Consider the following 48951-nt stretch of genomic DNA (forward strand, 5'->3'; position numbering starts at 1 on the left):
GCCCGCAAAACCAATTGTGTATTCTGCAAGAACGTCAGGTTTTCGCAGGCCAAGGCTGAGGGTCTAGACGAAACGCAGGTCGAACAGATTCGCGATGGCTATGAGGACAGCGATCTTTCCTCGCGGCAAAAGCTGATTCTGAGTTACACCGACACGTTTCTGATCGCGCCCAACGAGATCGATGACGCGTTACAGAATGCGATGAAGGGCGAGTTTAGCGATGAGGAAATCGTCGAATTGACTGCAGCCCTGGCGCTGTTTATGGGCTTTTCCAAAATCGCGGTTTCACTCGGTGGCATGCCCGACTCGCTGCCCACCTTTGAAATGCCCACGCCGGACTAGTTTGGAGCTAAGTTTGGACTAAGTTCCGCCCCGCTTGTATGGCGCGGCTCTCACGCCATAAATGCTGCACGCAAGGACGGTTGTTCCCTGAAGACGCCACCCATGGCCGTCGTTTGCGTCGTAGAGGTAGCATCCTGAACGCCTCGGGCCTTTACGCAATAGTGTGCAGCATTGATGCTGACGGCAACGTCCGGTGTTTCAAGCAGAGTCTGCAGGGCGACAAGTAGTTGTCGAGTCAAGCGTTCCTGTACTTGCGGGCGCTGCGCAAAGAATTGTACCAGTCGATTGATTTTGGATAGACCAATAACCGATTGCCGCGGAATGTACGCCACATTGGCAAAGCCATCGATCGTAATAAAATGATGCTCACAGGTACTAGTCAGGCTGATGTCGCTAACCTTGACCATTTCGTCTACCCCCATTTTGTTTTCAATCGCCGCAATCTTCGGAAAGTTGTGGTAGTCCAACCCTGAAAAAATCTCGTACACATACATCTTGGCAATGCGGTGGGGTGTTTCACTGAGACTGTCATCACTCAGATCTAGACCAAGGGTCTGCGCGACAGTGGTCATAGCGGCGCGAATACGCTGGTACTTCTGGTCGGGCGTGAGATGAGTATCGGCGACGGGTGTTTCCAAACCGGCCTCAATTAATGCCCTTCTGACGGCTTTGGCTTCGTTGGAAAGATTGGGCTGGTCAAACCATTGGGGTTGGCTATTGGTGGCTTCCATGGGATATTTTACTCGAGTCAGTCTATGGTCTGTTACGTGGTGGCAGGGGTAGTGGATCAGCCCGAAGGATGAGCGTTGGAACGCGAACACACAGGACAGTAAACCGTGCATTTTTTGTTGAAACACACTCTATTGCGGCGTTTCTTCTCCATATCATTGGTGGGGCTAGTTTCGTTGCTGCTACTGGTGAGCCTTCCGGTCTGGTTGCCGCTGAGTCTGCTTGTTGGGCTGCTGGTTTCCGGCTGGCAGTCCGCCACCCGCTGCCTTTGTTTCATTACAGTGTTCGCGGTGTGTGAATGTCTGGGGGTGCTGGCCGCAGGAGCAATCTGGCTTCAGCGCCCTTTTCTTTCCCACGACGAATATCTTGCGGCCAATCGACGCTTGCAGACCTGGTGGGCAAGTACTCTGAAGGGCGCTGCAGAAAGGTTGTTTCGATTGCACTTCGAGGCAGATGAGATGGCAGCGCTCGATGGACCGGCCGCCATCGTATTGCCGCGTCACACCAGTATTGGTGACACCGTGCTGCCATTGGTATTTTATGCAGCCCAACGCAACTTTGCGGTGCGGTATGTACTCAAACGCGAGCTGTTGCTTGATCCGTGCCTGGATATTGTTGGCAATCGCCTGCCCAATGTTTTTCTTGATCGAGCCTCCGACGAAATGACATTGGAGCTCGATGCGCTGCAATCTCTGGCCAACAGCGCTGGCGAGCGCGACGCGCTGATCATTTATATGGAAGGTACACGTTTTTCCTCGCGTAAACTTGATCGCATTGTGAGCAGGTTGGAATCATCGGATAGTGAGCTCGCCGCTGGCTGGGAGACTGTATTGCCCCCTCGAATGGGAGGCGCGCTGGCGTTGATTGAGGGAGCGCCTGAGAAAGACCTGCTTTTTTTTGCACACACCGGTTTTGAAGGGGCGGGCTCGTTCGCGGCGCTGTTTAATGGCAGTTGGCTAGATGGCCGCGTACGCTTGTGTTTTTGGCGTATAAAAGCGGCGGATATTCCGCGTGATATTCAGGCGCGTCGCGCGATGTTGTTGGCGCAGTGGCGTCATATGGATAAGGTCGTGCAAGGCTTGGCAGCGGGTTTATCAGTGGGTGATGGGCTCTGGCCGGCCGAAGTGAAAACCCTGCAGTAAATCGACGCCGATCTCCTTGCATAATGTGGCGACGTCTTCAGTCTCAACTCCTTCAGCGAGGGTTTGAATTCCCATTTGTTTTACCATGGTGTTGAGTGAGTTCAGCAGCTGGTATTTTGGTGAGTCGGCGCTGGTTAAGCCAGCGACCAGGCTGATATCAAATTTGAGAATATCCGGTGGTACCTCGGCAAGCTCAAGTAGGCGGGCCTGTCCGGAGCCAAAATCGTCGTAGGCAAGGCGGATATTCATGGCGCTCAGCGCGCTTTTCATTTCTGCCATGAGGGTGAGGTCGGTAACGGCAGTCTCGTGTACCTCAAATACCAGATCCAGCGTGGGGTGTAGTTTGCGCAGCCGCTCCATCTCTCGCAGTAGCCGTTCAGGTTGCTGACATTCCTTGGGATGTGAATTAAAGAACAGCGGGGTGGATGCGCCGGCTGCTTCTGCTTCTGCGAAGCCTTTCTGGCGCAAGAGCTCGCTTAGTTCAATCTCCAAATCCAATGCTTGGGCGAGCTGGAACATTTCATAGGGGCTGCTGCCTATTGCGGGGTGAGTGCCTCGGCCAAGCAGTTCATGGCCATAGGTTTCGCCTGTCGTGCGAATAATTACCTGCTGAAACCCACAGACCAACCCCGCCTGAAGCATTTCTGTGAATTCGCGTATCTGGGTGGGAAAATGATTGGGCAGGGTGGTGTCGCCGACCATGGTCTGGCTGCCGAAGTCCTCTTCGGCTTCTTCTGCGGTGAGCGCGAGAAATTCCTGGCTGGCGAAATGCAGCACGTCGCCGTTTTGAATCAGCGTCGGGTGTTGTATACGCTCACGATTTACAAACGTACCGTTGGTGCTGCCAAGATCCAGCAGCACAATGTCGTCTCCGTGCTGCTCAAACTGTGCATGTTTTCGAGAGGCCTGGGAACTGTTCAATACCACAGCACAGCCCGGCAGGCGTCCGACAACCGCAGGGAATTCCAACAGCTCTATGCGACGGGGCTTGCCGCCGCGCTCCGGATAACTTTCAAGAAGAAACAATAAACTCAAAGGCTTACCTTGTGGTTAGGCTGTTGAGAATAAGCGCTGATGAGTCATTGTAGACCAAAAGATAGGGGCAGCCTAACTGCCGGGGCGCGCCTTAAAACTGTCGCCTCACATCAATCCCCAGCATGCGCGGCTCCCCCCAGCTTTCGTTAAAGGTGCCCGATGAGTCGGCCACTGCGACAACACCAATACGGTAGCGTTTATCGGCGAGGTTTTTTGCCCACAACGACACCGTAAGATCACCGTCGGGGTTCATCCAGGTGAAGCGCGCATCGAGCAGGGTAAAGGCGGGCTGTCCGGCCAGTTCTGTGGATTGCTCAAAGGCACGGTAGGAGCCGGGGTCAAAACCGTAGAAAATATCGCTCTTGTAGCTAGCGTCCAGTCGCGCGGTGAGTAAGCCGAAGCTGGTGCTCCACTGGTATTGGGCGCCGATGGCCGCTGATTTTTCCGGTGATACCGGGAAGGTTTCATGTGTTCGATCTACATAGACTTCACGGCCAGACAGTGCAGCCGCCAGATCGAGCTCGGTGTATTCGGTATAACGATACTCATTGGCACTGAAGCTGGCGTTGATCTGCAGCTCCGGGCTGGGCAGCCACAGCAGCTCCATTTCCACACCGCTAATTTCAGATTCACCGGCATTGCCAAACACTACCACTACATTCTGGGCTGAATCCGCGCCCACGGCGATGAGCTGCTGGTCGGTGTAGTCCATAAAGTAGACGGCGCCATTGAGACGCACGCTGCGGTCAAAGGCATCGAGTTTAAAACCGATTTCGTGATTGGTCACGACCTCCGGTTCTACCCGCTGCAGCCCATCGACACCGCGCGGCTCAAAGAATCCCGATTTAAAGCCGCGGCTCCAGGTAGCGTACAGCATGGTGCTGTCTACAAAGCTGTCATTCAGCCAGGCCTCCGGTAAGTGATAGGACAGGGAGACCATGGGTGTGCTCTGGCTGAAGCTTTCATCGCGTTCATCAAAGCGGCGGCTGTCGTGGTTGATGGGGTAATCCAGTAGGGCGTCGCCGTCGGCATCCGGGAACAGGGCAGCAGCTATGCTGACGGGGTCATCCAGCCAGCGCAGCGGCCCCAAATAGGGGAAGAAATCTGCCGCGCCAGGACCAAATACGCCGACATTATTGGGTGCGCCAAACAAGCCTGTGCCGGTCATTCGATTAGCGATGGCTTCCATGTCGGCTTCGGTGGTGGCCAGCTTTGAGTGGCGCTGTTCATTGGTGTAGCGGTATCCGAGCGTCAGCTCAATCTGGGATGTCAGATCGTAGGACACCTGGGCAAACAGGGCGGTGGTGGTGTTTTCCAGTTCAAAATCCGAAATCACCAGCGGTGAGCCGATAAAGCCGATCAGCGGAACTGTACCGCCGGGTGCTGGCCGAGTGGGGGGTGTTCCGGCGGCTAATTCGCCCAGGGTCTGGCTGTCGAGGCCGCGGAACACATTGGATACGGTAAAGTTCTCGCTGTTGGTTTCGCGCATGGCAAAGGCGCCAAGGGTATAGCGCAGCGATTGATCGGCATTGCTGCCGTTGAGCTGAAATTCCAGGCTATAGGAGCTTCGGTCGCTGTCGTCGGTGTTGATATAGCTGCTCCACAGCGCCGGGCCGCCGTCGGGGTCGCTGGCCTGTATCGGCCCTTCGGTTTCACTGCGCAGACCAAGTACGGTTTTTAGCTGCAGGGTTTCCGACAGCTCCCAGCTGGCGGTCGCGGCGAGCAAGGCGGTATCCAGATCCTTGTCGAGGCGCGGATTGGGCCCCTGATCTGCCTTCAGGTCGCCCAGTCGTTCGCGGGAATTGGCTTTGCAGTTCTCTTCAAAGGCAGTGAGATTGGCCGGGTCGGTATCGCCGGGGTGAACTACCCAAAGCCCCTGATAGTAGAGCGAATCCTTGGTGGGTATCTGGCAGTTTATGCCCGCTAGATTCTCGCGAATCTTGCCGAGAAAGGTCTGGGTATCGAGGCTGAAACTTGCGGAGGGTTCCCAGCGCGTCTGAAACAGTAGCGCCTGTCGGTCATTGCTCGGGTTGCCGCGATTGCCCTGGGAAATATTTTCGAAGTAGCCCTCGTCCTTGGTGATGTGTACAGCGGTGCGGGTAAAAAAGGTGTCACTGACGGGAATGTTGATGCCTGCCTTGAAGCGTCGATGTCGGTAGCTTCCCAGCCCCATTTCCACATAGGCCTCGTCGCTGTCATCGGGCTTGCGCAGGCTGACAACCATGGCGCCGCCGGTGGTATTTTTGCCAAACAGGGTGCCCTGTGGGCCACGTAAAACCTGAATGCTGGCGATGTCTACGGTGTCGAGCAACTGGCCATCGGAGCGTGGCAGGAAGAGATCGTCCAGATAGACGCCAACCGTCGGATCAACGCGAGCAAAGCCAGTGCGTTCGCCGATGCCGCGAATATAGATTTGGTTGGCCTGCCCCTTTCGGATTTCGAGGCTGGGCACGCTTTTGGTCAGTTCCTGAGTGTTGGCAATGCCGCGTTCGCGCAGGTCTTCACCGCTGATGGCACTCACGGCGATGGGGATATCCTGCATGCTTTCGCTGCGTTTGCGGGCGGTCACTAGTACTTCTTCGAGCACGCCGCTGGCGGCGATGGCGTCTGTTGTCGCAAAGGCGGCAAGCAGGCTGAGTGTCAGAAGGTTCTTGTCCGTGCGACGATAACGAAAAGGCATCGTGGTACTCCTGCGCTGCTCGGGCTGCATTGCCCGAATCGTTTTTATGCAAACCTATAGTAGATGTGCTGGCGCAGGGATGGGTGAAAATTGCGTAACCTTGTTTTGCCTTGGTACCGGCTTTTTATAAGGCTTTGGGCTCTCGGGTAGACCACCAGATGCAATAAAGAAGAAAGACCTGGACCAGCAGCCGGATACTGAGGAAGGCCTCAGACGTATCGGGAAACAGCTGCGGGTTGAGCCACATATGAACGTTTACCGGCGTTACCACCAGTGTGAGCACAAACAGGCCGTTGCCCGCCCAGCGGCGATAGCGTGGGATGAGCAGGCCGAAGGCACCGAGCAGCTCAAAAACACCGCTGATATACACGGCCGGATAATGCCAGGGCAGATAGTCCGGCATGATGTTGGCGAAAAAATCGGCGGCAAAGAAATGGCCGAGACCGCCGGCGAAGAACCATAAAAAAACAAAAATCAACGCGGCTGCTTGCAGTCGGTTTGGCGGCAGGTTCAGAGTCATTAGGTGTGCTCTTTATCAGAAGTATTAGCATTAAATGGTCGAGGCGGTAGCCACCGCCAGCTGGCCAGGGTGACGCCGCCAACCAGAGTGTACAGCGCGATAAATACCCATGGCGGCGCGCGATAATACAACAGGGATTCCAGCCAGTGACCAACGAAACTGCCGGCGTAGACTGCCTCGCCCGCTTGATCCCGCAGTGCGATTTCCCAGTGCGTCAGTGGACACAGCATGCCGAGCCAGGCCTGAGCCGCCACTACGCCGATGGCGAGCAGATGCAGATAGCGGAACCAAGGGTTGCGCAGCCACGGCCAGCGCCAGATAGCGCCAAGCACGAGTGCAATAACGCCACCGCTGATAAACAGCACCACGAGGGTGTGAATCAGCAGAAGTGCGTCAGCCGCCAGTGCATAGCCCTGTTCCACAGTCATAGTGGTTTAACGCTCCCACGTTCGAAGGCTGTGGTCAATCTGTTAACGGCTTAGCGCGCTGGCCGCGGTTGAGTTTCGGGCCACCGCTGGGGCTGGCGGACAAAGTCGTCCAGCGAATAGCCCATTGCGGCAATGCGCTGCAGCATGGCCTGCCATTGGTTGTCGTCAATGGTTGGTTGGCGAGCCATCAGCCACACATAGTCGCGTGCCTGGCGGGCAATGATGGTCAGCGAATAATCGGCATCCACGTAGGCTATGCGGTAGTCGGCTTTGAAGGGCCAGAGAAACTGCATTTTCCACTCACTGTTTCCAGTACCCGGTACCACGCTGGCGCTGGGGCGAAAGGTCTTCAGCGGCCCGTCGGGGCTGCCTTTGCGGAAACGGTAGACGGTGACGATGCGGCCGTCCTCGTCGAGGCTGTAATGTTCTATGCCGTTTACCGCGTCGCGTTCCGGTGGCAGGGGAATAAAACCCAGAACATACCAGGCGCCCATGAAACGCGGCAGATCCACGTTCGGTGGAGTTGGAAGGGGCGGTTTGGGCGTGCCAGCCGAGCAGCCCAGCAGGGCTAAACAGGCGGCAAGTAAGAAAAAATGTCGCACAGACACCTCAAGTTTGCATTGGCTTAAGGGACTGTACGACATAGCGGCGATTTTGGAGCTACAGCGACGGGTTGATCAGGTATTTTTTGCCCGTTGCTTGCTGACTGTAACCGGCGACGATGTCTGCTTTGAGAGCGTCGGTCAGCGAAATCTCGTCGCTGTAGTGGCTGGCAAAGGTGGTGGTCAGTTCGTCGGCTACCCGCTTTTGTAATTCGAGCGTGCGCTCTGGCCCTACTTTTTGTAGGAAAGGTGTCAGCAGCCATGCATTGATGCCCCAGCTGAAACCGAAGTTCCGGCTGATTACCGTAGGCGACAGGTCAAGGCTGCCGTAGATATAGAGCTGTTTAAAGGTGTTCGAACCATAGGGGCCGGGCAGCTCCGTGTCTTTCAGGGCCGCTTTTTCCATGCAGGTGAGAATGCGGCTGCCGAGCTCGCCACCGCCGGTCGCGTCAAACGCCACGTAGGCGCCAGTGGCTTCAATGGCGGCAGTGAGCTGCTGCGAAAAATCTGCGTCGCTGGAGTTGCACACATATTTGGCGCCCTGGCTTTTGAGTAGCTCAGCCTGCTCGGGTTTGCGCACAATATTGATCAGCTCGACGCCGTCTTTCAGGCAGAGACGGTTTAGCATCTGTCCCAGGTTGGAAGCGGCCGCCGTGTGGATGATCGCCTTGAAACCTTCCCGGCGCATGGTTTCCACCATGCCGAGTGCTGTTAGGGGGTTCACGAAACTGGACGCGCCTTCGCGTGCGCTGGTGCCTTCGTTCAGCGGCAGACACTGCATGACGTTGACCTTGCGATACTGGCAGTAGAGCGCGCCATCCATGACGGCTACGGTTTTACCCAGCAGGGCTTGGGCGGCCTTGCCAGAGCCGGCTTTGACTACGGTGCCGGCGCCTTCGTTACCGGCGGCCAGCGGTTTGCCAATACGCGGTTTTACTCGGCTTTCAAGGCCGGGACGCAGTTTGGCACGATACTCAGTGGCTGCGCCGCTGCCGGTGGTTTCCCCGGTGCTCACATCAGCTGGCGAAATCAGGGTGGCCTGATCGGACGGATTAATCGGAGTGGCTTCGATGCGCACGACCACCTCGTCCTCGCCCGGCTCGGGTACGGGTGCTTCTTTGAGCAGCAGTTTCAGGTATCCGTCGTCGGTTACCAGTGAGCGCAGTTGCAGGCCGGTTTTTGGTGTGTCGTTGGTCATTCCCTAAATCCTCAAAGCAAACAATCCTCTAGCCTAGCACCTGTGGCAGCTGTGTGCGTCAAAGACTGCGCAGAAGTGCGGTCGCTAGTTGTGCAAAATTGCAGGGGGGCGCCTTACTCAAATAGCAAGAAATCCGGCAGAGCCTGCGGTTACGCTGATTAGGGAAAATAGCAGCGCGCAATGCGCTGAAGTATTCATCCGGTGAAGTGGCAATATGACGACAAAAAATATACTCACGCTGGCCGGATCAGGCCGCTGGCGGCAGATTGCCCGTCATGAGATTCGAACCGTTTCTTTACCAGTGCTATATTCAATAGCTTAGACCTCACCATAAATACAATCAGACGAGGCTTTAGTGTTGATCAATAAACAATCACCTGCTCTCCTGTGCGCCGTTTTAGCGGCTGTCTTGCCATTTTCTGCCGCCAGCGAGGCGGAACCCCGCGTTATTGAAGAGGTGCTGGTTACCGCCAACAAGCGGGTGGAAAGTGCCCAGGATGTACCGCTATCGATCTCGGTGATTGGTGGCGACTTTGTACGCGAATCGGGAATTAGTGATGTAGGCGAAATTACCCGCTATATCCCTAATGTGAATTTCGATGCATCGCTGGCGCTTTATACCACGGTAACCATTCGCGGTTTTGGTACGCCACCGCTGGGGATCGGCTTTGAGCCTTCCATTGGTCTGGTAATTGATGACGTGCCGTTCGGTCGTTCTACGTTTACTCAGGATGCGGTGTTTGATCTCGAACGACTGGAGGTACTGCGCGGGTCTCAGGGCACGCTGTTTGGGAAGAACACATTGGGTGGGGTATTCAACTTTCACACGGCGGCGCCTACGGTTGAGCCCGAAGCCTACGTCAGTTACTCGCGTAAGGAAGATATTACTAACGATGCCGTTGAGCTGGCTATTTCCGGGCCATTGCTGGGCGACACCGTGCTGGGCCGTCTCGCCTACCGCTACAGTAATGGCGATACGCTGGAATACAACAGCACCCGCAATGAGCAACAAACCCAGCGCGATGAGGGGCTGAGAGCCAAGCTGCACTGGGATATCTCCGACACCTTGGCCACCAAGCTCAACCTGTTGCGAGCTCGATCACGCACCAAGGGTTATACCCAATCCCTGTATATTGCCAGTGAACGCAGTCTGCGGGTGTTTCGTGAATATGATCCCGAGACTGAAGCTGACCCCTACGATCAGAATACATCCACCGACGGCCTGACCTTGTCGGACCGTGAAACAGATGCCGCTTCGATCCAGACCATCTGGCAAACACCGGCCTTCTTTGGGCTCGATGCCACCCAGCTCACCACGATACTGGCCTGGTCGCAGGTGAAAACACCCTATGCGCTGGATGTGGATTACTCGCCGGTCAATCTGGTGGTGTTCAATGGCCCGCCGCGCGGCAACCCCTACTCCCAGCGGTCGATCGAATTTCGCTTTGATGCCAGTGCCCCTTCCATGTTCGGGCTGGGTGATGGCGTGGATTTTGTGGTCGGACTGTTTGGTCAGCGCTCCAAGGTGAATGTGTTTCAGGATATCGATGTGGACCTGAACGGCCTGGTGGCCTTTGGCCGGGCGGGCGCCATTGTGCAGAATCAGCAGGCGCCCTTTGATCCGGTTCTGTTTGGTCTGCCGGTTGATACCACGGGGCTGATAATCGCCGGCGAGCGCGAGCGGTTTATCGCCGGTACCTCGGCACAAACCACCTCCTATGCACTGTTTTCCCAGCTTAACTGGGGGCTGACCGAACGGCTGAATCTAACGCTGGGGTTGCGCTATGGTGAAGATGAATCCACTGGCGCTTCATTTTCTGCGGTGGCAGAAGGCAATAGCCTGTCGGCCGGGTCGCTGCAGCAGGAATCTTTCAGCAACGCCGATCTGGAGCGCAAGGAAACCAACGTGTCGCCGAAAGTGGCTATCAACTATGAAGTGGTTCCAGACATCAATCTATATGCCAATGCAGTGAAAGGCTTTAAGGCTGGTGGCTTTGACTTTGCGCCGCTCAACCCGAACAACTTGGAATATGCGGCGGAATCGGCAGTCACCTACGAGGTGGGCTTCAAGTCGCGCCTGTTGCAGGGTTCGCTGGTACTGAATGCGGCGATTTTTGATTCCGAGGTGGAAGACCTGCAGATTCGTACTTTTAATGGAGTGACACTGGTAACAGACAACGCTCCGGAATCCGTGAGTCGTGGCGCCGAGCTGGATTTCTTCTGGTTGCCACCGTTGCAGGGGCTGAGCCTGTCGGGCAGTGTCGGCTATCTGGACGCGACGTATGAGCACTTTCCCGATGGGCCGCCCGTGTTCACGTCGGGTCAGGATGATGGGCAGGATCTGGCGGGTAAGCCCCTGCCTTATGCCTCCCAATGGAATGCGACATTGTCGCCGCGTTATGAGTTCGGGTTGTTCGGTATTGACGAATTGCGTGCCAGCGTCCGCCTGAATATCAGTTATGACAACGGCCGTTATCTCGATTCGGATATTGACCCCAATACCTGGCAGCCCGGGGTCACCCGGGTTGATGCCGGTTTAGGCCTTAGATCGGAAACCCAGGGTTGGTCAGTGTCGCTGCACGCCAAAAACCTGACGCAGGAAAAAGACGCGCTGCTGATTCTAGATCAGCCGTTATTGCCCGGGAACTACACTATGACGCCGTATCCGAATCACACCACTTACCTGTTAAGTGTGCGCTGGGATATCGGCGGCTAAGGGGGTCGCCGTACCCCCGCGTTCAAACGTTAAAGGCGCGGTTTTTTACGAATGCCATTTCCGCGCGGCGGTGCCGCGCAAATATTCGCAGCAGGTTTTTATCGCCGGTATCCGGCTGGCGATGGTTGGCCAGATCCACAATATGGCGGTAATACCACTGGGTTGCGGCGCCGAAGTTCAGCGCCCGGATTTGTCGGTTTGAACTGGTGGGACCGAGCCAGCCCGGCCCCAAGCGCAAGCGTTTTTCCCAAGGTGTGAAAGTAAAGTCTTCGCCGTTGAGCAGTTCGTGCACATTGGGTTGTGTGCACAGCGGGCGCCCCAGTCCAATTACATCAAGCGCGTTGTCTGCCAGTGCCGCGTGCATCGTATTGCTGCTGCGAAAGCCACCGGTTACCGCCAATGGCAGCGAGGTGGCGCTGCGAATCTCCTTGGCATAACTGAGAAAGTAGGCTTCTCTAGCTTGGGACGCCGATGCGGCGGGTGTATCGCCCATCAATGCCAGTTGCTCATAGGTGCCGCCAGAAATTTCCAACAAGTCGATGCCGGTCTGTTCGAGCCAGCGGGCGACCTGTGTGCTTTCATCCAGCGAAAAGCCGCCTTGGGAAAAATCCGCGCTATTCAGTTTTACCGAGATCGGGAAATCCGTGCCCACGACGTCGCGGGTGCGCCGTACCGCCTCCAGTAAAAAACGGGCGCGATTTTCCAGGTTACCGCCCCAGGCATCACTGCGCCGGTTGGCAATGGGCGAGAGGAATTGACTGATGAGGTAGCCGTGGGCAGCGTGAATTTGAACCCCGGTAAATCCGGTCTGCTTTGCGACGCCCGCGACGTGGGCATAGCGGCTGAGCGTGTTGTCGATATCGTCCGCTGTCATGGCGCGCGGCTGGCCAAACAACCCGGCGAGTTTAAGTTTTACCTCGGATGGGGCCAGTGGCCGAGCGGCCACCAGTTTCTGGCATTGTCGGCCGGGGTGGTTTATCTGCATCCACAAATGATTGCCGGCCTCGGTGCCAGCTTTTGCCCAGTTGCGCAGTGCGTCCAGCCCGCCGTTGTTATCAATCACCACGTTGCCCGGACGCTCCAGAAAGCGTCGGTCTACCATAACGTTGCCCGTGACCAAGGTGCCTGTGCCGCCTCTACTCCAGCAGCGATAGAGGGTGTTGTGTTGTTCGGTGGCCCGGTCGTGTGCATCGGCGAGCCCTTCGGTCATCGCGGATTTAAGTAAGCGGTTGGGCAGTATGGCACCGCAGGGCAGGGTGAGCGGTGTATTCAGTATTGTCATCCAGTTTGCCTTGCCTGTTATCGTTATTAAGTAAACCTGCTGCACGGAAGCTATTGCAGGACGCTAACGTAGTGGAGCTAAGGTAGGGAAGGTAGCGGCCCACGGTGTCTGAATCAACGGTAATCCGCCGTCCGTGTTCGCACCGCTATAGTCAGTTAATCTAACACGGAAGGTGAGAATGACATGGCGCGACTTTTCGGTGGGTTGGTTGTTTTGTTGCTGCTGGCAGCAAGCTATTTTTATGGTCTCACTCACGGTAGCGTGACAGTGGAAGCGCCGCCAGCGGCATGGGCGGAGAGCGAGCCCGCTGCACAGGCATGGCAGCAGCATATGGTCAGTCTGGAGGCCGCTGCGGCTCGGGTTATGGCGATAGCGCCGGATACCCGCGAACGCGAGGCGGGGTTGGCGTATCTCGCGCAATTATCGTCGGCGGCGTTGGAAATGAAAGTGGCCAAGGGCGATCCGGCCTATCCGGGCTTTACCGACTGGATGGCGGACTACCGCAAGTTTCTGGGCGACAGCCCTGATGCGGTTTACCACACCGCTGAAATTGATGCCCGTTATCAGTATGAAGTGACGGGCAATCGAGGTGATGCTGCCTACCTGGGGTTTATGCTCTACGGCACCGCCGCCAATGGCTGGAATCGGCCGGCGGGCAATCTGTCCACCCAATCCCTGACAGTTGATGCCAAGGGCAATTTTCGAGTGCTGTTGAGCACCGAGCGCCCCACAGATTACCGCGGCGATTGGCTGCAGCTGGACGATGATATTCATATGCTGATGGTGCGGCAGTACTACCATCGACGAGATAGGGCTCGGCTTGCCCGTTTGGCCATTCGCAACCTGAGTGCAGTGGGCAGAGAGCCCTTGCCGCTGGCCAAGCGTCTGCATGCAGCCACGACTTTTTTTAATGAAACCCTCAATGGCAATATCGCACTGATGGCCATGCTGCAGGCTTCGCCCAACAGCTTTGAGCCGCCAACCTCTTATAACCAGTCCTTTGGCGGCGTATTTTATCCCACCCACGACAATACCTATTTTGGCACGTGGTTTAGCCTTAACGACGATGAAGCGATGGTGGTTGAGGGCGTGGCGCCGGAGGTGGACTACTGGTCAATCTCTATACAGAACCGCTGGATGCAGTCGCTGGATTACCAGGCGGCTCCGCACACCAGCCTTAATAATCGAGATATTGAAATCGACGAAGATGGTCGCTATCGGGTGATTGTCTCTCGCGAAGCCTTGGCGAACGCAAGCTGGCTCGATACCAACGGTTACAACCATGGATTGCTATCGATTCGCTATCAGCTGGCCGAAGGGGCTCAGCCGCCGCGTCTTAAAATCGTAAAACGCGACCAACTCTAGCTTGTGTTTGAGTGCATCGCGGGGCTGTTTGGGCTCGTTTTCGGTCACATGATTTATGATCGAAAAAAGCTATCATATCGTTCAATAAATACTATTTTCCCTATGGGTTAATTGGGTCTATAACTAATAAGACGTATACGGCCTGCCGTCGCACCCCCGTGCGTGTCACGGCCCACCCCATCCATTGCTTCGGAATGCCCGTAGAAGTGGATCTTGTCACCATAAGGAGAACAACCATGATCAAGCCCGCGATACCCTCATTGACAGCGCTGGCCATCGCTTTGTCGCTGTCCATGCCGGCGGCCGCTGGCAAGGGTGGCCCCACCAACGAGTTCTGGTGGCCGGATAAGCTCGATTTGCAGCCCCTGCGACAGCACGATGCGCAATCCAATCCGCTGGGTGAGGATTTCAATTACGCTGAAGAATTCAAGAAACTGGATCTGGCCGCCCTTAAGAAAGACCTTGAGGCGCTAATGACCGATTCTCAGGATTGGTGGCCCGCGGACTACGGCCACTATGGTCCCTTCTTTATCCGCATGGCCTGGCACAGTGCCGGCACCTACCGTGTATTTGACGGGCGCGGCGGTGCCGGTGGTGGCCAGCAACGCTTTGAGCCGCTGAACAGTTGGCCCGACAACGTCAATCTCGATCGCGCCCGCCGTCTACTGTGGCCGATCAAGCAGAAATATGGCAACCAGATTTCTTGGGCCGATCTAATGGTGCTGACCGGCAACGTTGCCTTGGAATCCATGGGCTTTAAAACCTACGGCTTTGCGGGCGGTCGCGAAGACGACTGGGAGCCGGATCACGTGTACTGGGGTGCCGAGAAGAAGTGGCTGGCGGGTGACAAGCGCTACCACGGCGACCGCAAACTGGAAAAGCCACTGGCGGCTGTGCAGATGGGTTTGATCTATGTGAACCCCGAGGGCCCCAATGGCAAACCAGATCCTCTAGCCGCAGCCAAAGATATTCGAGAAACCTTTGGTCGTATGGCGATGAATGACGAAGAAACCGTCGCCTTGATCGCCGGCGGGCACACCTTTGGTAAAGCGCATGGTGCCCACAAACCCGAGGAGTGTGTCGGCGCGGACCCGGCCGCCGCACCTATTGAACAACAGGGGATTGGCTGGAAGAACACGTGTGGCAAAGGCAATGCGGAAGATACCATTACCAGTGGCCTGGAGGGCGCCTGGACGGTGAGCCCCACACAGTGGACCACGCAGTACCTGGATAACCTGTTCAACTTTGAATGGGAGCAGACTCGCAGCCCGGCGGGCGCCATCCAATGGGTGCCGAAGAATGGTCAGGCGGCCAATCTGGTGCCGGATGCCCATGTGGAAGGCAAACGCCATGCGCCCATTATGTTCACCACGGATTTGTCGCTGAAAATGGATCCCGCCTACCGCGAAGTGTCGAAACGCTTCCGGGAGAATCCGGAGGAGTTTGAAAAAGCCTTTGCTCGCGCTTGGTTCAAATTGACCCATCGCGATATGGGCCCCAAGGCCCGCTATATTGCGGGTGATCTGCCGGCCGAAGATTTGCTCTGGCAGGATCCGATACCGAGCGCGGACCACAAGCTGATTGGCTCCGGCGATATCAAAAAGCTCAAGTCCAAGATTCTGGATTCCGGGTTGACCGTGCCCGAACTGGTGCGCACCGCTTGGGCGTCGGCGGCAACTTATCGAGGAACCGATATGCGTGGTGGTGCCAACGGTGCGCGGTTGGCGCTGGAGCCGCAGAAAAACTGGGCTGTTAACAACCCGGCTGAAGTGGCGAAGGTACTGTCTACGCTGCAGTCCATCCGCAAGGACTTCAATGAATCCCAGTGGTTTAATACAAAAGTGTCGCTGGCTGACATGATAGTTCTGGGTGGCGCCGCTGCGATAGAAAAGGCGGCGAAAGACGCCGGTCACGACATTGTGGTGCCATTCACACCGGGTCGTGCGGATGCGACGCAGGCGCAGACGGATGTGGCCTCCTTTGCGGTGCTGGAGCCCAAGGCTGACGGCTTTCGTAACTACTACACCCGAGAAAGCCGCTACACGCCTACCGAGGCTTTGGTGGATCGCGCCAGCCTGCTGGAGCTGACTGTGCCGGAAATGACTGTCCTGGTGGGGGGGCTGCGCGCGCTGAATGCCAACAGTGGCGGCGCCCAACACGGTGTCTTCACCAAACGTCCGGGCGCCCTGAGCAACGACTTCTTTGTCAATTTGCTATCGCTGGATACCCAGTGGAGCAAGGCGAAGCAGCAAAAGGGTATCTATGAAGGACGCAACCGCAAAACCGGTGAGCTGCAATGGACAGCGACGCCAGTGGATTTGATCTTTGGTTCCAACTCGGAGCTTCGGGCGGTGGCTGAGGTCTACGCGATGAATGGTTCAGGCAAGCGCTTTGTGCAGGACTTTGTCGATGCCTGGGTCAAAGTAATGACCCTGGATCGGTTTGACCTGAGGTAAACCGAACTTTTCCTTCCCAGTGAAAGGGGGCTTCTCAGGAAGCCCCCTTTTTTTATGGTTCTTCTTTTATGGCTCTTCGTAAATCCATGTGTAGGCAGGCTTTAATTTAGGGGCTCTACACCCTTTCCCAGCGGGTAGAGGGTGCTCGCGGGCGAGCGCTACCTAGCGAATGTTAGCGCCCTCGGTGTTCCCTCGAAGTAGCGATCAGCCTTTTTGTGCCAGCTTTTTATGGATCGATTCGCAAAATGCGAATTGATTTTGGAGTGGTATTTGCAAAATGCGAATTCTGGCCTTGTCGTGCCAGTCTGCCAGGGGCCCTCAGTCAGCTGTAGGCACGCTGTGATCATCCGTAACCAAATGATTTATAACAACTTATAAAAATAATTCTAAAAGTTGGCAAGGTTGGTACGCGCTCTGCAATAACCCTGTCATAGAGCAACACAAGGCCAACAGGCACAGCTCTTTAACCGGGTGACCGCGCCACTGAAGAGGGGGCAACGAATCCCAAACCTTAAACTGAAAAATTTTGAAAACCCAAACTCAACACACGAGGAAATACCCATGAAAGCGAACGTATCTAACTTGAAAGGCAAAAAGCAGCGCGGTTTCATCATGACCACTGAGCTGGTTCTGTTGGTTACCACCATGGTGGTTGGCATGATCGTTGGTCTGGTGACCATGCGCGATGCGGTCAACGCCGAAATGGAAGATGTGGCTGAAGCGATCGGTTCACTGGATCAAAGCTACGCCTTCGACGGTATCCGCAACGTACAGGGCACTGCTGAATTTGCCGGTTCTGGCTTTGTTGACGCGACTGACACCAACGCAGGTGATGGCGTGACCTTCACTTACGTAGCCACTGACTTCCTGGAATCTGAAGCTGCTGTAGGCCCGACTCCGTCAGCCGGCGCAGCGAGCTCTTCAGGCACAGGCACCCGTTAATCCAACCCCGTTGAGTTTGGGTACCCAGGGAGGGGTATTCAAACTCGAAATCAACAGTAAAACCTAAAACAAAAGAAACTGAGTAAGACCCGGAGGTAAGACATGAAACGCAAATTGAAAGGCAGTGCCACAGGATCGATAGTCCTGTTTCTTGCGTCCAGCATGCTTGCTTCAGTATTAGGCATACGCCAGATAGACCGCATGGGTTCCGAGACCGCCTGGGTCGCCTCATCGGATCTGAAGATTGGCGAAATTATCACCCCCAAATTTCTTGAGCAGCGCAAAGTCAAAACTGACGGCGTTGTTCTGGCAGAGCCGCGCGCTCTGATTGGCAAGCGCCTGACCGTAGAAAAGAAGGCAGGCGAGCCCTTTAACGACCGTGACGTGGTGGCCTTGAAACGCCCGTCGCTGGCCGAGGTGGTTCCGGCGGGCCGGGTACTGTACACCCTGGCACCCGACCCACAGAGTATTCCCGTTTCCCAACTGCGCGGTGGCGACCGTCTGGATGTGCTGGTGACCAGCGCAGCTGGCGTTCGCACGGTAGCCCGCGATGTTCGCCTGGTCGGCGTGATGCGCCCCTCGGGTGCCGCAGGCGCGGCCGGTGGTAAAGGCGTGATGAGCTTGCTGCCACAGAAAACCCCAGCCTCTAGCGGTGGCGGCAACATTACCTCTCTGGTTGTAGCCGTCTATCCTGAAAGCGTTTACCCTTTGGCAAGTATTCACACGTCGGAGCGTGTTTCGCTGGTGTTGCATGGTGCCCGCGATTTAGCCCGCGGCGAACCACTGGCAGTGCAGCCCGTCGCCACCCACCGCGAAATCGAAATGGTGCAGGGGCTGTCGCGCTCTACCGTACGGGTCAGGATTTAACCTGTAACTTCAGTCCGCCACGAGCACTGGTGGTCAATGCAATGACTGTTCGTGGAGCCGCGTGGTCGGAGCAAGGGTTTGGTAGAAAACAAGCCGCCTGCTGCCGACAGTCTGCAAAAGACTGCGATTTTTACCCGAACTTGCGACGTGCTTTGGTTGTGCCGGTGGGGGCCAACCTTTACTTGCTCCAGCCCCCTGACTCTGTCTATGCTTATCAGCCACACCGCGCTGTTTTGCAGGGTCTGCCTGCTGCGTTAGTGTGGATTTAAGGGAGCGACCATGCAAGCGGCCACACCAACGCAGAACGAACAGCAGCGACTCGACGCGCTTTACCGGCTGGGCATTCTTGATACCCCCAGCGAAGAGCGCTTTGACCGCATCACGCGTCTTGCGCAGCATCTGTTTGCGGTACCGATTGCGCTTATCAGCCTGGTCGACGACCAGCGCCAGTGGTTCAAATCGCGGCAGGGACTCAGCGCCTGCGAGACGGGGCGCGATGTGTCGTTCTGTGGTCACGCTATCAAGAGTGAAGAGTTATTCATCGTGGAAGACGCGTTGGCCGATGAGCGTTTCCACGATAACCCGCTGGTGGTGGGCGAGCCGCATGTCCGCTTTTACGCAGGCTGTCCATTGAAGACACCGGGTGGTGAACTGATTGGCACCCTGTGCCTTATCGATACCCGCCCGCGCAGTATGTCACCTCGTGACTGTGATAGCCTGCGCGATCTGGCGTCGCAGGTTGAAACCGAGCTGAACGTTGCCTCGGTAAAGTCCGGCTATTTTCTGGTTGACCGTTTCCCTGCGCTTATCTCCAGCCCACTGGCATCCGCCCTGATCGCCACCATGCTTTTTGCTTTTATGGTGTGGGGTGTTGCCCAGTACGACCGGCAGCAGTTAGAGACGCTTCGAGCAGAAGACGAAAAGGCCATTATCAGCCAATTGTCATTGGTGCGGGGTAATCTGGAATCGGCACTTAATGCCAAGCTGGCTCTGGTTAACGGGCCAAGCGGAATGGTTCATGCTAACAGCAGCATCGACCAGAAAACCTTTGAGCGCTTTGCGCATCAGGTCGGCAGTAACGTTACCGGGGTTAAAAGCTTGCAGTTGGCCCCCGGCGGGGTGGTGACTTACGTCTGGCCGTACGAGGAAAACAAGGCAGCGGTCGGTCACAATCTGCTGGCTGATGCCCGCCGGGCTGAAGCGGCACGGCTGGCTATAGAGAATCGAACAGCCTGGATTGCAGGCCCCTTGCAATTGATACAGGGCGGCACGGCACTAATCGCTCGGCAGCCGATCTTCCTCGCAGATCAGACGACTGGCGAAGAAGCGTTTTGGGGATTCTCTACTCTATTGCTCGATCTGGATGTGCTTTATGCGGAGGCCGGTTTAAACAGCGTTGGCGAGAACGTGGTCTTTGCGATTAGGGGCAAGGATTCGAAAGGCTCGCTCGGTGAAATGTTTTATGGCAGCTCCGGCTTTAATTGGGAGCAGGCGCTTACAGCAAACGTGGCCTTGCTTAAAGGTTCCTGGGAAATTGGCGCGCTGCCGCGCGGCGGCTGGGCCTCGTACTATGAAAAGCGCCAACAACAGTTTGTTGGACTGGGGTTTGCTGCGCTTCTGTTGGCTTGCCTGTTGTATTTTCTACTGCGTATCCCCCATAACCTGCGCAAGATGATTCGTTCTGCAACCACTGCGCTGGAGCACAGTGAAACTCGCTTTCGCGATGCGATTGAAGCGGCGCCCTCAGGTTTTGTGGTATTCGACCAGTACGGTTTGTTGGCGCTCAGTAATCAGAACTTCAGCAAACTGTATCGCGGTGCATCGTCGGCCATCAGCGCCGGAACGCATTATCGCACCTTTGTGGAAGAAACCATGAGGGCGGGTATATATCAGGTGGAGCCCGAGAAAACTCAAGAACTTGAACAGGCACTGTTGAGCCTTCTCGAAGAGGAAGATTGCAGCCTCAATATTGAATTGGCTAACGGTCAGTGGCTGAACATCCTTTACCAGCGGATGCGCGATGGTGGATGGGTGGGTTTTCATCGCGACATTACCGAGCTGCGTGAAAACCAGTCGCAGCTGATGTTTGAAAAGACCCGGGCAGAGGAAGCCAACAAGGCAAAATCTGATTTTCTGGCAACCGTCAGTCACGAAGTCAGAACGCCGCTCAATGGTGTTCTTGGTATGCTCGGGCTGTTACAGGAAAGCCCAGGTTTGTCTGAGGAACAGGGTCACTACGTGCGTACGGCCTACCAATCCGCCGAGCACTTACTCAGCATTCTCAACGAAATTCTCGATATCAGTAAAATTGAAGCGGGCAAACTGGAGCTTGAACCCGAAATCTTCAATGTGGCGGAAATGCTGTCGGCGACGGCGGAGTTACTGTCTGGCAATGTAAAAGAAAAAGGGCTGGGCTTTACCTTGAATTGCGATGCCCGACTGCAGTCGCTGTCGGTATCTGCGGATCAGGGGCGACTGCGGCAGGTGCTGCTGAACCTGCTGTCAAACGCGATTAAATTCACCAGCGAAGGCATGGTGACCATGAATGCTGAGCCGCTGGGTCTGGACGACAAAAGTGTCGACCTGCAGATACAGGTAAAAGATACCGGCATTGGTTTTTCTGAGGTCGATATAGGAAAGTTGTTTGAACCTTTCACCCAGCTTCACGCCAGTGCTGATCGGCAGTACAGTGGCTCTGGTATCGGTTTGGCTATCTGCCGTCGTATTATCGAAGCGATGGGAGGAACACTTACCGCGCAAAGTGAGCCAGGTAAAGGTGCCTGCTTTACGCTCAGGCTTACGTTGAAGCTGGCCCATGCGCCGCAAGCCAGTCGTGAATCCATTGCGAGCGAAGCACCTCCCCTGCCAAAAGACACTGGATCCACTGTGCGCTTGCTGATGGCTGAAGACGGTGAAACCAATCGCATTGTGATACAGGCCATGCTGAAAGACAGTGGCTACCAGATTGATGTTGCGCACGATGGGCAGGAAGCAGTCGATGCGGTTGCCAGCTTTCCCTACGATGTGATTCTCATGGATGTGTATATGCCGAATATGGATGGTCTCGAAGCGACCCGGCATATTCGCGCGAGCGAACGCGGCAAAGATATTCCCATCATTGCACTCACTGCTAATGCGATGGATGGTGACCGTGAAAAGTTTATGGAAGCAGGGATGAACGATTATCTGCCCAAGCCGGTAAAGAAGACCGACCTTCTGGCAGCACTTGCGCTCTATACGCTTGCTGAAAGCTGAGCTGGCAGGCGATAAAACGGTAATCGTCTGCTAGGCTAGCTCAGCTTCAAGCGTTGCAATTTAATGCGTGTTGCGGGTGATTTTGTCCAGATAGCCCATCGCAAATGCAGATGCTACAAAAGTGAGGTGGATAATCACATACCATTTCAGGTAGCTGGTATCGATGTTTTCGGTATTCACGAATACCTTGAGCAGGTGGATTGATGATATCGCCACAATCGATGCTGCCACTTTGTTTTTCAGGGTGCCTGAATCGACTTTGCCCAGCCAGCTCAACTTTTCCTTGCCTTCGCTGATATCCAGCTGCGAAACAAAGTTCTCGTAGCCACTGAACATCACCATGACCAGCAATCCGCCCACCAGAGCCATATCCACCAGTGACAGCACCAGTAGCACCAGATCGGCTTCTTTCATTTCGAAAATCAGCGGCAGGTAATGAAAAATTTCCTGAAAAAACTTCAGGCCGAGCATAAACAGGGCGAGGCTCAGGCCGATATAGATGGGCGCCAGAATCCAGCGGGTACCATACATCAGGTTTTCAACAAAACGTTCCAAATCACCCTCCGAGGTGTCACAGAAAAAAGCAGGCCGAATTATACATTGGTCGTGGCAGAATTGTGTGATCCCGCCTGTGTGGGTGTGCTTGTGAATTCCGAGGCCGGCGCCCAGTCGTTCAGTGAGCGGCTGGGCTGAAATGCAACACGCCAGCGTACACCGCAAAAAAATGGCAGATACTGCCGCCCAGTACAAAAAGATGCCAGATCGCGTGATTAAAGGGGATGGCCTTGGCCAGATAGAACACCACACCAAGGGTATAAACAATGCCACCGCCGATGATCAGGTTCAGCGCTGTTGCTGGCAGCGAGGCACCCAACGGTGAGGCGATCAACAGCGCCAGCCAGCCCATGATCAGGTAGATGATAACCCGCAGTGCTTTTAGCCGGTGACCCAGCGTCAGTTTGAGAATGATGCCAGCCAACGCCAGACCCCAGATAACCGCAAATACGGTCCAGCCGGTGCCGTTGCGCAGATTGACTAGCAGGAACGGTGTGTAAGTGCCTGCAATCAGAAGGTAGATAGCGCAGTGATCTAGCATTTTGAAGGTGCGTTTCAAAGTCGGACTGCGAAACCCGTGGTACAGGGTGGAGCTCAGGTACAGTAGCGTGAGGCTGGCGCCAAAAATACTGAAGCTGACCAGCTTCCAGATATCGCCTTCCGGCAGTGCAAGCACCAGCAGAATAATCGTGCCGGCGACACTTAATACCGCACCCAGGCCGTGACTGAGGCTGTTTGCCAGGTCTTCGACGGGGCTGTATTCAGCAGCACTAGGTTTATTGGCGGTGAAAGAAGTTTGCGTCATGGCGCTATTGTGGCCACAGATGCATGAAACTTCCAGCGCTTAAATATCGTTTGCTAGCTGTTTGACTGGCCTAGGCGGCCGTTGTGTCCTTTACAGGCGCATCGTTTGCGTGCTCGACCACCTCGTAGTGCTCTGGTGTGTGTCGAATCACCGTGGATTTTAATGACTGGTTAGCGCGAAAGCTGACGGTCGCGGCGTGACGCGCTTCTTCCACCATTTTTGTTGTCTGATGGTAGATCAGCCCAAACCCTAGCGCCGATACAGCGCTTGCCAGGGCGAGCCCAATGACCCAGTGTCCGAGCAGGCTCAGGGCGATGAGCAATGTCAGTGCCAGGGCATTATAGATGAGCGAACCCGGCACCAGTGCTGCGCCAGTACCGCCGAGAAAACGATGCGACCCCTGCTCTTTGACGAAGCTTGTCAGCTCTTGGGGCGGGCGTTTGTTCTGCCCTTTTTTGCGAAGCATAACCACCACGCCCATGTCGGCGGTGTTGGCACCTTCCGGGATTTCTGCAATGCCCTGGCCAGCCGCTGATGTCACTACAAATTCACGGTAGCGGCTGTCGGTTGTGGTGCAGGGATAAATCGCAGCGCCCCAAAACAGATCAATCACAAATGGGCCATGACGGCTGGTATAGGTATGGGGTTTGTCGGACGACGGATGTGAAAATCGCATAACAAGGTCAACTCGTGTACATCTGTTGCATCCCTGCGCTAAAAATTGATTCCATGACAATGTATTCAGTGGTAAATGAAACCACGTGCACGCAAATAACATGCCTTCTTGCTTGCTGGATGAATCTGTCTGTGGGGATAGTGTAGCGGTTCAGTAAGATAGAATTATGACCGGTGTCTTAAATTCAGGCTGCGAAAAGGGTTGACCCCCAATCTCTGATAGGCTGGAACAATAATAACAACTGGAGCACGTTATGTCCCTCTATAAACGACCGGTCGATCTGTTGCTGTTTGCATTTTATTGTATCTCGGTAACCTATGGGCTGCTGTTTAGCTTGCCCGAAGCGCTGGGCGTGCCGGTAAGTCCGGACAGCCCGTGGCCGCCGCTGCAATGGCTTTATGAGTGGGCGGTGGCAGAGGAGCCGCAGCACCTCGACCCACCGATCACCTTGCTGGCCAGTACGACGCTCGACGGATTCGTGCATTCGCCCTTTCTTATCGTTCTGCTGTACGCGCTGTGGAAGCAGTGCAACTGGATCAGATTGTGGGCGCTGTTGTTTGCCGGGTCGTCGGTAACCAATATGTACTTCTATTTCTACGAAACCTTTAACGGTGCGCACCCGCCGCCCGATGTAGGCTACTACCTCGCCTTTAACCTGCCGTGGATGTTGATGCCGATGCTGCTGGCCTGGCGTATGTGGCCGGAGCATCCGTTTGATCGCCATTGACATGCGAGCGCTAAAACCACTGACGGTTGGGCGAGGTACTCGTCGCCCAACCGCAGGTCAGACCATTAAGCAAAGGCCGCTGTGAAAACTAGGCGGGTATCTTCGCGCGGCACTTGTATTCCGCCGTGCGCGAATCGATTTCGATCCAGTCACCGGTATCACAGAAGTCCGGCACTTTGATCTCGGTACCGTTGGCCAGCTTCGCAATCTTCATTACCTTGCCGCTGGTATCGCCCCGCGCCGCATCTTCGGTGTAGTCGATCTGACGTACGATAGTGGTGGGCAGGTCGACGGAAATCACTTTGCCTTCAAAGAATACGGCGTTGCATACGTCGCTCATGCCATCGACCAGAAATGGCAGTACGTTTTCAATATCGTCGGCCTGCAGCTCGTACTGGTTGTATTCTTCGTCCATGAATACGTACAGATCGTCAGCTTTATAAGAAAAGGTCGTGTCGATTTTGTCCAGACTGACAACGTCTACTTTGTCGTCAAACTTGTAAACCGTCTCGGTGGAAGAACCGGTGAGCAGATTTTTGAGTTTCATTTTCATGATGGCGCTGTTGCGCCCGGATTTGGTGTAGTCCGCTTTCTGAACTAACCAGGGGCTGCCATCAATGAGGACCACGTTGTGGGGCTTGATATCCTGAGCAGTTTTCATGATGCCTCCGGCGGCATGCAATCACGAGAGATTTCGCGGCGCGAATATTATCTGTTTTTCTGCAAAGGTCACTAGCTGTTGTGAAATATTTTTCTGGCGCGCCAGGTGATTACACCAGCGCTGTGCGTTGCCTTGAATGGCTGACCAGTGGGGAGACAGCCGAGCCCAGCTGTCAGCCAAATTCGCGCCTGTATTCCAGGCCAGCCAGAAATGCTTGAGCGCGTCTGCGGCATCAGCACTAAGGCCTTGTAAATAAAGCGTTAAAAACGCTTGGAGTTTGGGTTGGTGGGCGTCTTCCGGCTGCGGGTAGATATGCCATAGCATCGGGCTGCCAGCCCACTGGGCGCGTACAAAAGAGTCTTCGCCGCGCACAATGTTCAGGGCGCAACACCAGAGCAAACGATCGTAATCATCTTGGCTGAGAAACGGCAGAATGTGAATATCCAGTGCGCCGCGCTGGGCGCTATCGCCCGCACCCAGTGCGTCAACCCCAAGCCAGCGCTGAAGGTCTTGTAAAATCCGCCCTTGAGGCACGAGCAGATGCACGCGCTTGGGGGCCTGGCTAAGTGCGTCAAGCCAGCTATGGAGCCCAGGGTTCTCGTAACTGAACAGTGAAAAACATAAGGCGTCCTCTGGAAGGTGTAATCCAAGTCGATTGAGGAAGGCGTTCTTCTCACGGCGGTTAGACTGGAACTGATGACGCTGCGCGATCAAATTTTCCTCGCGCAGGAGGCCGCCGGTTTTATCGGTAAAGCCGGGAAAGAAAAAGTATTTTTGAAAACGGTTGCCCAACTTAGAGGTAAGACCGTGACACTGTTCTACCCAATCTTCTGCGCTTAAATATTCCAGATTCAGCCATAGTACGCGTGGGGTTGTAGTAGCCATGAGATCGAGGTATGGCGCGGGTAGGGTGCAACCGAAGGCCTCGACCACCACATCTGCAACCTGCTGCTGGCACCAGGTGTCGGGCCAGTACCGAACCTGCACGCCGTGGATGAGCTGGCTCTCACTGGTGAGGGTGAGTGAGGGCTCCATGGCGGTCAGCGCTGACAAGTCATCTACCCAGAGCTGCACGCTCTGGTGGTGTTCCTGAGCTAGCTGCCGCGCCAGACGCCAACTCACACCGATATCGCCGAAGTTGTCGATAACGTGACAAAAAATATCCCAGCGCAATGTCGGTTTAGGCGTGGCGGGGCGGGTGGGTGAGGGTTCGAAGGACACAGGGAGTCCCGCCTAGAATCAGGTAGTGGGCGGCATATTAGCAGGGAATCCTGAGTATGCAATTGCCGGCCATACCGGCTGGGGCCTATGGTGCTGCGGATGCCTATGCACGCAGCCGGTCCGCGTGAACAGGGGCTGAGTTTCGGCGGAATTTAGCGTATAAAGCACTCATGAAAATACCCAAACGATTGATACCCCTACTGGAAGACGGCCTGATAGATACGGTCGAGCGGCAGCTGCTGAGCGGAAAAGAAGCCACCGTCTATGTGGTGCGCTGTGGCGAAGAGTTGCGTTGCGCCAAAGTGTACAAAGATGTTGCCCAGCGCAGCTTCAAGCAGGCCGTGGAATACCGCGAGGGGCGTAAGGATCGCAACAGCCGCCGTTCCCGTGCCATGGAAAAGGGCTCCCGCTACGGTCGTCGCGAGCTGGAAGACAGTTGGCACAATGCGGAGGTCAATGCACTTTACCGACTGGCGGCCGCCGAGGTTCGAGTGCCCAAGCCCTATGGCTGTTTTGACGGTGTGCTGCTGATGGAGCTGGTGACCGACGAAGACGGCGATGTGGCGCCACGGCTAAACGACATCACCTTGACGCCGGAGCTTGCGCGTGAGGGGCACGGCTTGATGATGGGGTATGTGGTCCGCATGCTTTGTGCGGGGCTTGTGCACGGTGACCTTTCCGAGTTTAACGTGCTGATGGATGGCAGCGGCCCGGTGATCATTGATTTGCCACAGGCGGTGGACGCCGCTGGTAACAATCACGCGCCGACTCTTTTCATGCGCGACGTGAACAATATGACCCGCTACTACGGCCAGTTCGCGCCCGAATTACTGGCAACGGATTTTGCCAATGAAATTTGGGCGCTCTACGAAGCCGGTGATCTAAGCCCTGAAAGCCCGTTAACCGGTCAGTTTGAGCAAGAACTGCACAGCGCTGATGTGAACGCGGTGCTGGGAGAAATCGCCGCTGCCTATGAGGAAGAGCAGGAGCGATTGGAACGTATCAACGGCGATGCTGCGGAATAATTTCGACGATCAGCCCACTAGCTGATTTTGCGCAGCCGGAAGTTCCGGCCTTTCAGCTTCCCGTTCGACAGCTTGTTAAAAGCCCGCGACGCGTTGTCTCGGCTTACCGCCAGATAGCTGCGAGTATCGAAAATCTGAATTTTACCTACCGCTTTGCCATCTATACCGCCGTCGCCGGTCAGTGCGCCGAGGATGTCGCCGGGGCGTAGTTTCTGTTTCTTACCGCCGTCGATCTGAAAAGTCACCATGGGAGGTGTTGGCGGCGCCTGTTTCAAAACAGATTGTTTTGGCAGGGGCAGCGCATCGGCGATGGGATCGACGTCGATTTTTAACGCCGCTACCTTGTGTGCTTCGCGGGCGCTGAACAGGGTCAGTGCCAGACCGCTCTGGCCTGCCCGACCAGTACGGCCAACGCGGTGCACGTGCACCTCAGGGTCATGGGCAACCTGGTAATTAATAACTGCCGCCACCGCATCGATATCCAGTCCGCGCGCAGCCACATCGGTGGCAACCAGAACGGTGGCACTTTTGTTGGCAAAGCGCACCAGCATTTCATCGCGCTCGCGCTGTTCCAGATCGCCATGCAGGGCCAGTACACTGAAACCCCATTCCTTGAGCTGATCGCTGATGCTTTTCACTTCCTGTCGCGTATTGCAGAACACCACGGCGGATTCGGGTTGAAACTCCAGCAGAAGAAGGCGTAGCGCCGCGCGGCGTTCATCGTTACTTTCCACCCGGTAGAAGTGCTCAGGAATGCTGGCCTCGTCGTGATCGGTATCCACTGTGATCATTACGGGGTTGCTTAGTACGCGCTGCGCCATACTTTGAATGGCGTCGGGGTAGGTGGCACTGAACAGCAGGTTCTGGCGTTGCTTTGGTAGCGTCGCAATGATTTTGTTCAGCGTCTCCTCAAACCCCATGTCTAGCATACGATCTGCCTCATCAAGTACGAAGCAGTCTATATCTTGGGTTTTTAGTGTGCCTTTGCGCAGATGTTCTTCTACCCGCCCCGGTGTGCCGACAATAATATGCGCCCCGTGCTCGAGCGACCCCAGCTGTGGCCCAAACGGGGTGCCGCCACACAATGTAAGCACTTTGATGTTGTGAATAGCGCGCGCCAGCCGCCGAATCTCCACCGCAACCTGGTCGGCAAGCTCCCGAGTGGGGCACAGCACCAGTGATTGCACGCGGAACCGCTTCACGTCGAGCCGGTTTAGCAGCCCGAGGCCAAAGGCCGCCGTTTTGCCGGAGCCGGTTTTGGCCTTCGCAATCACATCGCGGTCAGACAACACCGGGGGCAGACTCTGGGCCTGAATCGGTGTCATCGCCGTGTAACCCATGGTGTTCAGGTTCTCGATCAGTTCCGGTTTGAGTGGTAATGATGAAAAGGTGTTGTCGTGCACTGCGGTTATCCTTTGGCGGGGCGAGCGGGCAAACAGCCGGCATGCTGCGAGGCGGGGGAGTAGAATTTGGCCACATCTTAACAGCGCTCGTCCCGAATGCTAGTGAATTCGGGCATTTGCGAGCGCTGTAGGCAGGAAAAGGGCTAAAAGGTCTTTAAAGGCGGCAAGTGTGTTCGTTAACAAGTCTTAACCCGTCCTGTGTTGCCGCGCCTGAGGGGGCGCGATAAAGTTCTTACACAGCTGTTACCCTTTTTGGGTCGAGGGCAAGGAAATGTCGGTTCGCCAATAAGTACTAATAAATCGGTGAGCCCAATGACCGTTGGCTGGGACGTTGAAGTTCAGGTCCACCCGTTTAATTCATCAGGTTTAATGACTATGTCGTCTGAGCAGACAATGCGTATCGCTATTATAGGCGCGGGGCCAGCGGGAATCGCCGCCGGCAAGGAGCTGTTGGAGAAGGGTTTTTCTGACTTCACTATCTTTGACGCCCTGGACGCTCCGGGTGGTACCTGGCGGTTGCACAGCTATCCGGGGCTGGCGTGTGATGTCTGGGCACACTCCTACAGCTTCTCTTATGCGCCTAACCCGGATTGGTCAGAAAGCTTTGTCGGCTTTTCTGAAATACAGGCGTATCTGGCTCGCTGTGCACGGGAGTTTGGTCTAGAGACGCACTTAATGCTGAACACGCGCATTACCAGCGCCCACTATCAGCGTGATGGCTCTTGGCTGCTCACCACCGAGAAGGGTGACAGCGACCGCTTTGATGTGGTGATCAACGCCATGGGAAATCAGCATACGCCCCTCTACCCCGACGTGCCCGGCATGGATTCCTTTGAAGGCGAGAGCTGGCACGGTACACGCTGGAATCATGACGTTAATCTTCGTGGCAAGCGTGTGGTGGTGGTTGGCTCGGCTGCCAGCGCGATTCAGATTGTGCCGGAGGTGGCGAAGGTCGCCGGACACCTGACAGTGCTTCAGCGCTCGGCCAACTGGATCATGCCCAGACGGAAGAAGGCCTACTCAACTTTGCAGCGCAGCCTGTTCCGCCGGTTTCCTTTGCTGGTAACGCTGCTGCGCAAATGGCAGGGCTTGCTGATGGGACAGGTCGAGTATGCTGTGACTGTCGGGCACAACCGGCAGACGCAGTTTGAAAACATGGTGAAAAATTTTATCCGGAAAAGTGTTGATGATCCGGCTTTACACGATGTGCTGATTCCCGATACGCCCTATGGCTGCAAGCGGGGGTTGGTTTCGGATGACTTCTATCCGGCATTGAACCGTGACAATGTCTCCTTGGTAGCCGCAGGTTTGCAGGAGGTCACGCCGACAGGAATCGTTACTTCCGACGGCGATACTATAGCCGCCGACATTATCATTTACTGCACGGGTTACCGTATTCAGGATTTCGATCGCATCGACGTGGTGGGCGAGAGCGGACAGTCGCTGGGAGACGTGATGGCCGATGATCCTCGTTCTCATAAAGGTATTGCAGTACCCGACTTTCCCAATTACTTCTTTGCCGTTGGACCCAATGGAGTGGTTTTGAACGTGTCCTACTTTTTGTCAGTAGAGCAAAACGTGGCGACGATTGTGCGCTTGTTGGGCGAGATGCGACGCAGTGGCAAAAAAACCATGAGTGTTAAGCGTGACGTTTTTGAGCAGTACAACGCGTGGATGGCTGATCGTTTTGAACGTTTCTCGTGGGGTGCTAGCACGTGCAACAGCTACTATCGCAATGCAGCCGGTCATGCGCCCTTCCTGTTTCCCGGAAATTTTCGCGAGTATCAGGAAATACAGAAACAAAGTAGCTTGTCAGATTATCAGTTAGGCTAGTGGCCGAACTCAGGAGATAGAATGATGGAAGATTTTAGCGGCAAAACAGCTGTTATAACAGGGGCGGCTAGCGGCATTGGCCTGGAGTTGGCGAAGATATTCGCCGAGCAGGGCATGAATGTTGTGTTGGCTGATATCGAGCAGCAGCGGCTGGACGAAGCCGTTGCCGAGGTTGCAGCTCTGGGTGTGGAGGCCATTGGTGTGGTCACCGACGTAGGCGCTGGCGAATCCGTTGCAGCACTCTGTAAAGCGAGTGTTGACCACTTTGGCAGTGTACAAGTGCTCTGTAATAACGCGGGTGTTTATACCGGTGGCCAACTTTGGGAGCAGACCGAAGATGATTTTGAATGGCTTATGCGGGTGAATCAGTGGGGGATTATTCACGGCATCCGCCACTTTGTCCCACAGATGATCAAGCAGAGTGACGACTGTCATATTGTTAATACATCTTCCATGGCGTCGATGTGTACTTTGCCTTTTGCGGGTATTTACCACATGACAAAACATGCGGCGTTGGCGCTCAGTGAATGTCTTTTTCATGAGCTGTCCATGATGGCACCGCAAATCAGCGTGTCATGCTTGTGTCCTGAGTTAGTGAATACCGGTATTGCCACCTCAGCTCGCAATCGTCCTGACGAACTCGCGGATCAGAACCCTACTGAAATGCACGCGATGTCGATGGCAGCTATTACCGATGCGACGGCCAATTCATTACACCCACGCGCGCTAGCTGAGCGGGTGTTGGCGGCGATTCGGAATAAGACCTTTTATATTCTGCCTCCGCAAGATAATCCCTGGATGGTCACCGCAGCGAGTCGGCTCGAGGATCTAAAGTTGCGGCGTAATCCAACCTTTGCGCCGCCGGCTATATAACGCCTGCTCATGGGGAAACTATAATGGACAATAAAATCACCGGTGGTTGCCACTGCGGCCAGTTTCGCTACGAAACCTCGTCGGAACTGATAGCACCGCACTATTGCCATTGCGGTGATTGCCGCAAGCTCTATGGTACCGTGGGTGCTGGCTTTATTGTGTTGGAAGATCAGACCACGGTATCGGGTGATATCGCTGTGTATGAAAGTGTGGGGGATTCGGGTAACTGTAAAAAACACCTGTTTTGCCCGGTATGTGGAACACCTATCGGAGAGCGTGTGGACGCATTCCCCGGCACCTTGGTGTTTACCCCAGGAACATTAGATGAACCTGCACGTTTTAAACCTGAAGCCCATTTCTGGGTCAGTAGAAAAGCGCCCTACACGAACTTGAATGACACACTGACGAAGCTGGATACGCAACCAGAAGGTTGAGTTCTGATCTGGCTGCCGGCACCTGTCCGTTGTAGGCAATCCCCCGTTTTGTTCGCGAGCTGTACTTCTAATCCGTGTACTGCCCTATCCCCGTAGGGATTAGTACATACGGGTGTCAGGTAAAGACTTCCAGCCACTGCGGTTTCCGCGAATTATTTAAGCTAGTGCCATCCCTATAATGTCGTTGAAATTATCGACGTGCAGAAATAATAATGACGTTTAACTGTCTTCTCGCAAGCTGGGTCTCGCAACGCTCACTGATACAGAAGTTCGCACTATGGTTGGGAATCGCGTTGGGCTACTTTGTGTTGGCTCAACTGGGAAAGTTGCTAGCGATCTCACCAGGTTATGTATCCCCGGTCTGGCCGGCAGCTGGATTGGCAACGGCGAGCTTGTTGCTTTTCGGTCGCGGCTACTTAACGTCCATCTATCTTGGTTCTTTGGCATTTAATCTGGCCATTGAATTCTCAGAATCGTCATTGCGCATTGGCCTGATCGCGTCGACGGGCTCAGCGCTGCAGGCCTATGTATCTGCAACAGTTGCCAGACGGATGATTGCTTCAGGCTGTACCTTCCGCAACGAGCGTTCTATCTGGCAGTTCATGCTATTGGCGGCTGCATGTTCTGCTGTCATTGGAGCAACGGTGGGCACGGCGGCCTTGGTCCACAGTGGGTATGTTTCCTCCGACGCTCTGTTTTTCCAGTGGGCTGCCTGGTGGGGTGGTGACGCAGTGGGTATTGCGGTTATCTGCCCGCTGATACTTCTAGTATCGGCAAATATCAAATTATTCTCCCGTGAGTTTTCAATGCTGATTGCGTCAGCAACCATGGTTCTGGTGTTCGTGGCGGCCGGGCACATTGCGTTGAACAAGTATCAAGAACAGTCAGCGATTGCTGAGTTGAAAGAGAACTCGGGCTTTCTTTCCAAACGAGTATTTCGTGAAATTGAATCGACCATTGCGCCCGTAGGCTACCTGCAGCGACTGATGTCCATTCAGAAATCCATAACCGAACGGGAATTTCAGGAGTTCTTCGGTAGAGAGCCCCGACATGAAGCGGTGATGGCTTTTGCTTGGGCACCTTTGTCTTCAGGTGGAGAAGGATACATGACCCTCCCGATCGATTACCTCCATGCCGGTGAGGAATTGCTTTTCCTGAACGGTACCGATGTCATGCCTTACTATCGACAAGCCTACGGGGCGAGTTCGTTGTTCGAGCCTCTGGGTAACAGATTGCTCGGGGCAATATCATTTCAAAACCTTGATCAGAGATACGCCATAGCGTTCCACCCGGTGTATGTCGCGTCAGAAGATGACGCTGGTTCTAGATTGTCCGGATTTCTTTTGGCTTTTGTAGGCTTTGACGAACTGTTCAAAAACTACGAACGCGAGGCCTACAAAGCATCACTGGAAATTACGTTGTCAGTGGTTAATTCAGATCTTGAGCTCTACACCTACGGCTCTTCAGCTAGCTATATGTCGGAGATCAAGTGGGCGGAAATGCTCGAAATTGACGGCAGTGAAATTGTCGTGCAAACGCAGCCAACGACCAATCACAGGCATTCCATGATTGGTGTAACGAACTATCTTTACATTCTGCTCTCGGTCATCTGCACGATCCTAGTGGCAGCGTCCAATATTGCCTCCGGGAGTCGCGCGAAAATAAGTCAGAATCTGGTGCTTGATCGCACACGACAGCTCCAGGAAGAGTTGGCGGCGCGGAAGATAGCTGAATCCGAACTGAAGGCTACGCAAGGATTGGTAGAGACTGCAGTGGATATGGCCCAGCTTGGTATCTGGGAGATTGATGTAGCCAAAAACTGTTTTATTTTCACCGACAGACTGCTCGCTATGTTGGGTACTTCGGCTGAAGAGATCGGCGGGCACACGCTATCCCTGGGACGGGTATTTCATACATTTTTTGACAAAGACGACACTAAGCCGGCGATCGAAATGTTACTTAGTGCAATGGAGAATAAAAGGCCGCACTTTGAATTGTCGCACGGGATCCATAATGCCGAGACCGGTATGCGGTACTTTGAATCTCAGTGTTCAGTTAGCTACGATGACAGCGGCAAGCCTACATGGGCTATGGGTGTCAGTCTCGACGTTACTGAAAACCGTCTCCGATCTGAAAACCTGAAAAAAGCAAAGGAAGAAGCGGAGCGTGCTAGTGCCGCTAAATCCAGTTTCCTGGCGAGAATGAGCCATGAAATAAGGACACCCATGAATGGCGTTATTGGCATGCTTGAGGCGCTTAGCCATAGCAAGATGTCCTGGGACGATATGCGTTCAATCACGTTGGCGCGTGAATCTGCAGGAACCTTACTCGATGTTATCGACGAAATACTTGATTTTTCCAAGATCGAGGCTGGTGAGCTTTCCTTGGAGAAAAAACATTTCTCGGTAACGCGCGGTGCGGAGCTATGTTTTAACCTGCTTAATGGCATGGCGTCAAAACATGATGTAACGCTCAACTTTTACACGTCTCCCAGTCTACCCAGGACGATGCTTGGTGACCCTTATCGACTACGCCAGGTGATTATTAATCTGGTAGGCAATGCGATTAAGTACACTGACAAATCGCGTCCAGGGGTTGTCGATTTTGTTGCATTCCGCCAAGACAATAATCTGGTTATGAAGATTTCTGACAATGGCATTGGTATTTCGGAGAGTGTTCTTCCTCAGCTGTTCAGGCCGTTTGCGCAAGCCGACGAATCAACTACGAGGCTCTATGGTGGTACCGGTTTGGGATTGTCGATTTGTAGCGAAATTGTTTCATTGATGAATGGCGAGATAACCGTGTCTTCTGAAGTGGGTAGGGGAACCTGCTTTACTGTTCTTATTCCTCTCTCTTCACCTACCTTCGATCCAATACAGCACGTGGAAGAGCCGCGAAGTGATCTGCTTATGATTGGTCTGTCTAGGGAGCTCCGCGGCCAGTTGTCACAGGACCTTGCGCTTTACTCAAATCTCAGGGCAGTGGCTATTGAAAATGTTGACGATCTGCAGCTTTTTAGTGGCTCTCTTTCAGAGAGCTTTCTACTGATTGGCTGCGTTAGTGAGTTGAGTCGTGGTGTTGCGGACCTTTTGGGTGAGATAGAGCGCGGTGCGAAAGGCGTTATTGCATTGGGCGATGCATGTTCAGTGATCGATATCACAAGACAATCTCGGCACCGAACTAACTTTGGTAGCGTTGTTATTAGCCCCCAAAACCTGGCGCGTAGTATTACCACTCTGCTTCATGACGTCGGCGGTCCATGCTACCAGTTTAGCGACTATTTTAATGGGCCTGGAACATCTGCTGTTGACGAAAAGTCCGAAGTTTGTCGGAGCCCACAGCGCGGGAAATTGCTCGTTGCCGAAGATAATGAAATGAACATTAAGGTGATCGACAAATTGCTTTCTATCATAGGTTATGAGGCAGATTTTGCGCGCAATGGCAATATCGCGTTTAGTTACTGGCAGCACAATCAATATGACCTTGTTATTACAGATCTACATATGCCTGAGATGGACGGCTATGATTTGGCAAAGGCGATACGAAACCAGGAATCAGATGGAACAGTTACGCCGATTATTGCACTGTCTGCCAATGTGACAGCTGTGGATATCGAGAAGGCGAAAAGTGCAGGTATTAATACGTATCTGACCAAGCCAATAAGTATTGACGAGCTTAGCAGTGCATTGCAAAAAAATATTGAATCCAAGAGCGATAAATTGTCGGACAGAAAAGTAAATGTAGCGCTAGATAAAAGTAACGATGGTGCAGCTATAGATCTTGATGTTTTTCGTTCGCTTATGCCCCTCGATGAAATATCAATACGGGAGTTTCTCACCGAGTTTGTGAGTAATGCTAAAGATATCGTCGGTGAGATTAATGAAGCAGTTGGTTCTGATAGTCCGGGCCAGGTGAAGATGATGGCGCATAAGCTTAAGTCTTCCTGCGCTACCATCGGGGCGATGGCGATGCATCGAGCGTGCCTTGATATTGAAGAGTTGTACGGCGACTTCTGTGAAAGTAATAAAGGACTTATTAGTAGTCTTGAGTCGGAGTTTGAAAAGACCATCGCTTTCGTTAACGAGCATAATCGTCAGCCGATAGCAGAACAGTTTGGAGAAAGCTATGCATAGTACCAACCCTAAGATACTGGTTCTCGACGATGACCAGTTCATTCTTTCTTACATCCGTGCAATTCTAAAATCTTATGATGATGCGAGTTTTCATGCGCGGGCGACAGACGCACTTGACGCGATTGATAGTGGTGCTGATGCGCCGGATATTGTGATCCTCGATTTAAATATGCCTGAGATGGATGGTATTCAACTGGTATCAGCGTTACAGGATAGGAATTTTCAGGGTAGTGTCATCCTGATAAGCGGTGTTGACCAGCGGTTGCTGGAAACCTCTACCGCGATAGTCGCCAGGCATAATATTAGGGTTCTGGGTTGGCTGAGTAAACCGGTCGTCGCCGAAAAACTCCTGCAGCTGGTCAGTGCCTGGAAGCCTGAAGATGGTAGCAGCACGCGACCGACCCGAACCCAGTTTAGTTCGGGTGAATTGTCCATTGCCATGCGCGACGGGGAATTGCTCAATGCCTATCAACCGAAGGTTGATATGCTGACTGGCAGTGTTACCGGTTTTGAAGCACTGGTACGCTGGAATCATGCTGATAAGGGTATTGTAGGGCCCGATCAGTTTATACCCGCTGCCGAAGAGAGCGGGTTGATTAGTGGTTTAACTGATCTTGTTCTCGAAAATGCGCTGCGTGATCTGAATCGCTGGACAGCCTGGGGTTGGAATCACAGCGTTGCGGTGAATCTGTCGATGTTGAATTTGGCAGACCCGAAATTGCCCGACAAAGTGAGTCGCGTTGCCGCACGCTATGGTATTAAGCCAAGTAGGATAACGCTCGAAGTTACCGAAAGCGCGATAGTCGACGAAACCTGTGTCGCCATTGATTCGCTGACCAGGCTCCGTCTGAAAGGGTTTCACGTGTCGATTGATGATTTCGGTACTGGCTACTCGTCCATGGAAAAGGTGCGGGATATCGCATTTGATCAGCTTAAGATTGATCGCGGCTTTGTTACTTCTGCAAGCGACGACAGTACCAAAGCATCGATCTTTACCGCCAGCCTGGATTTGAGTCGATACCTGGGTATGAACACCGTAGCCGAAGGAATTGAAACCGAACGGGATTGGTCATACGTGCGCGATTCCGGGTGTCAGACGGGGCAAGGTTACTATATCAGTAAGCCCCTGTTTGCCGGCGATGTTCCGGATTGGATAGGCATGTGGGGTCGCGATGGCGGCGCAGCGAGAGCAGGTTGAGGTGGTGCTCTACGTGAGTAGTTGGTGTAATACTACTTGGTCATCGCATCGCGTATTTCCCGAAGCAGTATAATTTCCTCAGGCGTTTTTGGTGGCTCTTTGGGGGCTGACTCTTCCTTCTCCTTCATCTTGTTAATGGCCTTAACCAGCAAAAATACCGCAAAGCCAACAATCAGAAGTGTTATGCAGTTGTTTATAAATACGCCGTAATTAATCGTGGCGGCACCCGCAGCCTGGGCTGCCGAGAGCGAGGCGTAGGTTTCCCCGTCAAGGGCGACAAACAGGTTTGAAAAATCGATACCGCCCATCAGCATCCCGATCGGCGGCATGATGACATCGGCGACCAATGATTTCACCACGGTGCCAAAGGCCGCACCAATGATAATACCGACGGCCATATCGATCATATTGCCCTTCATAATGAACTTCTTGAATTCATCAAGCATTGGAAACACCTCAACAGCAATTCAGTGATAACAAGCTTTCAGTATAGTTCACGTGGCTGGTTTTGCAGGGCGGGGTGATCAGTGACGGGGCCGTTGGCCCCGGTGCTGAGGTTACGCTTCGCTATCAAGTCGCCAGGTGCAGGCAGAGGCGTGGCTGTAGTTTGTGTGCGGGTCGTCGTGGCTGGGCACTGCGGCTGCAGGTGCTGTGAATTGCTCGTGTTCCTGTTTTGCGGCATGTCGGAATACGCCAACGGTGAAGAAGATGCCGCCGAGAATCAGCAGGTGGGCTGCCCACACGTAATGGAAATAGAATATTGATAGAAAGGATAGTGAAAATACCATGCTCCACATCCAGGCAAGTGCTTGCATAACCTGATGTTGCGAAGCTAAGTCCAAGTGGTGAAGAGGGTTTTTTCGGCTATCCATCACCAGCTCGTAGCTTTCCAAAATGAATTTTCTCATGGCGGTGTCTTCCTTAGGTTTCCCTTTAGGGTATCGTACGAATAGCGGGGCGCTGTGGATCAGTTGCAGACTGGCGTCGGGGCAATGGTCGCGGGCTAAGCGCTGCGCCACCATTAGTAAATTATTGTTTGTTATGGTCAGGGAGAACGGTTGTGCATCTCGGTTACCTGGCATTTTCTGCTAGCGAAGAAGCGTTGATGCTCCGCAATAGCCATGCATTTCGCATTGAGATGTTTGTGTTGCGCAATGATGATTCAAGTTACAGCTTGGTGGCATTGTCTGCCCGTGCATCGGGCGCTGGGTTGCGGGCGAAGGTGCAGGGGCCATACCAAACTCGTGCGCTGGCGGTTGCTGCCCGGTCGGCCATAGCCAATGAGTTGATAGCGCGACGTTTTGAGGTTGATGCCGACGGGCATCCGTTTTGGCGTGTCCGCGCGCAGCGGGAAATCCGCGAGGTGCGAAACAAGCGGCAGGAGAATATTCCAGATTGCCGCTTTGATCCAAACGATGTTTATTGGTGAAGCCGAGGGTTCAGTCGTGTTACTGCGTGCCTGAGCGGGGCCTGTTGTGTGGTGCGGCCAACTGCGCCGCCGTAATCACGCTGTTCGCGAGCGCTTGATCAACTCATACGCAGCCTGTATTTCCTGAGTTTGCTGCTTGCCGAGTTCGATCATGTCATCGGGCACACCCTGGCCCATCAGTTTGTCTGGGTGGTATTGGCTCATCAGTTTGCGGTAAGCCCGCTTTAACTCCTGATCACTGCAGCTTTCGTCGACACCCAATGCCTTGTAGGCGTCAGCCAGCTGATTCTGGCTAGTCTGACCGGGGGCAAAGTGGGTTTGGTTCAGTGTGCGCTCAAGTATCTGCCGGAACTGCGTATCACTAAAGCCCAGCTGCCGAGCTATATCAGCCAGCAGTGCTTCTTCTGCCGCATCAAAGTCGCCGTCAGCCAGCGCAATCACCACCAGGAAGACCAGCAATACCTCCGGCAAGTTGGCTGTGTGACCACAGGTGCGCCTGAACTCCTGAATCACTGTGGATACGTCGTAGTCAGGCCCGGAGCCTTGTTTAAACCACTCAATAGCCTGTTGCCGCTGCTCAGCTGACATTTTCAGCTGGCGCATAAATGCTTCAGTGTGGTCTATTTCTGCTTGCGAAATATGGCCATCTGCTTTGGCGAGTTTGCCCTTAAGTGTGAAAATGGTCTGCAGAAATACCTGCTGGCGGTGATTGCGCGTCAGCGGGTTTGCCCCGCCCAGGCCGAGCATGCGAACTCTGTCGTAGGCGCTGCCTATAAAGAACCCCAGCAGGGCGCCCAGAAATCCGAACACCCAAAAGCCGATCAGTGCGCCTATTACTTTGAACATCAGTATCCTCAAAACTAGCCTGTGTGGTTTGTGCGGTGGTGCGATGTGGGCAGTAGTGTACTGAATTTCAGCGTGTTTTATGCGGCCGAGACCGGGATTTCCCCGATGCGTCGAGTTAGAGGGTAGAAATTCAGTATACTGTGCCGCAAATCATGTCTGTTGAGCGATGCTACCTCGATTGTTGGAGCGGGCGGCTAACGGAGCAGATTGGCCGGCCAGATCCGTTGGGTGACTCGACTATTTGCATCAAAGAACCACTATTTTTACGGCTAAGGGAGAAGTATGTCTTACGAATTAACGGGCAAAATCAAGCTGATACAGGAAACCCAAACGTTCAGCAGCGGTTTCACAAAGCGCGAAATGGTTGTCACCGTAGAAGATGGCAATTACCCGCAGGATATCAGCTTGGAGTTTTTGAAAGACAAGATCAGTCTGTTGGACGGCCTCAACGCGGGGCAGAGCGTCACCGTGACATTTGATATTCGAGGGCGTGAGTACAACGGCCGCTATTTTAATAACCTGGTTGGCTGGAAGATTCAGGCTGATACCGGTGCTGGCGACAGCGGGAACTATCCGCCGCCGGTTGAAGAAAACCCCTTTGACTCGCCGTTTGACCCTGCTGACGACGATATTCCCTTCTAGTCACCGGTCTGTTCAGCTGGTTGCCTTCTGGGTGGCCCCAAAAACGCCTGCGCTAGCTCGCGCCGGCGTGCAATTCCTCGGCTGGCAAGCGACTGGCGCCCCAGCTGCGGCGTATATGATCCATCACCTGGTCAATCTCTTCGCGGCTGACGTCGGCCAGCTCGTCGCGTTCTAAGGGGTCGTAGTGATAGATATACAGGCGCGACAGGAACTGCTCGAACGGCAGTGAGGCTTCGCCAAAGCGTTCCCCATTTCCGGCGGTGCTGACGGTGACGCCATCCCCCCAGTTTTGCCCGCTGTCGTTGTTCGGGTTATAGAAATACACACGCATGCAATCTTGCGGATCAAGCGCAACGCGTAAGATGGTAATGGCGTGCCAGCCGATGAATCGGGCGGCGCTGTCGGTGACCGCAATGCCGGCGGGCTGCGGATGAATAAGCGGCTGGTTGCCGTTGTAGTAGGGGTGACAGGTGGCATAGAAGTGGCGGATAAACTCGTCCAGATCAATCAGGGCGCCGGTGTTCACGTCGACATTGATGCGAAACCCTCGGCCAGACCACCAACCGTGAAATTCCGGGTTGACCCAGCGGTGGGGGTCGCCCTCGCGACCAATGCAGCGACGGCCCATTTCCGCGTAGATGCGATCCAGGTGCGGTACAACCAGCAACGACACCGGGTCTAGATCAATCGGCAGCAGGCTGGCGACCCCACTCTGGCTTTCGCGCGAGGAAATCGGTTGCCCTTCAAAGTGCATGATGATTTCGTCATCGCGCGCCGCCCAGGCCACCATCTGCAATAAATAGTCCGGATCGTTGTAGGCCCACATCGACAATGCGCGGGCCGACTGGCAGGTCGGGTTGTTGCCCTGGCCAACGCCCAGCGGCAAGCCCAGCATGCACATAACGCCTTCCAGCAGGTAGGCCTCAGCGCTGACGCTATCGCCGAAGGCCAGCCGCAGCCGCTCGCGCGCAACCGGTGCCAGCGGTAGCCCGAGTTGCCGCCACATGGCCGGCGAGACGGCCGGCTGATAGAGAATCCCACGTTCAAGCAACAGCGATAGGCCGTAAATGCCCTGACAGGTAGCCGGAAACACGCTGGCGCGGATCAGTTCGTGCACCAGGGAGCGATAGCACAGCAGGCAATCGCGGCCGGTGCTGGATAGGCCCAGTGCTTCTACCAGCAACTGCTCGTCATTTTCCAGCAGATGGCGTACCAGCACGCCGTGATAGGGCGATACCAGCCCGGTGTCGTGCATGGCCCGCGCCATACCGGTGGCTTCGCTCTGCAGTGCGCTGGTATCCATGTAATCGAGTTTTTGCTGATACTCCTCGACACCGGGGTCTTCGCGACAGGCCTGGGTTGGGCCGAACAGGCTGCTCACCAGCCGGTCTGCGCCCTGGCCACTGCTGCCAAGATCTATCTCGGGGTTGGCCTGGCAGATCGCAATCTGGGTGATCATGTGTTTGACGGCGTCAACCTGAATCGGTCGTTGCTGCAGAATGCGCCAGATTTCCTCGATCAGCTTATCGATGATGTGTTCGTAGCCAATGCTGGTTGCCAGGTGTTCCAGCAGGCGGTGTGGCAATTCAGCCAGCCGCCCCATCTGTTCGCGCTCGGCTTCACCGGGGGCGGTGAACAGCAGCGAGAGATTGACCGCCAGCACTTGTGTAAGGAAATGATGCGCCTGCTCAGCAGACATATGTGGGTGTTGATATTCGCCGAGCGCCACCGCCAGCAGCCGCAGCTGGCTGAGAATTTCAATAACCAGGGTATCGGCATTGGGCGTGCGCAGGGTGGTGGCGGTCAGCGCGGGCAGAAGTATCTGTGGTTCGGCCCAATCACTGCCATGAAACAGGCCGGCACTCTCGATGTCCTGCGATCGAGCCTGTAGCGCTGCACAGCCGCCCTCGACACAGATGACCCGGCGGGCCGTATCAAGCACCCTGGGCAACTTGCCGGGCTTGGCAAAAGCCGGGGCCTGCGCCAAGGCGGTAACGGCTGCCTCAAGTCGGGTCAATAGCAGTGCCAGCTTGTCGTTGCTGTTGTCAGGCTCTACCACACACACTCCTTAACTACTCAGGTATTCATGCCCTTATCCAGGCATTATACATAGTAGTCGAGGTCTTCCTGCCGCTTGAGCAATCTATGCATTTCGGCGGCATTGTCACCCACAAAGTAGACCAGGCCCCAGTGCGTACCAAAAGCGGTGCGTTTGGTCACTATTTCTTCCAATGGCTGGGTGAGTTCATGCGACTCGAAATAGGGGTGGTCTTCGGTCTCCTGCGGAATCTCCAGCTGGCTGACAACGCGAAGGCGCGGGTAGACACCGAAGCAGCCGGCATAACCGGTGGCATCTTCCACTTCTTTCGGGAAGTAGGCTTTCACTTCTTCTTCGGTGGTTTTCGGGTCAAACACCATAAAGCTGGCATGGTATGCGTTAAAGCCGGGATAGACTCGCTCCAGCAGTTCGAACACTTTGAAGTCGGGTGGTCGGTAAGCCACTTCGCCAAAATACATTTCACTGTCGCTGGTGACGAAGTATTCGGGGTGGATCATGCCAAATTCGATATCGAAGGTTTTAATCAACTTATTGATCTGTTCGGTAATTTGCGGCCGGTATTTCTCCAGTTCCGGTGACGCGGGAACGTGCACCGAGTAACCCAGCGTGACGTATTCCGAAATATTCAGGAAGCAGATCTTGCCGTTGTGAATCCAGGCTTCAACCGCGAACTCCCAACCATCGAGATGTGATTCCATCAACGCGGGAAACTCTTCGTCGGGAATGCCATCAACATCATCAGGCGTGCGAATCACCCGGTGGCCAAGGCAGCCAGCCTTGTCAAAGGCTTTGAAATGAATGGGGTCGTTGAGATCGCCGTCGAGCTTGAGCAGCGTTTGGTTTACACGTTTGAGGAAACGGGTTACGTCTTCACGGTCGTGAGCTTCTTCAAAAATACCAACGCGTATGCCGCCAAGCTGCGCGCGTCGTTTCATCAGCGATTTATCGCGCATCAGCATGGCCTGACCGAGCAAGCGTGGATTGTCGAGTAACACAGAGTTGATTGCTCCGGCCCATTCGACGGTTTCCTCGAACAAGGGGATTGCAACATCAACACCCATTTCTTTCAGTGTTTGTGCGATCTCCATCGAGCGATCGTTCAGTCGTTCGAAATTCCAGGGCAGGTAGGGAATATCGTTATTTTCGCAATACTCCTGCGCCCACTCGGGGGCAACTACAACATACCTGCGATCGAATGTTGCGGCGGCTTCCACGGCGTTGGGAGCCCAGCCGAGAAGTGCTATGTAACCCTTATTGGGATCTTTTTGCATAAATTTCTCCAGGCGGTGGCAGATAGGGACGTGAGTGCCGTCAGCGGAGCAGAAGCGAGAGCGTCAGCGCAGGACAAAGCCGGTAAAGATAGCGTTTGTTACAAGCCGGCCTTTATAGGTATCAGTCGTGAGCTAGTGGCGAGACTGCGGCGTCGACAACAGCGGCGTTTTTTGTAAATTAACATTGGTCACCGTACAGCATAGTAGATCACATGGCTAATTTCCGTTTGGTAGTTGTTGGGTAATTAGCGCCGGCGCCATTTGTCATGCCGATGTCAGTCGTCTTTAAACGCGTCGAGGTGAAACGCTGCGGCGGCTTCAACTTCACCGACACCGCGCTCAACAAGTTCCTCCGGAGGTTCGCCACCCGCCAGAACCTGCAGTACCGTGTGCACCCCGCGCGAGAGGGATTTCAGGTCGTAACCGCCTTCCAGCACCAGCGCCAGCTTGCCGTCGCAGTGCTTGTCGGCGATACCCTGAACAATGCTGGTAAGCATCGCAAAGCCATCATAGGTAAGGTTCAGGGCCATATCATTGCGGTGGGGATCAAACCCCGCAGAAATCAGTACGAGGTCTGGCTCAAAATAATCGGCAGCGGGAATCAATATGTCGCGGAAGGCCTTTTCAAAAGCGATGTCGCCTGTGTCTTCCGGGATCGGCACGTTGATGGTGTAACCCTCGCCAAGTCCGCCCCCCACTTCGTCAAGATCGCCAGAGCCGGGATAGAATGGCGCCGCGCAATGAATATCGAAAAACAGTACGTCGGGGTCGGCCCAGAAAATATCCTGGGTGCCATTGCCGTGGTGCGCGTCCCAGTCGACGATAAGAATGCGCTCGCAACCCAGTTTTGCCTGCGCGTGCGCCGCAGCCACCGCCACATTATTGAATAGGCAGAAGCCGCGCGCCCTCACCGGCTCGGCGTGGTGGCCCGGTGGGCGTACCAGCGCAAAGGCACTTTGAGATTCGCCCTTTACCACGCATTCAACCGCAGCGATGGCATTGCCCGCTGCTGATGTAGCTGCCTTGATGGAATGTTCTGATACTGCGGTGGTATCGCGGTCGAGCCAGGCCGGTTTTCCTTCCAGTGAAAAAATGTGATCGAGGTAGGCGGTGGTGTGAACACGCCCCAGCTGATCATAACTGGCATGGGGGCCACTGTTGAATTGCAGGCCGGGTATGGGCTCTGCGTCGAGCAGCTCCTTGATGGCGCTCAAGCGCCCCGGGTGTTCCGGGTAGCTCCATTTAAAGTCCAATTCTTTAAGAATATTTCTGACGCGCTTTTCTACCCGACTGGGCAGAAAGGGCAGATCGACTTGCGGGTTATGACCGAGCATGACGTCGTCATAAAACACGGTGACACTGCGATCCCCTAACACTGAGCACCTCCTGCTGGAAATGTATGTAAGCGTTTTCTATGCACCCGTTGTCAGCTTCGCTTTAACCTGGTTTGTAAAGGCCGCTGCGCGAACGCCGGTCACTTCAAAACCCAGCCGCTTCCACGTGGCGTCGGCCTCTTTGTTTGAAATAGCGTACTCGAGAATAAGTTCCGGTACATCTCGCTTCTCGGCGAATGCGATCAGCGTCTTTAGCATTGAGCTGAAAATGCCCAGCTTGCGGAATTCCGGTTCAACCCAGATATCATCGATGACGCCAGACTTGAATTCGTGATCGGCTGCCTGTTCCCAGATGCCCTGGCTGCGCCAGACATAAATATAGGCCATGCCTACAAGGCCGGTGTCTGGCAGCTCGGCCACCACCACCAGTTTGTCATTGTCGACGAGCGCTGCCGCGAGAAATTCCATTAAGCGCGTTCGTTCTTTCTTTTTGAGTTTTTTGGGCGCAGCGCCGGCCACGTGGAGAGCCAGTTTGGCGAGAAAGCCCACCAGTACCGGAAGGTCGTCTTCCTGAGCTTTGCGTATGACCAGATCGTCGCGGTTGCGCTTTCTATTAACCATGGGACGCCACCTGTATTCGAAGAACAAAGGGGGGCTGTTCGCGTAATCACTGCTAGGTGATTGGTGCCCGTAATACCGATAGCCTTACATTCTCATGTATAGGCCCAATCTGCCAACTATTCTGTAGTGATCCTGGGTGCAGGGACTGCTTTGTGTTTAGCGCGGTTAAGCGACAAGCCGAAGTTAGCAGGTGTGGTACCCAGTCAATCTGTGATTGCTTGAAGGGCGTGTCCCCAGCGGGGAATGCAGGTGCGCGGTACGTGCGGTAATACCAGTTGCTTAAAAAGCTCCAGCATCTTCCAGCCTTTCTCGGGCGGGGCGCCGCCAAATAAAGGTGTTAGATAGAGCGAGCTGTGATCTCCCAGTGTGTTAACCAGCGTGATGGCGTCTTCCGGCGTCAGCACTTGATAGGCGCCACTGTTGCGCACGGTTTCCGCTGTCATACCGCCAGCGTAGGGGCCCATGGGTTTGCCGTAGGCTTCAGCCGTCCATTGGCTGTAGGAATCAAGCACATGCAGGATATGCGGCGCGAGCCATTCCCACTCGGCATCCGGGTCTTCCGATACCCATAACAGGGTTGGTCCCTGTTTGGGATAGGCGCCCGGATCGGCTTTACCCAGATTCAAGCACTCCTTCCGGTAAGGTCGCCAGACTTTTTCGCTAAAGAGCGGAACAAGAAAGCCGTCGGCCATCGCGGCCGCGGCACGGGCTACTTTAGGCGCTGCACCGCCTAGCAGAATGGGAATGGGAGTGCCGGGTACCGGCAGCACCTGACAGGGACGCCCGCGATACTGGAACGGCTGTCCGGTCCAGGCCTGTTTAAGAGTGTTGGCCGTTTCTATCGTAAAATCAAAGCGATCTTTCAGCTCGCGGCCAAACATCGCGAACTCTGCGGGGCGGTAGCCAAAGCCAAGCCCCAGTTCCACACGCCCCTGACTCAGTATCTGCAGCACCGCAAGATCTTCTGCCAGACGGATGGGGTCGTAGCAGGACGCCAGCAGCACCGCTGTACGCAGCCGAATCTGCTGTGTGCGGGCGGCCATAGCCGATGCCAACGTTAAGGGTGAGGGGTTATAGCCATCTTCAGAACGGTGATGTTCCCCGAGCCCAATAACATCAAAGCCAGCATCATCTGCCCATTCGGCCATGTCCAGCGCGGCTGAATACAGGGCTTCACTGGGCGCGCCGAAAGCCGGGGCCCGCATGTCAAAAATCATGACCAGTTCCATGAACTCTCCGCGTATTATTTGTGTGGTATGCGTGCGTTGAATGCTGGCGCGATGCCGAGCTATCTCCCAAAAGGGCATGCTATGCCACTAGCGTGGGCGTTGCAGTAGGCTAAGGTTACGGAAAGATAAAATATCGGCGAGACCGCGGCCGGGTCTCGCGATGGGGTAGACCTGCCGAGCAATTGCTTTGGGCAGGGGGTGAGAAAAGGATTACTTGGGTAACAGCAACTTGCCTGTGCGAATACGCTGCGGGTGATTGCCCACCGGTACGCTGGCCACCTGTTCAGCGGTTTCAAAATCGATAACGACGACGCGATCCTGCTCGCTGCTCGATACATAGCAATGCTTGCCGTCCTCACTTTCGGTGGACCAGTAAGGCTTGGAACCCAGCGGCTCTTCAGACAGGGTGACAATGGTGTAGTCGAAACTTTTGCGGTCAACAATAGCCGCATAGCCTGACATGGTTGCTGCTACACAGAGCTTGGTGCCAGCATGGTTCAGCGCCAGCCCGTGGTGTGCGGAATTGAGCTGATACTTACGCAGTGGCAGCGCCGCAATCTGCGGAGGCACCGGCAGATCGACATGGCGGGTAATGCGGTGTTCCTTCAGGTTATATTCAAAGAAACCGTGGAAAAACGAAATCTGCAGATAAGCGTAGCTTTCGTCCGGCATCACCGCCATCGGGCGCACCGCTGAATCCACCCAGTCCATACCGTACTCTTCAAGCTTTGTGCGCATATCCACGGTCTTGAGTACTTCGTAGGTGTTGGCGTCGGCAATCACAAAGCGGCGCTCGCCTTTCAGCCAGTCCAACCAATCGGATGTGGTGGGTACAAACACGCGGCCTATAGACGCGTGGTAGATGCGTTGGCCATCTTTGGAGTAGTTGCTTTCGTGGGGCTGATCGCCCGGATAAAAGTTGTCTACGATCTTGCCGGTGGCGGTATCAATCGCGTGTACCACGCCGCCCGTAGAGGCAGAGATCAGAAAGATTTTGCCGTCTGGCGATAGCGCGGCGTGGTCTGAGCGAACGCCTTTTACCTTGGTGCGCCAGGCGATTTTGCCGGTTAGAACATCCAGGGCGATAGCATCGGCAAAGCTGGGGCGAGATACATACAGATAGCGACCGTCTTTAGAGGGGAAGAGATCGTCAACCAGCTGGTCATGGCCCTCGCCAATCACGGTGCGGATAAAACGCGCCGCAATACGGCGATAAAGGCTGTCGTTGATTTCTGCAAAGCGCTCGTCAATATCCGGCACTAAGTTGTACCGCGCTAATACCTCAAATGTTTTTGGATCAAACACTTCCGCGGTGCCATCCCAATTGCTACCTACCACAACCGCACTGCGCAGGTTGGTCGCTGCGGCGTTCACCGGTGTATTGGCTGCCAGCTCAGGGCCAACGGGTTCCAAGGGCCGGGAGGCTAGAAACAGGACGATGGCAATGGCCGCCAGAAGTGACAGCAGCAGAATCTTGATCAGTCGCATAGTGAAATCTCTTGGTTGTCGCAAAAGGCGCTGCGAGAGCACCTGAATGTTGGCAATGATAACAAGATGTGCGGCAAGGGATTGTAAAGTTGGCGACACTTCCTCCAATGCGCTTTCTGGAAGGGCGCTCGCCCTGCGGACGCCATTGCAAACATTAGTTGGCGCTGGTGGGCGCCGGGAGGGCTATCCAGTCGGCAAGCGGGGTGATATCTGACCAGAGTTGATGCCCTGCATCGTTGCTGTGAATGCTGTCGCCGCTATTGTATTGCGGTAGAAAGGTCAGGCCGCCGGGCGCCTCCACTGCAGCGTTGTAGTCCACCACGCCGTCGCATTCGCCACTGTTAAGTATCCACTCATTGAGTTCGGCCCGTTCTCCGTTCAGGTTGGCCGGGCTGGATTGGGCCCCTGGAATCCAGGTGGGACAGAACACGTTGATACCGCGGCTATGGGCCTCGCTGATCACGGAGCGGTAGTTTTCGATAATCTCCTGTGCCGAGCGCGATGACAAATCATTGGTCACCCAAACCACGACCGAGCTAACGCCAGTAGTGCTCCAGATGTCGGTCGCCATCCGGTCCCGACTGGCGGCTTCCAGCGTATCGCCACCGACCGCACGGGTGACAATGGTGTGCCGTTGCCCGTGAGGAACTTCATTGAGCATGCGTACCGAGAGCAGGTCACTGACCCGGCGGTACGCATTCTGTGAAGTGTTGTAGCCGTGAAAGCTGGAGCTGCCCAGAAATGTCATAACGCCAACGGCCTCGTCGGTTAACACATCGACGCCATGTAGTGCATAGGGTCGGCAGCCGTTGCAGATCAGGGGCGTGCCGGGTGGTACCTGGCCGGGCCGGTCATCGATAAGGATGAAATCGGTCCCACTTTCATCGGCCACATCGTTGCCGCTGTTGTCGGCAAGTTTGTAGGACTCA

General features: G+C 54.8%; 41 protein-coding genes. 17 read left to right on the forward strand and 24 right to left on the reverse strand.

Annotated elements, in window-relative coordinates; genetic code table 11:
- A partial coding sequence (locus ABYP39_RS01285) for a carboxymuconolactone decarboxylase family protein (RefSeq protein ID WP_372780827.1) occupies positions 1-342 on the forward strand: 342 nt, incomplete at its 5' end.
- Positions 343-392: 50 nt separating this feature from the next.
- Here the strand turns inward: ABYP39_RS01285 and folE are convergent.
- On the reverse strand, positions 393-1073 hold the full coding sequence (gene folE, locus ABYP39_RS01290; RefSeq protein ID WP_372780828.1) for a GTP cyclohydrolase I FolE: 681 nt from the start codon (positions 1071-1073) through the stop codon (positions 393-395).
- Positions 1074-1178: 105 nt separating this feature from the next.
- On the opposite strand from folE, the gene ABYP39_RS01295 reads away from it, so the two are divergent.
- Positions 1179-2213 (forward strand): 1-acyl-sn-glycerol-3-phosphate acyltransferase, encoded by a 1035-nt coding sequence (locus ABYP39_RS01295; RefSeq protein WP_372749120.1) that lies wholly within the window; start codon positions 1179-1181, stop codon positions 2211-2213.
- Here ABYP39_RS01295 and ABYP39_RS01300 read toward each other — a convergent pair.
- From ABYP39_RS01300 to ABYP39_RS01325, 6 genes are all read right to left on the reverse strand, one after another.
- Positions 2166-3248 carry an EAL domain-containing protein gene (locus ABYP39_RS01300; protein WP_372780829.1) on the reverse strand — a complete coding sequence of 361 codons (1083 nt, stop codon included), beginning with the start codon at positions 3246-3248 and terminating at the stop codon, positions 2166-2168. The two genes, ABYP39_RS01295 and ABYP39_RS01300, sit on opposite strands and share 48 nt — an antisense overlap.
- A 91-nt stretch (positions 3249-3339) precedes the next feature.
- Positions 3340-5928: a TonB-dependent receptor gene (locus ABYP39_RS01305; protein WP_372763704.1), complete on the reverse strand. Its 2589-nt coding sequence runs from the start codon at positions 5926-5928 to the stop codon at positions 3340-3342.
- A gap of 124 nt (positions 5929-6052) precedes the next feature.
- Positions 6053-6448: a hypothetical protein gene (locus ABYP39_RS01310; protein ID WP_372780830.1), complete on the reverse strand. Its 396-nt coding sequence runs from the start codon at positions 6446-6448 to the stop codon at positions 6053-6055.
- Positions 6448-6876: a DUF2784 domain-containing protein gene (locus ABYP39_RS01315; protein ID WP_372749460.1), complete on the reverse strand. Its 429-nt coding sequence runs from the start codon at positions 6874-6876 to the stop codon at positions 6448-6450. The genes ABYP39_RS01310 and ABYP39_RS01315 overlap by 1 nt, the downstream gene beginning before the upstream one ends.
- Positions 6877-6926: 50 nt before the next feature.
- A complete protein-coding gene (locus tag ABYP39_RS01320) occupies positions 6927-7478 on the reverse strand; it encodes a lipocalin family protein (protein ID WP_372780831.1) in 552 nt (183 codons plus the stop codon).
- 58 nt (positions 7479-7536) lie between these two features.
- Complete coding sequence (locus ABYP39_RS01325) at positions 7537-8676, reverse strand: zinc-binding dehydrogenase (protein ID WP_372749462.1); 1140 nt, start codon at positions 8674-8676, stop codon at positions 7537-7539.
- Positions 8677-9085: 409 nt separating this feature from the next.
- Here ABYP39_RS01325 and ABYP39_RS01330 point away from each other — a divergent pair, with 409 nt between their 5' ends.
- Positions 9086-11392: a TonB-dependent receptor gene (locus ABYP39_RS01330; protein ID WP_372780832.1), complete on the forward strand. Its 2307-nt coding sequence runs from the start codon at positions 9086-9088 to the stop codon at positions 11390-11392.
- Between the two features lie 22 nt (positions 11393-11414).
- Here ABYP39_RS01330 and ABYP39_RS01335 read toward each other — a convergent pair whose 3' ends face one another.
- A complete protein-coding gene (locus ABYP39_RS01335) occupies positions 11415-12674 on the reverse strand; it encodes an NADH:flavin oxidoreductase/NADH oxidase family protein (RefSeq protein ID WP_372780833.1) in 1260 nt (419 codons plus the stop codon).
- A 183-nt stretch (positions 12675-12857) separates the two neighbouring features.
- Between ABYP39_RS01335 and ABYP39_RS01340 the strand changes: the two genes are divergently transcribed.
- The 5 genes from ABYP39_RS01340 (at position 12858) to ABYP39_RS01360 (ending at position 21559) form a co-directional block, all read left to right on the forward strand.
- Positions 12858-14039, forward strand: a complete 1182-nt coding sequence (locus ABYP39_RS01340) for a DUF1214 domain-containing protein (protein ID WP_372780834.1) — start codon at positions 12858-12860, stop codon at positions 14037-14039.
- Positions 14040-14275: 236 nt separating this feature from the next.
- Positions 14276-16495 carry a catalase/peroxidase HPI gene (katG, locus tag ABYP39_RS01345; protein WP_372759118.1) on the forward strand — a complete coding sequence of 740 codons (2220 nt, stop codon included), beginning with the start codon at positions 14276-14278 and terminating at the stop codon, positions 16493-16495.
- A 561-nt stretch (positions 16496-17056) separates the two neighbouring features.
- Positions 17057-17437 carry a hypothetical protein gene (locus ABYP39_RS01350; protein WP_372780835.1) on the forward strand — a complete coding sequence of 127 codons (381 nt, stop codon included), beginning with the start codon at positions 17057-17059 and terminating at the stop codon, positions 17435-17437.
- Between the two features lie 102 nt (positions 17438-17539).
- Positions 17540-18304, forward strand: coding sequence for an SAF domain-containing protein (locus ABYP39_RS01355; protein ID WP_372780836.1), 765 nt, complete (start codon positions 17540-17542; stop codon positions 18302-18304).
- 279 nt (positions 18305-18583) lie between these two features.
- Complete coding sequence (locus tag ABYP39_RS01360; RefSeq protein WP_372780837.1) at positions 18584-21559, forward strand: ATP-binding protein; 2976 nt, start codon at positions 18584-18586, stop codon at positions 21557-21559.
- Positions 21560-21619: 60 nt separating this feature from the next.
- Here ABYP39_RS01360 and ABYP39_RS01365 read toward each other — a convergent pair whose 3' ends face one another.
- The 3 genes from ABYP39_RS01365 to ABYP39_RS01375 all read right to left on the reverse strand — a co-directional run bounded on the left by ABYP39_RS01365 (position 21620) and on the right by ABYP39_RS01375 (position 23595).
- Positions 21620-22114, reverse strand: coding sequence for a TIGR00645 family protein (locus ABYP39_RS01365; RefSeq protein ID WP_372750118.1), 495 nt, complete (start codon positions 22112-22114; stop codon positions 21620-21622).
- Between the two features lie 118 nt (positions 22115-22232).
- Complete coding sequence (locus ABYP39_RS01370) at positions 22233-22919, reverse strand: hemolysin III family protein (protein ID WP_372780838.1); 687 nt, start codon at positions 22917-22919, stop codon at positions 22233-22235.
- A 70-nt stretch (positions 22920-22989) separates the two neighbouring features.
- Positions 22990-23595 carry a hypothetical protein gene (locus ABYP39_RS01375; protein WP_372780839.1) on the reverse strand — a complete coding sequence of 202 codons (606 nt, stop codon included), beginning with the start codon at positions 23593-23595 and terminating at the stop codon, positions 22990-22992.
- Positions 23596-23848: 253 nt separating this feature from the next.
- Between ABYP39_RS01375 and ABYP39_RS01380 the strand changes: the two genes are divergently transcribed.
- On the forward strand, positions 23849-24322 hold the full coding sequence (locus tag ABYP39_RS01380; protein ID WP_372780840.1) for an emopamil-binding family protein: 474 nt from the start codon (positions 23849-23851) through the stop codon (positions 24320-24322).
- Between the two features lie 88 nt (positions 24323-24410).
- Here the strand turns inward: ABYP39_RS01380 and efp are convergent, their stop codons facing one another.
- Both efp and earP read right to left on the reverse strand, forming a co-directional pair.
- Positions 24411-24983: an elongation factor P gene (gene efp, locus ABYP39_RS01385; RefSeq protein WP_372750572.1), complete on the reverse strand. Its 573-nt coding sequence runs from the start codon at positions 24981-24983 to the stop codon at positions 24411-24413.
- A 21-nt stretch (positions 24984-25004) separates the two neighbouring features.
- Positions 25005-26204, reverse strand: coding sequence for an elongation factor P maturation arginine rhamnosyltransferase EarP (earP, locus tag ABYP39_RS01390; protein ID WP_372750571.1), 1200 nt, complete (start codon positions 26202-26204; stop codon positions 25005-25007).
- Positions 26205-26374: 170 nt separating this feature from the next.
- On the opposite strand from earP, the gene ABYP39_RS01395 reads away from it, so the two are divergent.
- Positions 26375-27229: a PA4780 family RIO1-like protein kinase gene (locus tag ABYP39_RS01395; protein ID WP_372763956.1), complete on the forward strand. Its 855-nt coding sequence runs from the start codon at positions 26375-26377 to the stop codon at positions 27227-27229.
- 17 nt (positions 27230-27246) lie between these two features.
- Here ABYP39_RS01395 and dbpA read toward each other — a convergent pair whose 3' ends face one another.
- Complete coding sequence (gene dbpA / locus ABYP39_RS01400; protein WP_372749773.1) at positions 27247-28632, reverse strand: ATP-dependent RNA helicase DbpA; 1386 nt, start codon at positions 28630-28632, stop codon at positions 27247-27249.
- 312 nt (positions 28633-28944) lie between these two features.
- On the opposite strand from dbpA, the gene ABYP39_RS01405 reads away from it, so the two are divergent.
- The 5 genes from ABYP39_RS01405 to ABYP39_RS01425 all read left to right on the forward strand — a co-directional run bounded on the left by ABYP39_RS01405 (position 28945) and on the right by ABYP39_RS01425 (position 37103).
- Positions 28945-30465, forward strand: coding sequence for a flavin-containing monooxygenase (locus tag ABYP39_RS01405; RefSeq protein ID WP_372780841.1), 1521 nt, complete (start codon positions 28945-28947; stop codon positions 30463-30465).
- 21 nt (positions 30466-30486) lie between these two features.
- A complete protein-coding gene (locus ABYP39_RS01410) occupies positions 30487-31338 on the forward strand; it encodes an SDR family NAD(P)-dependent oxidoreductase (RefSeq protein ID WP_372780842.1) in 852 nt (283 codons plus the stop codon).
- A 23-nt stretch (positions 31339-31361) separates the two neighbouring features.
- Positions 31362-31772 carry a GFA family protein gene (locus ABYP39_RS01415; RefSeq protein ID WP_372780843.1) on the forward strand — a complete coding sequence of 137 codons (411 nt, stop codon included), beginning with the start codon at positions 31362-31364 and terminating at the stop codon, positions 31770-31772.
- A gap of 212 nt (positions 31773-31984) precedes the next feature.
- Entirely contained in the window at positions 31985-35905 is a 3921-nt protein-coding gene (locus ABYP39_RS01420; protein ID WP_372780844.1) for an ATP-binding protein, read from the forward strand.
- Positions 35898-37103 carry an EAL domain-containing protein gene (locus ABYP39_RS01425; RefSeq protein WP_372748225.1) on the forward strand — a complete coding sequence of 402 codons (1206 nt, stop codon included), beginning with the start codon at positions 35898-35900 and terminating at the stop codon, positions 37101-37103. The genes ABYP39_RS01420 and ABYP39_RS01425 overlap by 8 nt, the downstream gene beginning before the upstream one ends.
- Before the next feature lie 32 nt (positions 37104-37135).
- On the opposite strand, the gene mscL is transcribed toward ABYP39_RS01425, so the two are convergent.
- Positions 37136-37549, reverse strand: coding sequence for a large conductance mechanosensitive channel protein MscL (mscL, locus tag ABYP39_RS01430; protein ID WP_372748224.1), 414 nt, complete (start codon positions 37547-37549; stop codon positions 37136-37138).
- Positions 37550-37660: 111 nt separating this feature from the next.
- Complete coding sequence (locus ABYP39_RS01435) at positions 37661-38011, reverse strand: hypothetical protein (protein ID WP_372748223.1); 351 nt, start codon at positions 38009-38011, stop codon at positions 37661-37663.
- A 152-nt stretch (positions 38012-38163) separates the two neighbouring features.
- On the opposite strand from ABYP39_RS01435, the gene ABYP39_RS01440 reads away from it, so the two are divergent.
- Positions 38164-38532, forward strand: coding sequence for a hypothetical protein (locus ABYP39_RS01440; RefSeq protein WP_372748222.1), 369 nt, complete (start codon positions 38164-38166; stop codon positions 38530-38532).
- Between the two features lie 75 nt (positions 38533-38607).
- Here the strand turns inward: ABYP39_RS01440 and djlA are convergent, their stop codons facing one another.
- Positions 38608-39378, reverse strand: a complete 771-nt coding sequence (gene djlA, locus ABYP39_RS01445) for a co-chaperone DjlA (protein WP_372748221.1) — start codon at positions 39376-39378, stop codon at positions 38608-38610.
- 282 nt (positions 39379-39660) lie between these two features.
- Between djlA and ABYP39_RS01450 the strand changes: the two genes are divergently transcribed.
- On the forward strand, positions 39661-40020 hold the full coding sequence (locus tag ABYP39_RS01450; protein ID WP_372748220.1) for a DUF3127 domain-containing protein: 360 nt from the start codon (positions 39661-39663) through the stop codon (positions 40018-40020).
- A gap of 52 nt (positions 40021-40072) precedes the next feature.
- Here the strand turns inward: ABYP39_RS01450 and ABYP39_RS01455 are convergent, their stop codons facing one another.
- The 7 genes from ABYP39_RS01455 to ABYP39_RS01485 form a co-directional block, all read right to left on the reverse strand.
- A complete protein-coding gene (locus tag ABYP39_RS01455) occupies positions 40073-42079 on the reverse strand; it encodes a hypothetical protein (RefSeq protein WP_372748219.1) in 2007 nt (668 codons plus the stop codon).
- A gap of 44 nt (positions 42080-42123) precedes the next feature.
- Entirely contained in the window at positions 42124-43350 is a 1227-nt protein-coding gene (locus ABYP39_RS01460; RefSeq protein WP_372780845.1) for an acetyl-CoA carboxylase biotin carboxylase subunit family protein, read from the reverse strand.
- Positions 43351-43625: 275 nt separating this feature from the next.
- Positions 43626-44726, reverse strand: coding sequence for a histone deacetylase (locus tag ABYP39_RS01465; protein WP_372748217.1), 1101 nt, complete (start codon positions 44724-44726; stop codon positions 43626-43628).
- 36 nt (positions 44727-44762) lie between these two features.
- Entirely contained in the window at positions 44763-45305 is a 543-nt protein-coding gene (locus ABYP39_RS01470) for an N-acetyltransferase family protein (RefSeq protein ID WP_372780846.1), read from the reverse strand.
- A gap of 203 nt (positions 45306-45508) precedes the next feature.
- Complete coding sequence (locus ABYP39_RS01475) at positions 45509-46534, reverse strand: LLM class flavin-dependent oxidoreductase (RefSeq protein ID WP_372780847.1); 1026 nt, start codon at positions 46532-46534, stop codon at positions 45509-45511.
- A gap of 210 nt (positions 46535-46744) precedes the next feature.
- Positions 46745-48022, reverse strand: a complete 1278-nt coding sequence (locus ABYP39_RS01480; protein ID WP_372780848.1) for a YncE family protein — start codon at positions 48020-48022, stop codon at positions 46745-46747.
- A gap of 154 nt (positions 48023-48176) precedes the next feature.
- A partial coding sequence (locus tag ABYP39_RS01485) for a GDSL-type esterase/lipase family protein (RefSeq protein ID WP_372780849.1) occupies positions 48177-48951 on the reverse strand: 775 nt, incomplete at its 5' end.

It is taken from the genome of Litorivivens sp. (assembly GCF_041625495.1).
Taxonomy (GTDB): Bacteria; Pseudomonadota; Gammaproteobacteria; order Pseudomonadales; family Spongiibacteraceae; genus Litorivivens.

Excerpts from the sequence above, each read along its gene's own strand:
- ABYP39_RS01360 (WP_372780837.1), top strand. The coding sequence starts at position 18,584 with ATGCAAGCGGCCACACCAACGCAGAACGAACAGCAGCGACTCGACGCG.
- ABYP39_RS01305 (WP_372763704.1), bottom strand. The coding sequence starts at position 5,928 with ATGCCTTTTCGTTATCGTCGCACGGACAAGAACCTTCTGACACTCAGC.
- ABYP39_RS01375 (WP_372780839.1), bottom strand. The coding sequence starts at position 23,595 with ATGCGATTTTCACATCCGTCGTCCGACAAACCCCATACCTATACCAGC.
- ABYP39_RS01425 (WP_372748225.1), top strand. The coding sequence starts at position 35,898 with ATGCATAGTACCAACCCTAAGATACTGGTTCTCGACGATGACCAGTTC.
- mscL (WP_372748224.1), bottom strand. The coding sequence starts at position 37,549 with ATGCTTGATGAATTCAAGAAGTTCATTATGAAGGGCAATATGATCGAT.
- ABYP39_RS01460 (WP_372780845.1), bottom strand. The coding sequence starts at position 43,350 with ATGCAAAAAGATCCCAATAAGGGTTACATAGCACTTCTCGGCTGGGCT.
- ABYP39_RS01355 (WP_372780836.1), top strand. The coding sequence starts at position 17,540 with ATGAAACGCAAATTGAAAGGCAGTGCCACAGGATCGATAGTCCTGTTT.
- ABYP39_RS01335 (WP_372780833.1), bottom strand. The coding sequence starts at position 12,674 with ATGACAATACTGAATACACCGCTCACCCTGCCCTGCGGTGCCATACTG.
- katG (WP_372759118.1), top strand. The coding sequence starts at position 14,276 with ATGATCAAGCCCGCGATACCCTCATTGACAGCGCTGGCCATCGCTTTG.
- djlA (WP_372748221.1), bottom strand. The coding sequence starts at position 39,378 with ATGTTCAAAGTAATAGGCGCACTGATCGGCTTTTGGGTGTTCGGATTT.
- folE (WP_372780828.1), bottom strand. The coding sequence starts at position 1,073 with ATGGAAGCCACCAATAGCCAACCCCAATGGTTTGACCAGCCCAATCTT.
- ABYP39_RS01415 (WP_372780843.1), top strand. The coding sequence starts at position 31,362 with ATGGACAATAAAATCACCGGTGGTTGCCACTGCGGCCAGTTTCGCTAC.
- ABYP39_RS01325 (WP_372749462.1), bottom strand. The coding sequence starts at position 8,676 with ATGACCAACGACACACCAAAAACCGGCCTGCAACTGCGCTCACTGGTA.
- efp (WP_372750572.1), bottom strand. The coding sequence starts at position 24,983 with ATGAAAACTGCTCAGGATATCAAGCCCCACAACGTGGTCCTCATTGAT.
- ABYP39_RS01315 (WP_372749460.1), bottom strand. The coding sequence starts at position 6,876 with ATGACTGTGGAACAGGGCTATGCACTGGCGGCTGACGCACTTCTGCTG.
- ABYP39_RS01340 (WP_372780834.1), top strand. The coding sequence starts at position 12,858 with ATGGCGCGACTTTTCGGTGGGTTGGTTGTTTTGTTGCTGCTGGCAGCA.
- ABYP39_RS01380 (WP_372780840.1), top strand. The coding sequence starts at position 23,849 with ATGTCCCTCTATAAACGACCGGTCGATCTGTTGCTGTTTGCATTTTAT.
- ABYP39_RS01480 (WP_372780848.1), bottom strand. The coding sequence starts at position 48,022 with ATGCGACTGATCAAGATTCTGCTGCTGTCACTTCTGGCGGCCATTGCC.
- ABYP39_RS01450 (WP_372748220.1), top strand. The coding sequence starts at position 39,661 with ATGTCTTACGAATTAACGGGCAAAATCAAGCTGATACAGGAAACCCAA.
- ABYP39_RS01405 (WP_372780841.1), top strand. The coding sequence starts at position 28,945 with ATGACCGTTGGCTGGGACGTTGAAGTTCAGGTCCACCCGTTTAATTCA.
- ABYP39_RS01350 (WP_372780835.1), top strand. The coding sequence starts at position 17,057 with ATGAAAGCGAACGTATCTAACTTGAAAGGCAAAAAGCAGCGCGGTTTC.
- ABYP39_RS01475 (WP_372780847.1), bottom strand. The coding sequence starts at position 46,534 with ATGGAACTGGTCATGATTTTTGACATGCGGGCCCCGGCTTTCGGCGCG.
- ABYP39_RS01410 (WP_372780842.1), top strand. The coding sequence starts at position 30,487 with ATGATGGAAGATTTTAGCGGCAAAACAGCTGTTATAACAGGGGCGGCT.
- ABYP39_RS01370 (WP_372780838.1), bottom strand. The coding sequence starts at position 22,919 with ATGACGCAAACTTCTTTCACCGCCAATAAACCTAGTGCTGCTGAATAC.
- ABYP39_RS01395 (WP_372763956.1), top strand. The coding sequence starts at position 26,375 with ATGAAAATACCCAAACGATTGATACCCCTACTGGAAGACGGCCTGATA.
- ABYP39_RS01435 (WP_372748223.1), bottom strand. The coding sequence starts at position 38,011 with ATGAGAAAATTCATTTTGGAAAGCTACGAGCTGGTGATGGATAGCCGA.
- ABYP39_RS01420 (WP_372780844.1), top strand. The coding sequence starts at position 31,985 with ATGACGTTTAACTGTCTTCTCGCAAGCTGGGTCTCGCAACGCTCACTG.
- ABYP39_RS01310 (WP_372780830.1), bottom strand. The coding sequence starts at position 6,448 with ATGACTCTGAACCTGCCGCCAAACCGACTGCAAGCAGCCGCGTTGATT.
- ABYP39_RS01470 (WP_372780846.1), bottom strand. The coding sequence starts at position 45,305 with ATGGTTAATAGAAAGCGCAACCGCGACGATCTGGTCATACGCAAAGCT.